A 55,766-nucleotide genomic window follows, 5' to 3' on the forward strand; every position below is an offset into this window, starting at 1 on the left:
TGAGCCGTTCGCGGCGTACGGCCCCGACGGCGGCGGCCCTGGCCACGGCTCCGGGGCCGGGACCGGCGTCGGGGCCGCGTTCGGCCTGCCGGCCCAGGCCTCCGGGCCCTCCGCCCGCGCCTCGTACGACACCGCCCGGCCGGACCGCGCGGACCGCACCGAGGCCGGGCCTGGCGAGATCCCCGGACAGGGCACCCACGCCCGCGGCGAGCAGTTCGACTATGCCGCGACGCCCCGGCGCAGCGGCATAGGGGCATGGGCGCGGCGGCTCACGGGCGGCGGCAGAAGCGAACAGGCCTCGGGCCCGGGGGCGGGACGGCCCGGCGCGTCCGGATCCTCCCGCGCCCCGCGCGCTCCGGGCACCCCGCACGATCCGTACAGCTCAACGGCGTACGAGACCTACGAGACCTACGAGTCGTCCGAGTCGACGGCATACGGCGCTTCCGCCGGTTCGTTCGGCCCCTCGGGCGGCTCTCCGGGAACGCCGTCCGGCCCGGGCGGCTCGGAGGGCCCTGCGGCCGGGGGCGGCCATCTGGCGTCCCCCGCCTCCCCGCTCTCGCCCTTCTCCGCCCTGCCGTCCGCGCCCGCGGGCACCTGGCCCGATCCGGCGGCCGTGCTGCTGACCGCGCTCGGCCCCGGGCCCCGGCTCTGGGAGCGCCACGCGGCGCACCCGGAGGCGCTGGTGGTGCGGCTCGGGACGACGGACCGGGCCGATGTGCCCGCCGTGCCGGTGACCGTGGGGCTGCGGGAGGCCGGTTCGCTGGGGCTCGCCGGTCCGCGCGCCCGGCTGGCGGGGCTGGCCCGGGCGACGGTGGCGCAGCTCGCCGCGCTGCACTCCCCGTTCGACCTGGAGATCGTGCTCATCTCCACGGACCGCTCCCGCACGCTGGAGGAGCGGCGACGCGAGTGGGCCTGGCTGGGGTGGCTGCCGCATCTGCGCCCGACGCACGGTCAGGACTGCCGGCTGCTTCTCGCGTACGACCGTGAACAGGCGTCCGCCCGCACGGCCGAGCTGGTGCGCCGCCTCGACGAGGGCCCGCTCGGTCCGGGCTGGCCGAATCTGGACCGGGCCGCCGTGACGGAGGCCGCCCGGGAGCACAAGGGCCCGCACACGGTGGTCGTGCTGGACGGCGACCCCGGTACGGCGGCGCTGCGCGAGACCACGGCCCGGCTGGCCGGAGCGGGTGCGGCGGCCGGGATCCATCTGATCTGTCTGGCCGAGACCCCGGCGGCCTCCCCCACCTCCCCGGTGGCCGCGACGTACGACGCCGCCTGCCGGGCCTCCATCGCCTTCCGCGAGTGCGGCGCGGTGGCGATGCTCAGCGGTGACGTCGCCACGGCGTTGCGCCTGCTGCGCACGGCGGGCGGACAGGCCGCGGGGCACGGCACTGTGGCCGCGGTGGACGCGGTGTCGGCGGCCTGGGCCGAGCGGTTCGGGCGGGCCCTGGCGCCGCTGCGCGAGGAGGGATCGGCCGCGCTGGCGGGCCGCCCGACGTCCGCCGCGCTGCCGCCGTCCGCCCGGCTGCTGGACGAGCTGGGCCTGGCCCGCGCCACACCGGCCTCACTGATGGCCCGCTGGGCGTCCACGGCGGAGGCCCAGCCGGGCGCCTCGGCCCCCAGGGCGGCAGCGGCTTCCCCGGCCGCCCGCGCGGACCTGGACAGCCCCGGCTCCGGCCGCACCCTCAGCACGGGCCCCCGCGTAGGCCCCCAGCGCACCGCGAGCACCCCCCACCAGCCCGATTCCGGCCACACGCCCTACCCGGCAGCGGGCACCCCCGACTCGGGCCGCACCCCGTACCCCGGCACCTCCGACTCCGACCGCACCCCGTACCCGGCCCGGGACGCGTACACCCCGTACCCGCCCCTGGACACCCACGGCTCCGGCCGCACGCCCTACCCGGCAGCGGGCACCCGCAACCCGGACCGCGCCCCGTCCCCGGGCACCGGCACCCCCGACTCGGGCCGCACTCCCTACCCGCCCCTCGACGCCCGCGACCCCGGCGCGGCTCCGGCCGCCGCACCCGGGCACGCCGTGCACGCCGGGCGGCCGGTGCTCGTGCTCGGGGCCGGGCCCCGGGGGGCCCTGAGCGTCGATCTCGCCGACGAGGGGCCGCATCTGCTGATCGAGGGGCCCCCGGGCAGCGGCCGCACCGAGCTGCTGCGGGCCGTCGCCGCGTCGCTCGCCGCCGCGGCCCGGCCCGACCGCCTCGGCATCCTGCTCGTCGACGGTTCCGGCGGTGAGCGGGGCGAGCGCGGGGAAGGGCTGCTTCCCTGTACGGAGCTGCCGCACGTCTTCACGCACCTGGTGGCGTCCGACCCGGTCCGGATGCGGGAGTTCGCGCAGGCCCTGGGCGGTGAGCTGAAGCGGCGCGCCGAGCTGCTGGGCGACCTGGACTTCGCCGAGTGGCACGCGCGCTACGCCCGGCACGAGCAGCAGGCCACCCCCCGCGTCGTGGGCCAGCGGCCGCCGAGCGGCGCCGAGTGGGGGGGTGACCTGGAGTCCCCGGCCAGCGGCACCCTGCGGCTGCGCCCGGCCGCCGCGCGGTCCGCGGACCCGGGGCCGTCCCCGCTGCCCCGGCTCGTCGTCCTCGCCGACGACTTCGACGCGCTGGTCGCCCCCGCCCTCGGCAGCCCCGGACGCCCCGCCGCCGGTTCGGTGGTGCGGGCCCTGGAGGCCGTGGCCCGGGACGGCGGGCGGCTCGGGGTGCACCTCGTCGCCACCTCCGCGCGCCCCGACCGCACCGAGGACACCGAACTGGCCCGCGGCGCCCGGCTGCGCATCGTGCTGGACGCCCCCGTGCTGCCGCCGTCCCCGGACGAACCGGCCCCGGGACGCGGCAGACTGGGACACCCGGACGGCCGGGTGACGCCGTTCCAGGGGGGCCGGGTCACCGGCCGTATCCCGCGTACGGCGACACTGCGCCCCACCGTCGTCCCGCTGGAGTGGGAGCGGATGGGCGATCCGCCGACCCGGCGCCCGGTCCGGGAGCTGGGTAACGGGCCCACCGACCTGGCGTTGCTCGCCAGCGCCCTGGAGCGCGCGGCCCGTTCCGTGAACGCCGAGCCGCTGCCCGGGCTTGTCCCGTTTCCGAACTGACCTCTCTGCTGACGCGACGTCACGAGGCGGTCACGATCGTCGCGTTGGGCCCGACGGCGGTATTGCGGGGCCCGTGCCCCGGGCGTAGGACTGTGCGCACGGACGACGGCGTCCGGGCACACGGACGTGACCGGGCGCGTACGGAAGAGACGGGGCAGGCATGCGCACAACCTTCTCGATACGCAGGGCCGCGCTCGTGTTCGCGACGGTCGGCGCGCTCGCGCTCACCGGCTGTGGAAGCGACGACGGCGACGGCAAGAAGAAGTCGGGCGACGGCTCCGGCCAGGGCACGGACAACGCGCCCACGGTCACGCTGCCGAAACTGGACGGCGAGAGCATCTCCGTCGCCGCGGTCTGGACGGGACCGGAGCAGGCCAACTTCACCAAGGTGCTGGACGAGTTCGAGAAGCGTACGGGCGCGAGCGTCACCTTCGTACCGGCACAGGACCCGATCATCAACTTCCTGGGCACCAAGATCAAGGGCAGGCAGCCGCCGGACGTGGCGATGATCCCGCAGGTCGGGGCCGTACAGCAGGCGGTCGCGAAGAAGTGGGCCAAGCCGGTCGGGCCCGAGGCGCAGGCCCAGCTCACCAAGAACTACGCGCAGGTCTGGCAGGACCTCGGCGCGGTGGACGGCACCCAGTACGGCGTGTACTTCAAGGCCGCCAACAAGTCTCTGATCTGGTACAACGCCGCCGCGTTCGACAACGCGGGGGCGAGCGAGCCGAAGACCTGGAAGGACTTCCTGTCCACGGCGGAGACCGTCTCGGCCTCCGGCGTCACCCCGGTCTCGGTCGGCGGCGCGGACGGCTGGACGCTGACCGACTGGTTCGAGAACGTCTACCTGTCCCAGGCGGGCCCGGAGAAGTACGACCAGCTGGCGAAGCACGAGATCCCGTGGACCGACCCGTCGGTGAAGGACGCGCTGTCCACGCTCGCCGAGTTGTTCGGCAGGCCGGAGCTGATCGCGGGCGGTGCCGACGGGGCGCTCCAGACGGAGTTCCCGACGTCGGTGACGCAGACGTTCACCGGCGGCGACCAGCCCAAGGGCGCGATGGTCTTCGAGGGTGACTTCGTCGCCGTCAACATCGCGCAGACCGAGGCGAAGATCGGTACGGACGCCAAGGTCTTCCCGTTCCCGGCGGTCGGTGCGGACTCCCCCGTGGTGACCGGCGGCGACGCGGCGATCGCGCTGAAGGACACCAAGGGCGCGCAGGCGTTGCTGACGTGGCTGGCCTCGGCCGACGCGGCGAAGATCTGGGCCGGGGCGGGCGGGTTCATCTCCCCGAACAAGGCCCTGGACCTGAAGGCGTACCCGAACGAGGTGCAGCGCACCATGGCCGAGGCGCTGGTGAAGGCCGGTGACGACGTCCGGTTCGACATGTCCGACCAGGCCCCGCAGTCGTTCGGCGGGACGCCGGGGGCGGGCGAGTGGAAGATCCTCCAGGACTTCCTGAAGAACCCGAAGGACATCGCGGGGACCCAGAAACAGCTGGAGTCCGCGGCGGCCAAGGCGTACAAGAGCTGACGCGGTGGCGACCACGAACGCGGAGGGTGCCGGTGCGGCGCCCTCCGCAGACACGGACCCGCGCCCGTCCCCGCCGCCGCCGTCAAAGACCCTCAAGAGTGTGACGGCCACCCGCCGGGCCGTCGCGGCGGTGTTCCTGCTGCCCACGCTGGTGCTGCTCGGCGCGCTGGTGCTGTATCCGATCGGGTACTCGGTCTACCGGTCGTTCTTCGACCAGGCCGGTACGGGCTTCGCCGGGATCGACAACTACACCGCGCTGTTCACCGACGACACGATCCTCACGGCGGTGAAGAACAACGCGATCTGGGTGGTCTTCGCCCCGACGGTCGCCACCGCACTCGGGCTGATCTTCGCGGTGCTGACCGAACGCATCCGCTGGGGAACCGCGTTCAAACTGATCGTCTTCATGCCGATGGCGATCTCGATGCTGGCGGCGGGCATCATCTTCCGGCTGGTGTACGACCAGGCCCCCGAGCGCGGGGTGGCCAACGCGGTCGCGGTGAGCGTGCACGACATGTTCACCGAGTCCGCGGGCTTCCCGAAGGCACGCCCGCTGCCCGTCCACCCGCTGGAGGAGGGCGACGGCGGGACCTTCGTGTCCAAGGAGCCGATCCGGGCGGGCCAGCCGCTGCGGGTGCCGCTGGTCGGTGTGGCCCCGGCGAAGATGCCGGGCGACGCGCGGCCGGCCGAGGGCGCCCCGGCGGCGTCCGGCGACGGAATCAGCGGCACGGCCTGGCTGGACTTCACCCGGGGCGGCGGCGGAAAGCCCAACGTCGTCGACCCGGAGGAGCTGGGGCTCAAGGGGCTGAAGGTCGAGGCGGTGAGGGACGGGAAGGTCGTCGCCACGGCCACGGCGCGCGCGGACGGTGTGTTCACCCTGCCCGCCTCGGCGGACGGAGCCCGACTGCGCCTGCCCGCCGACAACTTCCGCGAGCCGTACAACGGTGTCGACTGGCTCGGCCCGTCCCTCGTGACACCGGGGATCATCGGCAGTTACGTGTGGATGTGGGCCGGGTTCGCGATGGTGCTGATCGCGGCGGGCCTGGCCGGTCTGCCGCGCGAACTCCTGGAGGCGGCCAGGGTGGACGGCGCGAACGAGTGGCAGGTGTTCCGCCGGATCACCGTGCCGATGCTCGCGCCCGTCCTGGCGGTGGTCCTGGTGACGCTGATGATCAACGTGCTGAAGGTCTTCGACCTGGTGTTCATCATCGCGCCGGGCTCCTCCCAGGACGACGCGAACGTCCTGGCGCTCCAGCTGTACCGGTCCTCGTTCGGCACGGACGCGGACCTGGGGATCGGCAGCGCGATCGCGGTGCTTCTGCTGCTGCTGGTGATCCCGGTGATGCTGTTCAACATCCGCCAGATGCGGAAGGAGGGGCGACGATGAGCGGCACACCGACGGTGAGCACCCTCGAAGCGGCCAAGGCCAGGCGGCCCCTCGGCGCGCGCGTCGCCGCCCTCCTCGGCGGCGGGGTCATGCGGGTCCTGCTGATCCTGGTGGCCCTGTTCTGGCTGATGCCGACGATCGGCCTGCTGCTGTCCTCGCTGCGCGGACCGCAGGACATCGCGGCGACCGGCTGGTGGAAGATCTTCACCGCCCCGTCCGAGCTGACCTTCGAGAACTACCAACGCCTGCTGGACAATTCGACGATCACCGGCTCCCTCCTCAGCACCATCATGATCACTGTGCCGTCCACCGTCCTGGTGGTGGTGATCGGCTCGCTCGCCGGATACGCCTTCGCCTGGATGGACTTCCCCGGCCGCGACTGGTGGTTCCTGCTGGTGGTCGGGCTGCTGGTGGTGCCGGTGCAGGTCGCACTGATCCCGGTGTCCGAACTCTTCGGCACCATCGGGATCTTCGAGACGACGCTCGGGGTCGTGCTGTTCCACACGGCCTTCGGACTGCCGTTCGCGATCTTCCTGCTGCGGAACTTCTTCGCGGAGATCCCGCGCGAACTGCTGGAGGCCGCACGGCTCGACGGGGCGGGCGAGATCCGGCTCTTCACCCGGGTCGTGATGCCGCTGGGCGGTCCGGCGATCGCCTCGCTCGGGATCTTCCAGTTCCTGTGGGTGTGGAACGACATGCTGGTCGCGCTGATCTTCGCGGACTCAGGATCGCCGCCGATCACTGTGGCGTTGCAGCAGCAGGTACGCCAGTTCGGCAACAACATCGACGTGCTCGCGCCCGGCGCGTTCATGTCGATGGTGATCCCGCTGGCGGTGTTCTTCGCCTTCCAGCGGCAGTTCGTCAACGGCGTCATGGCGGGGGCCGTCAAGTAGGCCGGAAGAACGCCCAAGTCCGCACATCCGTACGTCAATCCGAAGCGGCCCGGCTCCCCGGAACCGGGCCGCTTCGCCGTGCGCGTCCCCCGATTGCCGCGTCCGGCGTAACTCTGTCATTCCATCCGACGTTTGAGGTCTGCCTGGTTCCCGCGAACGAACGACCCATGGATGTGTAGTGCCCCGGTTCTCCGTCATCGTGCCCGCATTCCGGGTCCAGGCGTATCTGCACGCGTGTCTGGATTCCGTGCTGAGCCAGTCCTTCAAGGACTACGAGATCATCGTGGTCGACGACCGCTCCCCCGACGCCTGCGGTGCGATCGCCGACGAGTACGCCCGCCGGGACCCCCGCGTCACCGCCCTCCACCTGCCCCGCAACACCGGTCTCGGCCCGGCTCGCAACGCCGGGATGGCGCGGGCGAGCGGCGACTACCTGATCTTCCTCGACGGCGACGACACCCTGCTGCCGGACGCGCTCCAGGCCATCGCCGACCGGATCGGGGCGACCGGCGAACCCGACGTCCTGATGTACGACTACGCCCGGACGTACTGGTCGGGCCGCAGCGTGCGCAACGTCCTGGCCGCCCATCTCGACGAGAGCGGCCCGGCCTCCTTCCGGCTCACCGACCGCCCCGAGCTGCTGCAACTCCTCATGGTCGTCTGGAACAAGGCGTACCGCCGCGCGTTCGTCGAGGCCGAGGGCTTCGCCTTCCCCCCCGGCTACTACGAGGACACCCCCTGGACCTACCCGGTGCTGATGTCGGCCGGGTCGATCGCGGTCCTGGACGCGGTCTGCGTCTCCTACCGGCAGCGGCGGCGCGGAAACATCCTCTCCACCACCAGCGAGAAGCACTTCGACGTCTTCGACCAGTACGACCGGGTCTTCGCGTTCATCGACTCCCGCCCCCCACTGGCTCCCTGGCGGCCGGTGATGTACCGGCGGATGCTCGACCACTACTCGGCCCTGTTCGCCTCGCGGGACCGGCTGCCGCCGCACAGCCGGGCCGCGTTCTTCCGCCGGGCGACCGCGTCCTGCCGCCGCCATCACGCGCCCGGGGCTCCTGCCCCCCGCCGCGCGCTGCTGCGGCACGGGCTGATGCGGCTCGGTGCGCGGCGCACCTACCGGACGCTGTCGGGGGCCCAGCGGCTGGGCGGGCGGCTGCGGCGGGGCTCGGCCGCGGTGCGCCGGGCGGTGCGGAGTACGGCGCACCAGGTGCACTACCGCGTCCAGTTGCGGCTGCCGCTGCGCTCCCGGTACGCGGTGTTCGCCGCACGGGGGAACCGGGGCTTCACGGGCAGCCCGGCGGCGATCGAGGCGAAAGCGCGCGAGCTGGTCCCGGGGCTGCGGACGGCATGGATCTGTCGCCCCGTCGATGCCCACACCGTGCCCACCGGCACCCGGCACCTCGCGCCGGACACCTTCGCCTACTGGACGGCACTGGCCCGCTCCGCGTACCTCGTGAACAACGCCCCCTTCGACCGCCGGCTGGTCAAGCGCCGGGGGCAGATCCTGCTCCAGACCCACGAGGGCACTCCGCTGCGGACCGTGGGCACCGATCTCCTGGACCGGCCCGCCGCCGCCCGGGGCACCGACTTCGAGCAGCTGCTGCGCTCCGTGGACACCTGGGACTTCTCGCTCTCCGCGAACCCGCACGCCACCCTCGTACGGGAGCGGGCCTATCCGTCCGCGTACACGACGCTGGAGTACGGCTCCCCCAGCAATGACGTCTATCACCGCACCGGCCCGGCCGATGTGGCCCGGCTGCGCGAGACGCTGGGAATCCCGGCGGGCAGTACGGCCCTGCTGTACGCCCCGGAGCACCGCGACTACCGGCGGGCGCAGCGGCCGGTGCTGGATCTGGAGCGGCTGATCCGGGTCCTGGGCCCGCGGTTCGTCATCCTGGCCCGTACGCCCCACCCGGTCGCCCCCGGCTGCGGCCGCCGTACGCCGCATCCCCGGATCATCGACGTCGGCGCCCACCGGTCCGTCGAGACGCTGGCCCTCGCCTCCGACGCCCTGATCACGGACTACGCGTCGCTGATGTTCGACTACGTCAACCTGGACCGCCCGGTGGTCCTGCACCTGGAGGACATCGAGGCGTACGAAGCGGCACGGGGCACGTACTTCGACATCACCGCGTTCCCGCCCGGCATCATCGCCCGCAGTCAGGACGAGCTGTTCGACATCTTCGCCACGGACCACTGGCGCGGCTCCCGCTCGGCGCAGCTGCGGGCCGCCTTCAGGGCCCGGTTCTGCCCGTACGACGACGGGTACGCCGCCGAGCGCGTGGTGCGGCGGGTCTTCCTCGGGGAGACGGACGGGCTGCCGCTGCCGGTGCCGTCCACGGCTCGCCGGACGCCCGGTGCGCTGCCCGCGCAGGAGAAGAGGGCCCGGTCCTGGGCCCAGGAGCTCCCGGCGGGTTCAGCGCTCCAGGGACGCTGAACCGGTCCGCGCCCGGCAGCGCTCAGTTCTCAGCGCTCCAGGAACGCGAACAGCTCCTCCCAGCGGCGCAGCGTCTCCGGCTCGGAGAACCGCTGCGCCCCGGACCGCGCGCGAGCGCCCATCGCGTCGCGCAGCCGGGGGTTGCCGGTCAGCCGCAGCAGCCGGTCGGCGAGGGCGGCGACGTCCCCGGCGGGGGCCAGGAGCCCGTCCTCACCGTCCCGGACGATCTCGCGGACGCCGGGCGCGCAGTCGAAGGCGGCACACGGCAGACCGCAGGCCATCGCCTCCAGCAGCGCGAGCGGGAAGCCCTCGCCGCGGGAGGACTGGACGAAGACCGAGGACTGTGCGAGGGCACGCTCCACATCGTCGGTGCGGCCCATCCACTCCACGGACCCGTCGAGCCCGAGGTCCGTGCACTGCTGCTTCAGCGCGGCCTCGTCCTCCCCCGCCCCGTACACGCGGAGCTTCCAGTCGGGGCGGGCGGGTGCGACCAGGGCCCAGGTGTCCAGGAGCAGGTCGATGCCCTTCTGGTCGCTGAGGCGGCCGATGCTGGCGACGGTCCTCGCGGTGCGCGGGGAGGGCACGACGGGCAGCCGGGAGAGGGCGTTGGGCAGGAAGCCGACGTTGTTCATGCCGTCCCCGGCCCACTGGTCGGCGTCCTCCTCGGTGAGGACGAGCCAGTGGTCGAGGTCCTTGTAGTGATTTCTGATCCAGCGGTAGCGGTGGCTCGCGCGGGAGTAGTCGTAGGACTCGTGGCTCATCCCGATGACCCGCAGCCCGGTGGTGTCGGCCTCCCCGACCCACTCCATCGCCCAGACCTGGGTGACGATGACGACCGCGCCGGGTCGGGCTGTCGCGAAGAGTTCCGAGAGCCGCCCGACCGCCTGCTTCTTGGCGGCTGCCCGGGCCGCTTCCCTGCGGCGGGTGGGGATGCGGAAGCGGTCGCGGATGCCGTGGGGCGTCCAGGGGGTCGGCGGGTGGGACGGGTAGAGGGCGGTGACGGGGTGGGCGGGCTGCTCGGGCAGCGCCATCTTGAGGTCGGAGGCGTGGATGCCGATGGTGTGGACCCGGTGGCCCTGGCCGGCGAAGAGGCGGGCGGTCTGGTGCATCCAGCCGGTGACGCCGCCGAGTTCGTCGGTGCTGTTGGAGACGATGAAGATGTCGCGGCTCATCGGCCGGCCCCCCGGTCGTGGTCGGTGATGTGGCGGGCTCCCAGGGCGTCCCGGGAGCCCGGATGGCCCGGGGAAAACGGAGGACCTGGGGAAACTGGGGGCCCGAAGACGGCCGCGACGGTCCTGCGGGCCGCGTCGCCCTCGTCGTAGATCCCGAACTCCGACGCGAAGGCGTCGCGTTGAGCGGCGTGGCGCGTCTCGGTCTGCTTCAGCTCCGCGAGGACGGCGAACAGCTCGTCCTGGGTCTCGGCGACCGGGCCCGGGGCCTTCTCCCGCAGGTCGAAGTAGCTGCCGCGCTCGGCCGCGTACGTGTCGAGGTCGGGGGCGAACAGCACGATCGGCCGGTCGAGCAGTGCGAAGTCGAACATGATCGAGGAGTAGTCGGTGATCAGGACGTCGGTCAGGGCGAGGACCTCGCTGACGTCGTGGTGGCTCGATACGTCGACGACGGTCCCGGGCGGACAGAGCGGCAGCCGCGCGGTCTCCAGGTAGTGGGCCCGGACGAGCAGGGTGTGGGTGTCCCCGAAGCGCTCCGCGAACTCCCGTACGTCCAAAAGGAGTCGGACCCTGCGCTGCTTGCCGGGGCCGCCCCGGAACGTCGGCGCGTACAGCACGGTCTTCTTGTGGTCGTCGAGCCCGAGCGCCCCGGCGAGCGGCGGGCGCGGCAGCCGCCCCTGGGTCTCGGACCGGGCGCGCTCGGCGACCAGGGCGTCGTTGCGCGGGTAGCCGGTGCGCAGGAGCCTGTCCTCGGGCAGCCGGTAGGCGCGGGCGAGGGTGCGCACGTCGTGCTCGGAGCGGACGAGGAAGTGGTCGAAGCGGTGGACGGCCTGCTGGAGCCGCTCGCGCTGCGGGGCGTTCTGGAGCCGCACGCGGGTCTCGTCGAAGCCCATCCGCTTGTACGCGGAGCCGTGCCAGGTCTGGAGGTAGGTGGTGTGGGCCGGCTTGCGCAGGGGGAGCGGGAAGCCCTGGTTGTCGACCCAGTACTCGGCGCGGGCCAGCGCCCACAGATACCGCCAGGACCAGCGGCGTACGAGGCGGGCGTCGTCCGGGAAGCCGTCCGGGGAGGGGTCGTAGGACCAGGTGGCGTGCAGCTTCAGGCCCTGGCGGCGGATCTCCTCGTACAGGGCGCGCGGGCTGTCGCCGTAACAGGTGCCCATGTGGCTCTCGAAGACGACGGAGCCCCGGCGGACGGGAAGCCTGGTGAGCCAGGTGTTGTGGACGGAGGTCTTGAAACCCCGGGAGCGGTAGCGGCCCAGGCGCTCGCGCAGGGTGCGGACGAGGAGCTTCACCTTGCGGGCGGGCCGGAAGTGCGTGGCGTAGCGGATCAGCCGGTGGGTGGTGCGGGCCGGGCGGCGGCGTGCGGTGAGGCGGAGCGCGAGGTGGTCCTTGACGGTGATGTAGGGCTCCCAGGTGTCCCCGGCGAGAGGCCCGAGGCGGGGCCGGGCGGCGAACCGGAGCGCGCCCGCCACCTGGTCCTGCGGGGCGAATGGATCGCTGACGGAGCGGGGGCCGTCGGGGCCGTCGGCCTGTACGGTCAGCCGCGCGTCCCACGCCGTGTCGCGTACGCCGACGGGGCGCAGGAGGCGTGCGATGTCGGCGCGCGCCCGCCAGGTGATCCCGGTCCCGTCGTGCCGCACCTCCTCGACCGGGAACGCGACGGCGCGCGCCCCGCCCCGGGCCCGGAACTCCAGGGTGGCGGTGAGCGGCGCGTCGGGGGCCGGTCCACTGTGGCCGGGCAGCACGAGGCGTCCTTCGAGCAGCAGGAGGCCGCCGTCAGAGGCACATCGGGTGAGCCGGTTCATCAGCCGCTGCTCACCGAACCCGCGGTACTGGTGGCCGAGTTCGGTGACATCGACCGGGCACCGCTCGTCCCACCGCACCCGCCCGTCCGGCCCTGTGACGAGCGGCGCGCACACGGTGGCGGGCCTGCTCAGCGCGTACGCCGCCGCGAGGACCCCCTCCTCGTCGCCCCGGGCCAGCAGCCGCACCGCGACCCGCTCAAGCGGGGGCAGGGTCGGGCGGTCCGGCGGGAAGGGGCCGGTCAGGGCGCGGGCGGCGGCTGCGGCGGCCCTCTCGCGGCGGGCGGCGGGCAGCCGGGGGAAGGACCGGACGAGCGGCACCAGATGGTCGCGGGCGAAGGCTTCCTCCCGCGCCTCGCGCAGTTCGGGCAGTCCGCGCGCGACGAGGGTGTTGGCGACCCTGCGGTGGGCCTCGACCAGGGCGGTGAGGTCGCGGGCCCGGTCCGGGACGGCCCGCCCGGTGACGATCAGGCGGCGCACCAGGGCGATCCGGCCGACCGCGGCGGCGGCGAGCGGGCCGAACAGGATCTCGCCGTGGGCCAGGTCCTCCTCGTATCGCAGCCCGTGCAGCCGGACGGCCTCGCGGCGCAGGCAGAATCCGGTCACCAGGGCGTCCCTGACGACGAGTTCGGGGGCCTCGGTGAAGCGGGCGAGGGTGCGGGAGCGGGCGTACAGCTCGCCCTGCCAGGACGGCTCCCGTTCCTTGCCCATCTCGTCGGCGGCCCGGCTCCAGCGGCCCGCGACCAGGTCGGCCCGGCTGCGTTCGCCCGCCTGCCAGAGGTTGCGGCAGGCGTGCCGCTGAAGGCGTTCGCCGGTGGCGAGCACCAGGACGTACCGGCCCGTCACCGCGTCCAGGCCCGCGTTGCGCAGGGCACCGGTGGTACGGACGGCCGGGTCGGCGTGGACGAGGCGGACGCGGTCGGGGGCCCGGTCGGCCAGGGCGCGGGCGGCCGTGCGGGTGGCCGCGTCGGCGGTCGAGGCGAGGACGACGACGGCCTCGGAGGCGCGCAGCGACTGGCCGAGCACGGAGTCCACGGAGGCGCGCAGGGCTTCGGCCCCTCCTCTGCCCCCGCCGTCGCCGCCGTCCCCGCCCCCGGTGATCACACAGCTGAAGTCGCTCACGACTGCTCCCCCTTGAGCATCCGGTCGACGACGCGCGCGGCCGCACTCCCGTCGTCGAGGTCGCAGAACGCCTCCCGGAACCGTTCGTACGCCTCCCGGTGCCCGGCGGTGGCGGCCTCCGGCTCGCGCAGGGCGGCCACGATCCCGGTGGAGTCGGGGATCAGGGGGCCGGGGGCGCGGCGCTCGAAGTCGAAGCAGAAGCCGCGCAGGGTGTCGCGGTAGTGCGCCAGGTCGTAGGCGTGGAAGAGCATCGGGCGGCCGGTCTGCGCGAAGTCGAACAGGATCGAGGAGTAGTCGGTGACCAGGACGTCGCTGATCAGAAGCAGTTCCGCGACGTCCCAGTGGCGCGAGACATCGCGGACGAAGGCGGTGTCCGGGACGCTGCCGCCGACGAGGTAGTGGCGGCGCACCAGCAGGACGTGGTCGTCCCCGAGGGCCCGGCGGGCCTCCTCCAGGTCGAGTCGGAGGTCGAGCCCGTAGCGGCCGCCCTGCTTGGGCCGGTCCTCGCGCCAGGTGGGGGCGTAGAGGATCACCCGCCGCCCCTCGGGGATCGCGAGACGCTCCCGTACGGCAGCGGCGATCTTGGCCCGGTCGGGGGCGTGCAGGAGGTCGTTGCGCGGGTAGCCGCACTCCAGCACCTCGCCGGTGTGGCCGAAGGCACGGCGCAGGACGGGGGTGGAGAAGCTGTTCGGGGAGACGAGCACGCTCCACTGGGCGGCCCGGTGTTCCATGGAGGCCATGTAGGCGGTGTCGGCGTAGGGGGTGCCCGCGAGGTCGCGGCCGATGCGCTTGAGCGGGGTGCCGTGCCAGGTCTGGACGACGCACTGGCCCTGGGCCCGCTCGAACCACTCGGGGAGCTGGGTGTTGGTGACGATCCACCGGCTGCGGGCCAGCGCCTCGTGCCACTCCGCGCTGTGCAGCCCGACGGGGCGGACCCCGTCGGGCACGGCCGTCTGCTGGTCGCGTACGACCCACAGATGCTCGATGCCCGCTCTCCTGTCGGCCAGTTCGCGGTGGATGGCGCGGGGCGAGTCGGAGTACTGCCGTCCGTCGAAGCTGGAGTAGAGGACGGCCGGGCGCAGTCGGTCGGCCGAGGTGACGCGCAGTGCGGCGTACCGCTCGCGCTGCACGCGCTGTCCGTAGGCCCCTCTCTCCTCGGCCGCCAGCGCACTGCCGGACTCCAGGACGAGCCGGTCGTGGTAGCGCCGCTGGAGGGTGAAGTCCCGCCCATGAACGTGCTGTTGCCGGGGCAGGGTGTGGTGCAGGGAGGTCCTCAGCCGCAACGGCCGGTAGGCCTCCGCATCACGCTCCCCCGGCTTCCGCAGGAACGGATACCACCGTCCCTCGGCCAGCGGCAGCGGTCCGCCGGGTCCTTCGACGGCGGCGGGTGCGAGCACGGCCCGGAAGCGGTCGCCCTCCCCTCGCTCCAGTGCGACGACGGCCTCCTCGTGGTGGCCGCTGTGGCGCAGGACCAGTTCGCGGGGGCCGCCGGCGGGCTCGGGGAACGTGCCGGTGAGGGTCAGCGACGCCTCGCCCCACTCCACGCCGGTGACGACGGGCTGCACGGCCCGGTCGGTGAGCACCAGGTCGCCGGAGGGGTTGGGGGCCGCGTACAGCTCACGGCCGCCGGGCAGCGGGTAGCGCCCGTCCTCGCCGTCGGTCCGGGCGGCGACGGTCAACGGCCTGTTCTCGCCGATGAGTTGAACGCCCCAGATGTCCTCCTCGCCGCGGAAGGCACTGAGCGGGATGTCCGCCGCCCGGGAGCCGAGCGAGCCGCGCAGGGCGAACTCCCGGGTCTCCTTGGTGCGCCACTCGGTGAGCCGCAGGGCTACGGGCCCGGCGTCGCCGAGGACCTTCACCTCCAGGCGTACGGCGTCCTCGACCGCCGACTGCCCGGTCAGGACGGCGGCGACGCGTTCGGTGCGCAGCTCCAGCTTGTTGCCGGACAGGACGGGGACGATACGGGTCCGCTCGTCGGTGTACGTCACGGCGGGCGGGGCGGGGGTGCCGACGAGCCGCATGGGGCCCCGGCGCGGACGGCCCGCACCGATGACGACGACCTCCGGCTTCCACGTTGCACGCCCACCGCTGCCCGTGCCCTTGGCCGTGAGCCTGCGCGGGTCGACGACGGCCTCGAATCCGGCGCGGTCGTAGCGGTGGAGGGAGCGGCCGGAGCGGGCCGTGGCCTCGTCGCCCGGGACCGGACGCGTCCGCAGCGGGATCATCCGCTTCCCGGACCGCAGCCACCCGAGCCGCACCGGGCCGCCGGGGGCGTTGCGCACGTAGGCGTATCCGGTCAGACGGAGCAGCCCGTCCCGCCACACGGCCTCGGTGAGGTGGGCGTGGACGGGGAGGTCGGCGGGGGTCAGCGCGGTCGTGGCGGGCGGCAACGGAGCCTGGACGGCCGGGTGGTGGGCGCGGGGGCGGAGCAGCCCGCGCACATGGAAGGTGTCCCGGTCCTTCTTCTCGTCGGCGAGGAGGGCGAGGAGTTCGGCGAGGCGGCGTTCGCGGATGAGCTGCCACTTGACCCTGAGGTGCAGGGGCAGTTCGGTGAGGACGCCGGGCTCGACGGTGGCGGCGAAGGCGCCCGCGTGGTCGAGGAAGGCCTCGTGGAACTCCGCGTCGCCCTCCGGCAGGGCCTCGATGAACAGCCACAGGTCACCGGAGAGCGCGTGGGCGTCGTAGCGACGCTTGGCCTCGGCGGCTCCTGCCGCGCCCGGCCGTTCGGCGAGGAATCGGCTGACGGTGGTGACGGCGGTGACCCGGTCCCGGATTCCCTTGGGCACGGCCCGCCGGGTGGTGATGGAACCGTCCCGGTCCCGCCAGTGGTAGACGGGCTCCTCGACGACGTCGACCGAGCGGGCCAGGAAGTGGGCGGGCAGGACGACGGCGATGTCCTCGTACAGCACCCCGGTCGGGAAGGCGAAGGCGTGTTCGTCCCAGAAGGACCGGCGGAAGACCTTGTTGCAGGCGATGCGGTCGCCCAGCAGGAGCCAGTCCCGGGTGACATGGGTGGCCGAGCGGGCCTTCTCCATCGGCCTGCGGTACATCGGGGACTGCTCCAGCTCCCCGTCGGCCCGCAGCCTGAGCACGTTGCCGGTCGCGAAGTCGGAGCCGGAACGGTCGAGTTCGGCCAGCATCCGGGTGTAGGCGCCGGGCGGGACGAGGTCGTCGCTGTCGACGAACGTCAGGAACTCCGCCTCGGGATCGGCCTCGCGGACCCCGGCGTTACGGGCCGCGCCGAGCCCGGCGTTCTCCTGCCGGACCAGCCGGAACCGGGGGTCCCGGTCCGCGAACTCCTGGGCGAGCGCTGGCCCGTTGTCGGTGGATCCGTCGTCGACGAGGACGACCTCCAGGTCCTCCATGCTCTGTTCGGCGAGCGAGGACAGGCAGGCACCGAGGTAGTCCTCGACGTTGTAGAGGGGGACGACGACGGTGAGACGGGGTGCCATCGCAGCGCACGATCCTTTCGGGCGGACGGCATCAGGGGGTGCCGGTCGAGGGGCGTTGAGGGGCCATGGGGTACAACCCGCACCGGGGGGACCGGTCACCCGAGGGGGCCCATTCGGGTGACCGCGAGGGCGGGGTCACGCGTACGGGGGCGCGCCGGTGACGTGTTCGAGCCCCGTACCGGGAGGGGCACGGGGCTCGGTGCTGCCGTGGGGTCCGGCCTCAGGGTTTGACGGCGATCCGGCCCTCGTCCATGCGCAGCAGCAACAGCGGCTCGCCGGTCTTGTCGAGGAACTCGTCGACTGCCTGGCGCGATCCCTGCCAGTAGCCGTAGTCGTCGATCAGGAGGATGCCGCCGCTGACCAACCGGGAGTACAGGTGCTCCAGTTCATGCTTGGTGGAGGCGTACCAGTCGGTGTCCAGGCGCAGAATCGCGATCTGTTCGGGGGCCTGCTCGGGAACGGTGTCCTCGACCCGCCCCTGCACGTAGTGGATGCGCTCCTCGGGATAGGGCACATGGCCGAAGCCCTCCTTGACGTCATCCAGGGACGCGACGGCCCAGATCGGCCGGTCCTTGCCCTGGGCGTCCAGCAGCTCCTGGGCCGGGCGGCCGTCGCGGCGCAGGTCCTCGGCGGTGGGCGGGGTCATGCCCTCGTACGTGTCGAAGAGGTACAGCTCGCGCTCGGTCTCGCCGACGGACAGCAGGGTCCGGGCGCAGGCCTGCATGGAACCGCCGCGCCAGACACCGCACTCGACGACGGCTCCGGGGATGTTGTGGCGGGCGATGTGCCGGGTGGCGAGGATGAAGGCGTTGAGCCGCTCCGGCGAGGTCATCGAGTAGGGCTTGACCGCCCGGATGATGTCCTTGGCCTCGTCGTCGTAGTCCTCCGGGAACGCGAGGTCCGGCTTCTTCGCCTTGGGCTTCGGCTTCGGGGCCGGGGCCGGGAGGGGGTCGGCCGGGGCCGGGGCCGGGAGGGGGTCGGCCGGGGCCGGGGCGGGGTCGGCCGGGGCCGGGGCGGGGTCGGCCGGGGCCGGGGCCGGGAGGGGGTCGGCCGGGGCCGGGGCGGGGTCGGCCGGGGCCGGGGCGGGGTCGGCCGGGGCCGTACGGGCGGCGGGCACTGTGACGCGCCTGAGCTGATATCCGGTGAGCTGCTGAAGGACGCCGTTGACGGCGTTGCGCCAAGCCATGCCCCGGGACAGTACGCGCGGTTTGCGCGACATGTCATTTTTCGTCAACCTGCCATTGATCCCTGTTCCGGCGCCTGTTCGGCTGCGGGGGCCTGTTCGGGGACGGGCGCGGCCTCCTGGGTTCCGGCGGTTACGGGGGCGGCCCCGGTCCTGCCGCAGCGCTCGCGGCCGTCCAGCGGGCGGGGCAGCGGGACGCCGTCCACGCCGCCGACCCGGTTCGCCCACCAGACCGCCAGCTCCCGCACGGCGAACATCGTCAGCCGGGGGTAGCGCTGCGGCTTGCGGAAGACACCCACGGAGTCGCCCCAGTAGGCGGCCTTCCTGTCGATGGCCCGGTAGTCGTGCCAGATGCCTTTGTGCGGCGGGAAGTCGGTGTAGGCCTCGCGCAGTTCGAGCCGGGAGTGAGCGGCGAGCGCGCGGAACCCGTCGGGGTAGTAGCGCCAGCAGTCCTGCGCGTCGTGGACGTGGCCGCGCGAGGGGGCGGTGATGAACGCGTGACCGCCCGGCTTCAGAACCCGGGCGATCTCCAGCATCGACGTCCAGAAGAACGGGATGTGCTCGAACGCCTGCCCGGAGAGCACGACATCGGCGCTGCTGGACGGGGCGGGGATGCGGTACGGCTTCTTCATCACGGCGTCCACGTTGGGCCCGGCCTGCACATCGACCCCGAAGTAGTCGATGGAGTGCCCGGCCAGCAGCGCCCGGTGGGTGCGGGTCTGCTTGCCGGAGATGCGGGAGCCGAGGTCGACGACCCGGTAGGTGCCGGACGCGGACCCTTCGGCAGGCCCTCCGGCAACCCCTCCGGCAGGCCCTTCGACGGGCAGGTACTCCTTGATGCAGAGTTCCATCTGCTCGTAGGCGGACCGGTGCATGGGCGTCTCCCAACATGGCGGGGCGAGCGAACTGTTGGGCACAACGACCACGCGAGGCGGAGGAATCGGCGGGGGGAGCGCGCCTTGAGCCATCCGGGTGGCGGGGGCCCACGTCACCCGAGCGGCGCGAAGAACCGCCGTACCACGCGTTCGGCCGCGCGCCCGTCGTCGTACGGGCAGAACCGCTCCCGGAACGCGGTGCGCAGCGCGGCCGAAGCCGGCGAGCGCCACTCCCCCGTCCGGAACACCTCGGCCAGTCGGCCGGAGGTGGTGGTGACGGTGCCGGGGGTGTCGCCGGGTCGGCCGGAGAGCAGGTCGAAGTACGTACCGCGCGTGGTCCGGTAGGCGTCCCAGTCGGGGGCGTGGACGATGATCGGGCGGTCCAGGCAGGCGTAGTCGAACGTCAGGGACGAGTAGTCGGTGATCAACGCGTCTGCGGCGAGGCAGAGTTCCTCGACGCGGGGGTGGGAGGTGACGTCGATGACCCGGCCCCCTTCCGGCCCGGCGATCCCGGCCGACCGCCCGTAGAAGTAGTGAGCGCGGACCAACAGCACGTACTCCGGGCCCAGTTCGCGCGCCAGTCGTTCCGGGTCGAGGTCGGGGACGAAACCGTCGCGGTAGTCGCGGTGGGTCGGGGCGTAGAGCAGCGCGGTCTGCCCCTCCTCGATGCCGAGTCCGGCGCGGATCTTCGCGATGTCCTCGGTGGTGGCGGTGAAGTAGACGTCGTTACGGGGGTAGCCGAGGTCGAGCCGTTCGTAGGAGGCGTCGTTCGGGGCAGGGTAGACGCGGTCCCAGACCTCGGTGCTGTGCGGGTTGGCGGACAGGCTGAAGTCCCACTGGGCGACATGGGCGAGGATCTTGCCGAAGTCGGTCTTCCGGGCGAGGGCGGGATAGGCGCGCTGGTCCAGGCCCATGGTCTTCAGCGGGGTCCCGTGGTGGGTCTGGAGGTAGCGCTGGCCGGGGCGCTTGGTGAAGCCGCCGGGGAAGCTGGAGTTGTTCACCAGGTAGGTGGCGGTGGCCATCGCCCGCCAGTAGGGGCGCGAGCCCTCGATGACGTACGGCACACCCGGCGGCATCCGGTCGCGGTGCCGGGAGGAGACCACCCACAACCCCTCGATGTGCGGGGCGAGTTCGCGGGCCCGGGCGTGGATCGCGGCGGGGTTGCAGGCGACGCCCCGGTTCCAGTACGCCCCGTAGACGGCGAGGTTCGGGTCGAGCGGGCGGTGAAGGTCGGTCCGGTAGGCGGCCCGCATCACCTGGCGACGGACGAACCGCTTCGCGGACGCGGCGGACAGGGCGGGCGCACGACGGGGCATGGGAGCCGAGGGTAGTCGCGGCCCGGCGCACCCGGCCGCCCGCGTTCACCCGTTCGGGGCAGCGCCGGTGACCCCGGGGCCCACCCTCGGTTGACCAGGACATGAAGCCACCACTCCTCAGCGTCGTCGTCCCCGTCCACAACGTCGAGGACTACTTGGAGGACTGCCTGCGCTCGGTGGCGGACCAGAGCCTCGAAGCGATCGAGGTGGTCATGGTGGACGACGGTTCGACGGACGGCAGCGCACGGATCGCGGCGGAGTTCGCCGCCCGGGACGACCGCTTCCGGCTGGTCCGGCAGGAGAACGCGGGCCTGAGCGCGGCCCGCAACACCGGCGTCCGGCACACCACCCCCACCGTGCCCTACCTGGCGTTCGCGGACAGCGACGACATCGTCGTGCACGACGCGTACGAGCGGATGACGGCCTCGCTGGAGTCGACCGGCTCCGATCTGGTGACCGGCAATGTGTGGCGGCTGACCGGGCAGGGGCGGCAGCAGGCCTGGCAGTACCGCTGGCTGACCGCCCCCCGCCCCCGTACCCACATCACCCGGGACCCGCGTCTGCTGGCCGACCGGGTGGCGTGGAACAAGGTGTTCCGGCGGTCCTTCTGGGACGCGCACGCCTTCGCCTTCCCCGAGGGCAAGCTGTACGAGGACACCCCCGTGATGATCCCCGCGCACTATCTCGCCGGGTCCGTCGACGTCCTGCACGAGCACGTCTACTACTGGCGGGTGCGGGAGGGCTCGATCACCCGGCGGCGTACGGACGTCACCGGCGTACGGGACCGGATCGCCGCGTGCGAGCAGGTCAGCGCGTTCCTGGGCGGCCGGGACGCGGCGCAGCGGCAGGCGTACGACGCGTCCTGCCTGCGCGACGACTTCGGGTACTTCCTGGACGGCCTGCCGATGGGCGGCCAGGCGTACCGGGCGGCGTTCCTGGAAGGGGCCGGGGCGTTCCTGGACCGGGCGGGCAACGGGGTACTGGAGGGGCTGCCGGTGGAGCTGCGCATCAAGTGGTCCCTGGTGCGCGAGCGGCGGCTGGACGAACTGCTGGCGGTACTCGCCTTCGAACGGGCCAACGGGGCGGGCGTGTTCGCCGTGGAGGGCCTGCCGGGGCGGCGGAGGGCGGTGTACCCCGGCGTGCGTGGCGCGAGCGCCCGGCTCGCGCGTACGGACATCCCGGCGGTGGCCCGGCTGCTGGAGGCGCGCTGGGGCGCGGACGGGAAGCTGCGGCTGCGCGGGTACGCGTATCTGCGCAACCTCCCGGCCGGGTCGGCGCGGCAGCGGGTCGCGGTGGGGATGGTCCGGGCGGCGGGCGGGGGCCGTCAGGTGCGCGCGGTGCCGACGCGGTCCGTGCGTGAGCCCGAGGCGACGGTGAACTCCGGTCAGGAGCTGCACAGTTACGACCACGCGGGCTTCGAGATGGCCCTCGACCCGGACCGGCTGCCCGCGACGGCGGACGGCGGTTGGCTGGTCGGCCTGGTGCTCGCCGGGCGCGGGACGGTCCGCCGGGTGGCGGTGCGCGCCCCGGACGCGGGCGCGGACCAACCGCTGGTGCACGACCTGGGCGACGGGCGGCGGGCGGTGCTCGACTACCGGGGCGGCCGGCTGCGGCTGACGGTGTCACGGCTGCGGGCGCTGGCGGAGGCACACGGTGCGGTGGAGGCGCACGGTTCGGCGGAGGGGGCGGGCACGCTGGAGCTCGTCGTCCGGGTCTTCGGCGGAGCGGCCTCCCCCACGGCTCTGCTGCTGGCACGCGAGGGGGCCGAGGAGCGTTCCTTCCCGGTGGAGTGCGGGGCGGATGGAGTGGCTGCGGCGGCTGGGGCCGGCGGGAGGTTCACGGTACGCATCCCGCTCGCCGGACTCGCCGCCGTACCGCCCGCCCCGCACCGCGCGCCGCGCGAGGTCGAGGCGGAGACCGGGGCGCGCTGGCGGGCCCGGCTGCTGCTCGCCGACGGCACCCGCGTACCGCTGCCCGCCGCCCCGGGCCTGCCGCCGCCCGCGTGCGCGGACGCGGCGGGGAACCTGGTGCTGGATACGGCGGGGGTGCCGGTCGCGGACCGCGTGGAGGTGGTGGGTGATGCGCGGGGAGCGAAGCCGGACGTGTCAGGGGCGGTGCGGGACGCGCGGGGAGCGAAGCCCGACGTGTCAGGGGCGGTACGCGTCTCGGGGACGTACGGCGGCGTCCACGGCGCCGGTCCCGCCCGTCTGCTCCTCTGCCACGAGACGCTGCACGAGACGGTCCCGGTCGCGGAGGCGGCCGTGGACCGCGCGACGGGCCGGTTCTCCGCGCTGATCGTCCCGCCGCTCCCCGAGGGCCGCTGGGGCCTCCGGCTGGACGGTCACCCCGTGCGCGTCCTCACCTCGCTCGCCGCGCGCCTCCCGCGCGGTGACGGGGCCCTCGCCCCGGAGCGGCGCCACGGCGACCGGCTGACCGTCGTCGCGGGCCCCGCGCTCCCGGTCGCCGAGCGGAGCGCGTACGGCAGGCGGCTTCTGCGCGCCGCGCGCTACCGCGACCGGCGCACATCGCCCCTCCGCGACACCGTCCTCTACGCGGGCGGCGACTCCCCGCGCGCCGTCCACGCCGAGCTGGTGCGCCGGGGCACGGACGCCGAGCACCTGTGGGTCACCGGGACCGCGCCCGGCCGCATCACGCACGTCCCGCCGGGCGCGACCGCCGTCCCCGTGCACAGCCCCGCCTGGTACGAGGCGCTGGCGCGCTCCCGCCGGATCGTCACGGACGAACAGCTGCCCGCGTGGTTCGAGCGGCGCGCGGGGCAGACCGTCGTCCAGACCTGGCACGGCACCCCGCTCGGCCGCTTCGGCACCGGCCTGGCGGACACCCTGTACGCCGACCACCAGTATCTCGCCACCCTGGCACACCGTTCGGCCCAGTGGTCGGTGCTGGTCTCCCCCAGCCGCTTCGCCACCCCGTGGCTGCGCCGGTCGCTCGCGTACGGGGGCGAGGTGCTGGAGGCCGGTTCGCCCGCCAACGACGTGCTGTTCCCGCCGGACCGGGACAAGGCCGCCGAGGAGGTACGGCGGGAACTCGGCATCCCGGCCGAGCACCGCGTCGTGCTGTACGCCCCGACCTACCGCGACCAGCTGGCCCACCCCCCCTCCGCGTCGCCCGACCGCACGGCCCCCGGCCCGTACCGCTGGGACCCGGCGCTCGACCCGCACGCCCTGGCACGGGCACTCGGCCCCGGGCACACCGTGCTGGTCCGTCGGCACCCCCGGGTCACCGGCGCCGCACAGGACGGGCCCGGCGTGCTCGACGTCTCCGGGCACCCGGGGGCCGCCGGGCCGCTCCTCGTCGCCGACGTCCTGGTCACGGACTACGCGGGGCTGATGTTCGACTTCGCCCTGACGGGCCGCCCGATGCTCTTCCACGCGTACGACCTGGAGCACTACCGGGACACGGTGCGCGGGTTCTGCCTGGACTTCGAGACCCGGGCTCCCGGGCCGCTGCTGGTCACGACGGACGAGGTGGCGCAGGCGCTGCGCGACACCGGGTCGCTGGCAGCCCGGCACGCCGACGCGTACGAGAGCTTCCGCCGCGACTACTGCGACCTGGACGACGGGGGCGCGGCGGCCAGGGTGGCGGACCGGCTGCTGGCGGACTGAGGGCCGTCCCGTCATCCCTGGTGGATCACGGACTCTCCCGCCGTACCCGGTGGGTCAGCGCGCGGCGTCAGGTGCGGTGCATCGCAGGCTGGAGGGACGTCCGCGTGCGGGATGTGTGCGGGCGTTCGGCAACGCGGCGCGGTGCCGTAGCTGTCGTCGCGCGCCCGCCGGGGATTGCGGGGCGGCCTTTGGACACCTCTCGTCGGGAACCGGCACCCGGAATCCCTCGGACGAGTGGCGGCGGGGAGAGCGGGGCCGCCGCACGGAACCCATCAGATGTGTCCCTCTCCCCCACGACCTCCGTCCCGTCCGACCTCCCGCCCTCCGCCGCGCCCGACGGTGCCGCCGCGGCCCGGCCTCCCGTGTGGCTTTCGCCGTATCTGCTGCTGGGCGGTCTGCTGTGGGCCGTGCTGTCGGCCGCCGCCTGGCAGGCGCCGCTGTGCTGCGAGGCGGGGCTCCAGGCGGCGGTCGTCGAACGGCTGCGGGTGAACCTGCTGCACCCGGCGTTCCCGACGACGGACCTGCCCGCGGTGGCGAGCTCGCACTACTCCCCGTACGCGCTCGTCCAGGGGCTGGCCGCCCGCGCCGCCGGATTCTCCGGGGCGTCCGTCGTGGCGCTGGCCGCCTCGGTCAACCTGCTGCTCCTGCTCACCGGGATCGGGCGGCTCACCCGGCTGCTGACACCGAACCGCTGGGTGCCGGTCCTCCTGCTGGTGCCGTTGGCCCTGATCCACTGGGCGGACCCGGCCCGGTGGAGCGCGCCGGGCACGTTCGCGGTCGCGGTCACCCTGCACCTGTGGGCGTGGACCGGTCGCACGGCGGCCCGCGTTCCCCGCCCGGGCGCCCCGAAACCGGGCCGGGTACCCCGGTGGGCCGAGGCGGCGGGCATCGGCGTACTGCTCGGGCTCGTCCTGCTGGTCCACCCCCCGACGGCGATCGGCGCGGCACTGGGGTGCGTCGCCCTGATCGCGGTCCGGACGCGGACCCGGGTCCGGCCGACCCTGCGGCGGTGGGCGTTCACGGCGGTGTGCGCGGTGGCCGTGGCGTCGCTGTGGCCGTACTACAACGGGCTCACCGCCCCGCGCACCCCGCCCGGCGGCCGGACCACGTCCCCGCCGGAGGCCGAGGGGGTGCGGGCGGCCGGGGAGCCGTACTCCTGGGCGACCGCGTACGTCCCGGCGGGCGAGGTGGTCCTGACGGACAGCCGCCCCGCGATGTACGCGCTGGCCGGGCACGGGGCGTACGTACTGGCCGACGCGCTGCCGGACGCGGGGCTCGCGGCCGCGGAGCGGCGTGAGCGGAGCGGCGCGGTGGCCGCGTACCTGGACGCGTCGACCCCGCAGGCCCGGCGGGACCGGATCACCGCCCGGTACGGCGTGCGGTGGCTGCTGCTGACCCGCTTCCAGCGGCTGCCGGAGAACGCGACGGTGCTGGCGTTCAGTACGCGCACGGGCGAGGTACTGGCGCGGGTACCGGGGCGCTGAGACCGGCCCTTGGCCGCCTCGGCGGTCGCCGCACCTCAGGTCCGCTTCTACGCGGCGGGGGCCGGGAAGCTCCCCGGTCTCCGCTCAGGCCTGCTTCAACGCTCAGGCCTGTTTCAGCGCGGCGACCGCCGAGGCGGCCAGGTCGTCGAGGTAGCCCTTGGGGAGCTCGCCGCGGACGACGACAAGCCGCCAGTAGAGCGGCCCGACGATGAGGTCGAGCGCCCGGTCCGGATCGCTGCCCTCGGGCAGTTCGCCCCGGGCCACCGCCTCCCGCACGACGACGGCGGCGATGCCCTGCTGCTGGTCCAGCAGCGCGGCCTTGATCGTCTCGGAGATCTCCGGATTGCGGGCCGCCTCGACCAGCAGGTCCGGGATGACCTGCGAGGCGACCGGGTGGCGCAGGGCGTAGGCGGCCAGTTCGAGGACGGCGCGAACATCCCCGTACAGCGAACCGGTGGCCGGGGCGGGCATCCCCTGCGCGGCGACGGCCGCGACGAGGTCGAGGACGAGGGCGAGCTTGGACTTCCAGCGGCGGTAGACGGCGGTCTTGCCGACCCCGGCGCGCCGCGCGATGCCCTCGATGGACATCCGGGCGAACCCCACCGCCGCGAGCTCCTCGAAGACGGCGGCGCGGATGGCGTCCGTCACGTCCTCGCGCAGGACGGCGGCGCCCGCGGGGGCTCGGCGACGGGTTCCCCGTTCGGTGCTCATGGCCCGCATGATAGTCGGCCACGACGAAACGGTTGCGTTGCGACGTAAGGACGTCCTACTCTCGGCGTTACGACGATACGGTCCCGTCCCAACGATGGCGTCCCTACGGGACCGTGCCGTTCCGCTCCTTTCCGCCCCTCCCGCTTCCGTCGAAAGTGATCGTTCGTGGCAAGCCAGACAGCAGCCCCGCCACCCCAGGTGAGCGCCCCCGTCCACGCCCCCGGCGAGCTGGCCGCCCTGGCCGCCCGGCACGGCCTGACGGTCAGCGGGGCGCGGCCGTCGCTGCCCGCGTACGTCCGGCAGCTCTGGGGGCGGCGGCACTTCATCGCCGCGTTCGCGACGGCCAAGCTGACGGCCCAGTACAGCCAGGCGAAGCTGGGCCAGATCTGGCAGATCATGACGCCGCTGCTGAACGCGACGGTCTACTACTTCATCTTCGGCGTCCTGATGGACACCAAGCGCGGGGTGGAGGACTTCGTCCCGTTCCTGGTCACGGGGGTCTTCATCTGGACCTTCACCAGTAGTTCGATCACGGCGGGCACCCGGGCGATCAGCGGCAACATCGGGCTGGTGCGGGCCCTGCACTTCCCGCGCGCCTCGCTGCCGGTGGCGCTAGCGCTGCAACAGTTGCAGCAGCTGCTGTTCTCGCTGGGCGCGCTGACCCTGATCCTGCTGTTGTTCGGCCAGTACCCGCGCCCGTCCTGGCTGCTCGCCGTCCCGGCGCTCGCCCTCCAGGCCCTGTTCAACACCGGGGTGTCGATGGCCGTGGCCCGGCTGACGGCGAAGACCCCGGACATCGCGCAGCTGACGCCGTTCGTGCTGCGGACCTGGATGTACTCCTCCGGCGTGATGTGGAGCCTGGACCACCTGCTCGCCGGCGACCGGGTGCCGCACGCGGTGATGGTGCTGCTGGAGTACAACCCGGCGGCGCTCTACATCAACCTCATGCGGTACGCGCTCATCGACAGCTACAGCGCGACGCAGCTGCCGCCGTATGCGTGGGCGGCCGCGGCCGGCTGGGCGCTGCTGTGCGGCGTGGCGGGATTCGTGTACTTCTGGAAGGCCGAGGAGACGTACGGACGTGGCTGAGCTCAAGGTTTCCGCAGACCCGGGCGTCCCCACCGTCGTGGTGGACGACGTCCACATCACGTACACGGTCAACGGCGCCCGTACGGGCAGGGGAAGCGCGACCTCGGCGCTCAGTCGGCTCACCTCGCGCCGCCGTACCCCCGGCGCACGCCAGGTGCACGCCGTGAAAGGGGTGAGCTTCGCCGCGTACAGGGGCGAGGCGATCGGTCTGATCGGCTCCAACGGCTCCGGCAAGTCGACGCTGCTCAAGGCGATCGCGGGGCTGCTCCCGCCGAGCCGGGGCAAGGTCCACACCCAGGGGCAGCCCTCGCTGCTCGGGGTGAACGCGGCCCTGATGGGCGACCTGACCGGCGAGCGCAATGTGGTGCTGGGCGGGCTCGCGATGGGGATGACGCGCGAGCAGATCCGCGAACGCTACGACGAGATCGTCGACTTCTCCGGCATCAACGAGAAGGGCGACTTCATCACGCTGCCGATGCGCACGTACTCCTCCGGCATGGGCGCACGGCTCCGCTTCTCCATCGCGGCCGCCAAGAGCCACGACGTACTGCTGATCGACGAGGCGCTGTCCACGGGCGACGCGAAGTTCCAGCGTCGCAGCAAGGACCGGATCAAGGAGCTGCGCGCCGAGGCGGGCACGGTCTTCCTGGTCAGCCACAGCAACAAGTCGATCACCGAAACCTGCGACCGGGCACTGTGGCTGGAGGCGGGCACGCTGAGGATGGACGGCCCGGCGAAGGAAGTGGTAGCGGCATACGAGGCGTTCACGAACCGCAAGTAGCCGTCGGATCAGCCCTGCCGATTCCTCCTGGCGCAACCCCGGGCCGTCCAGCCGCATCCGGCCCCGTCCGGCGTCCGGGGGCGAAGCCTCAGCCGGGGGCGCGCGTCATCTTCTCGACCCGCCCGCACGCATCCGGCCCGTCCGGCGCTTGAGGACACCTTTCAGCCGGCGTCCTTCAGCCCGTCGAGCCCCACGCCGAGGGGGCCGGCGCCCCTGACAGGCACCGGCCCCCTCACCCCCGTACGGCAGCGCCTAGGCGTGCGTACGCAGCAACGTCCGCATCGTCCGCATGGCCACCGACAGATTCGCCAGGTCGAACGCGTCCGAGCCCTGGATCTCCTCCAGCGTCGACCGCGACCGCGCCAGGATCGCCGCGTTCTTCTCTTCCCACGCCCGGAACCGCTCCTCCGGGGTGGACGTCCCGTTGCCCACGCTCAGCACGTCCGCCGTGAGCGCCGCGTGCGCCGCGTACAGGTCCTCGCGGATGGAGGCGCGGGCCATGGACTGCCAGCGGTCGGCCCGCGGCAGCTCGATGATCCGGTCCATCAGCTGGGTGATCCGCAGCCGGTCCGCGAGGTCGTAGTACACCTCGGCGACCTCCAGCGGCTCCTTGCCCGTACGGTCGGCGATGGCGACGATGTCCAGCGCCGGGAAGGCGGACGAGAACCCGGCGACCCGCGCCGCCAGCTCGTCCGGGACCCCGGCGGCCGTCAGCTCGTCCAGGATCGAGTGGTACCAATCCAGGTCCGCGCCCCTGACCAGCTTGGGCAGCTCGTTCCAGACCCGCTCGACGCCGTCCCGGAACATCTCGATGGTCTCGGCGATGGCGACGGGCTGCGGCCGGTTGCCCAGCAGCCAGCGCGAACCGCGCTCGACCAGGCGCCGCGAGTGCAGCCGGATACGGGTCTGGACGTCGGCGGCGACCTTGTTGTCGAGCGCCTCGACGGCGTCCCACACCTGGGAGAGCCCGAAGATCTCGCGGGCCGTGAACTGGGCCCGCACGATCTCCTCGATCGACGCCCCGGTCTCCTCCCGCAGCCGGTGCAGGAAGGTCGAACCGGCGGTGTTGACCGTGTCATTGACCAGGACCGTCGTGATGATCTCGCGGCGCAGCGCGTGCCCGTCGACCGCCTCGGGGAACCGCTCGCGCAGCTTGCTGGGGAAGTAGGCGTGCACCAGCTTCTGAAGGTGCGGGTCGTCCGGGAGGACGGTGGAGATCAGCTCGTCGGCCGCCGTGATCTTGGTGTAGGCGAGCAGGACCGCCAGCTCGGGCTGGCTGAGCCCCTTGCCGTTGCTCAGCAGCTCGCGGATGTGCCGGTCGGCGGGCAGGAACTCCAGCGCCCGGTCCAGAGCACCGTCGCGCTCCAGTCGACGCATGAAGCGCTGCTGGGCGTGGAGCAGGGACGGGGCCTGGGCACAGGCGTTGGAGAGCGCGACGTTCTGCGCGTAGTTGTTGCGCAGGACGAGCGCGCCGACCTCGTCGGTCATGTCGGCGAGCAGCTTGTTGCGCTGCTTGACGGTCAGGTCGCCGTCCCGGACGAGGCCGTTGAGCAGGATCTTGATGTTCACCTCGTGGTCGGAGGTGTCCACACCGGCGCTGTTGTCGATCGCGTCGGTGTTGATCCGGCCGCCGTTGCGGGCGAACTCGATACGGCCGAGCTGGGTGGCACCGAGGTTGCCGCCCTCGCCGACGACCTTGGCCCGCAGGTCCTCGCCGTTGACGCGGATCGCGTCGTTGGCCTTGTCGCCGACGTCGGCGTTCGACTCGGAGACGGCCTTGACGTACGTGCCGATGCCGCCGTTCCACAGCAGGTCGACGGGGGCCTTGAGAATGGCCCGCATCAGGTCGGCCGGTGTCATCTTGCTCACCGACGCGTCGATGCCGAGCGCCTCGCGGATGTGGTTGTTCAGCGGGATCGACTTGGCGCTGCGCGGGTGGATTCCGCCGCCCGCGGAGAGCAGCTCGGTGTCGTAGTCGGCCCAGGAGCTGCGCGGCAGCTCGAACAGGCGGCGCCGCTCGGCGTACGAGGTCGCGGAGTCCGGGTTCGGGTCGATGAAGATGTGCCGGTGGTCGAAGGCGGCGACCAGGCGGATGTGCTCGGAGAGCAGCATGCCGTTGCCGAACACGTCACCGGACATGTCCCCGACGCCGACGACGGTGAAGTCCTGGGTCTGGGTGTCGTGGCCCAGCTCCCGGAAGTGCCGCTTGACGGACTCCCAGGCGCCCCGGGCGGTGATGCCCATGCCCTTGTGGTCGTAGCCGGCCGAACCGCCGGAGGCGAACGCGTCACCGAGCCAGAAGCCGTACGCGACGGCGACCTCGTTGGCGATGTCGGAGAAGCTCGCGGTGCCCTTGTCCGCGGCGACGACGAGGTAGGTGTCGTCCTCGTCGTGGCGGACGACGTCGGCGGGCGGCACGACCTCACCGGCGACCATGTTGTCGGTGATGTCGAGCAGCGCGGAGATGAACGTGCGGTAGGCGGCGATCCCCTCGGCGAACCAGGCGTCCCGGTCGACGGACGGGTCCGGGAGCTGCTTGGCGACGAAGCCGCCCTTGGCTCCGACGGGCACGATGACGGTGTTCTTCACCATCTGCGCCTTGACCAGACCGAGGACCTCCGTACGGAAGTCCTCCCGCCGGTCCGACCAGCGCAGGCCACCGCGGGCGACCTTGCCGAAGCGCAGGTGGACGCCCTCCACCCGGGGCGAGTAGACCCAGATCTCGTACGCCGGGCGGGGCGCGGGCAGGTCCGGAATGGCCTGCGGGTCGAACTTCATCGAGACGTAGGAGTGCGGCGTGCCGTCCTCCGTGTGCTGGAAGAAGTTGGTGCGCAGGGTGGCCTTGATGACGGTGAGGAAGGACCGCAGGATGCGGTCCTCGTCCAGCGAGGCGACCTGGTCGAGGGCCCCGTCGAGCTCTTCGAGGAGGCCGTCGGTCAGCTCCGTGCCCGCGCTCTGGCGGCCAGGCGACATGCGGGCCTCGAAGAGCGAGACGAGCAGCCGGGTGGTGTGGACGTTGTTGCGGAGCGTGGACTCCATGTAGTCCTGGCTGAAGGTCGAACCGGCCTGCCGCAGGTACTTCGCGTAGGCGCGCAGGACCATGGCCTGGCGCCAGTTCAGCCCGGCGCCGAGGACCAGCGCGTTGAAGCCGTCGTTCTCCGCCTCGCCCTTCCAGACGGCGGCGAAGGCCTCCTGGAAGCGGGTGCGGGCGTCATCGGCGAGGTAGCCGCCACTGCCGTTGACCAGGGGCATCCGCAGCCCGAAGTCGTAGATCCAGGCGTGGGTACGGTCCGCGCAGCGCAGCTCGTACGGGCGCTCGTCGACGACCTCGACGCCGAGCTGCTGGAGCGCGGGGAGGACGGCGGAGAGGGAGACCTGCTCACCCGTGCGGTAGATCTTGAAGCGGCGCTCGCCGGGGCCCGCGCCGACCGGCTCGTACAGGCTGAGGGCGAAGTCCTTCTCGCCCTCCTTGAGGGTCTCCAGGTGGACCAGGTCGGACACGGCGGCGCGCGGCGAGTGGTCGGCCTTGTAGCCCTCGGGGAAGGAGTGGCCGTACAGGCGCAGCAGCTCGGCAGCGCGCTCCTCGCCCAGCTCGGCGGTGAGGGCCTCCTGGAAGCCGTCGGCCCAGGAGCGGGCCGCCTCGACGAGGCGGGCTTCGATGCGGTCGGCGTCGGCGTCGGTGAGATGCGGCAGCTCGCTGCCCGCCGGGACCCGGATGACGAAGTGCAGCCGGGAGAGGATCGACTCGGTGTTCCAGGCGGTGAAGTCGACGCTGGTGCCGCCGAGCTCCTCCTTGAGGATGTCGATCAGCCGCAGGCGCACACCGGTGGTGTAGCGGTCGCGCGGGAGGTAGACGATCGCGGAGTAGTAGCGCCCGTACTCGTCCTGACGCAGGTAGAGCCGCAGCCGGCGGCGCTCCTGGAGGTAGAGGACGGAGGTGACGATGGAGCGGAGCTGGTCGACGGGCGTCTGGAACAGCTCGTCGCGCGGGTAGGTCTCCAGGATCTGGAGCAGGTCACGGCCGTCGTGGCTGTTGTACGAGAAACCCGCGCCCTCGACGACCTCGGCGACCTTGCGGCGGATGACGGGCACCCGGCGCACGGACTCCGTGTAGGCGGCGGAGGAGAAGAGCCCGAGGAAGCGGCGCTCCCCGACGACATTGCCCTTGGCGTCGAACTTCTTCACGCCGACGTAGTCGAGGTAGCTGGGGCGGTGCACGGTGGCCCGGCTGTTGGCCTTGGTCAGGACGAGGAGCTTGTGCTCACGGGCCTTGGCGCGGACGTCGGCGGGCAGGCGGTCGAAGGACGGGCTGACGGGGTGGGCCTCGTCCGCGCTGTGCTGCGGGTCGGAGCGCAGGATGCCGAGTCCGGTGCCGGGCACGGCGGCGAGGGCGTCGCTGTCCTTGAGTTCGTACTCGCGGTAGCCGAGGAAGGTGAAGTGGTCGGCGGCCAGCCAGCGCAGCAGCTCGCGGGCCTCCTCGACCTCCTCGTCGGCGAGGTCGTCCAGCGGTTCGCCCGGCAGGTCGTCGGCGATCCGGAGGGCGGCGTCGCGCATCTTCCCCCAGTCCTCGACGGTCTCACGGACGTCGGACAGGACGCGCAGCAGGTCGGCGGTGATCTGCTGGAGGTCGGCGCGGTCCGTCTCGCGGTCGATCTCGACGTGGATCCAGGACTCGACGAGCGCGTCGTGCGGCAGCTCGGCCCCGCCGTCCTTGGCCTTCTCCTGGGCGCTTCGGGTGCCCTGGGGAGCCGGGAAGGCCTTCGGGGTGCCGGGGCCGCCGGAGAGAACCTCGATCAGCTTGCCGGTGACATCGCGGCGGACGGTGACCTGCGGGTGGATCACGACGTGGATGCCGCGCCCCTGCCGGGACAGCTCGTTGGTGACGGAGTCCACGAGGAAGGGCATGTCGTCGGTGACGACCTCGACGACGGAGTGGCTGCACGTCCAGCCGTTCTCCTCGACCGTCGGAGTGTGCACGCGGACGTTGGCTGTGCCCTGCGGGCGGTTCTCGGCCAGCCGGTAGTGGGAGGCGGCGGCGCCGTAGACGTCGACCGGGTCCCGGCCGCTGAGGTCCTCGGGAGCCGTATGCAGGTAGTACCGCTGAAGGTAGGCGAGCACCGTGTCCCGCCCCGGACGGGCGTCCTCGTCCGCCCCGGCGGCGGCGACCCGCACCCGGGGGGTACCGCCCGGGCCACCGACACCACCGCCCGGGCTGTTGTCAGCTACCTGGGCAGCCCGTGCGAGCAGCTCGGCCTTGGCTTCGTCCAGCTTGGTCTGCATGTCCTCTGGCTCCTGTCGCGCGCCGTTGCGTGACGTAGGTGAGAAAAACGACGTACCGCCACGACACGGGGTTTCCGGTCTGGGTCGACGCTATGCCGCTTCGAGAGTTCCCCGGGACCACATGGGTCATTTTTGACAGCCGGTCCGGGGTCGGGAGATCGCGGATCGCCCGGGCGCGGTGGCACTCCGGGCGGCGGTCGGGGGCTTCACTGCCCCCGAGGCGTATCGCGCTGATCACGGCACCAGGCTATCGCCCCGGCACCCCACCCCGTCATGAGCTGCTTGTGTACAAAAGAACCCCCCGAACTTTGACACTCTGGACAGTGCGCCGCGCCGCCTTGGCGAACTCCCGGAACCGGGGCAGTCTGTCCGTACAGCAGGAAACCAGGCCACCGGCAGGCCGACACCGTCCGCCGCGGGCCGACCGGCCCCGAGGAGCCCGCCATGCCGCAGAAGATCCTCATCGTCACCGGCGACGCCGCCGAGTCGCTTGAAGTCCTCTACCCGTACCAACGGCTGCTGGAGGAGGGGTACGAGGTCGACATCGCGGCCCCCGAACGCAAGACGCTGCGTTTCGTGGTCCACGACTTCGAACCCGGCTTCGACACGTACACCGAGAAGCCCGGCTACACCTGGCCCGCCGACCTGTCGTTCTCCGAGGTGGACCCCGGGGCCTACATCGCCCTGGTGATCCCCGGTGGCCGTGCTCCCGAGTACCTCCGCAACAACGCCGAACTGCGGAAGATCATCGGCGCCTTCTTCTCCGCGGACCGCCCGGTGGCCCAGATCTGCCACGGCCCCCTGATCACCGCCGCCACCGGCAACCTCAGCGGCCGCCGCGTCACGGCTTACCCCGCCCTGGAGCCCGACATGCAGAGCGCGGGAGCGACGTTCCAGGACGCGGAAGCGGTGGTGGACGGCACCCTGGTCTCGTCGAGGGCGTGGCCGGACCACGCGGCATGGATGCGGGAGTTCCTGAAAGTGCTACGCACTCTTTGAGGCCCACCCGAGGCAGATTCAAGCCCGTCCGGCGCTTGAGGACCGGGGTCCGGGGCAGCGCCCCGGATTCCCGCACCACGACCGCCCGCACCGCCACGGAACCAGGCCCCCCGCTCACCCCACCATCGCCTCAGCCAACGCCACCGCCTCCCCCAGGCTGTCCACCACCGGCACCCCCGCTGCCTCCAGGCTGCTCCGACTGTGCGACCCCCCGGTGTACAGCACCGCCCGAGCCCCCACGTGCGCCGCCGCCACCGCGTCGTCCAGCGCGTCCCCGATGACCACCGAATACTCCGGGGCTATGCCGTCCACCCCGGCCAGTGCCGCGAAGTGCCGCTCCATGTGGAGCGCCTTGCTCCCGCCGGACGGCCCCGTGCGCCCGTCGACGCGGACGAACCGCGGCTCGATGCCGTACCCGCGCACCACCGGGACCAGCTGCTCGTGCCCGTACATGCTCAGCAGCGACTGGCTGCGCCCGGCGCGCTGCCAGCCGGTCAGCAGCTCCTCGACCCCGGCGGCGAGCCCGCAGGCCACCCGTTGCTCCGTGTAGTGCCGGTGGAAGCTCTCGTCCATCCGCTCCCACTCGGCCTCGGTGGGCATCCGGCCCATGAGCCGCTCGTAGAACCGGGGTATGGGCACGCAGTACATCTCCCGGTACTGCTCCAGCGTGACCGGCGCCACCTCGACCTCGGCGAACGCGGCGTTCGTCGCGTGGATGACGGCGTGGATGTCGTCGAGCAGTGTGCCGTTCCAGTCCCAGACCAGATGCGTGCGTGTCTTACCGGATGCCATGGAGAAAAAATACCCGCAAGGTCTGACAACCCCGCCCCTGTCACCGCTGACCTGCGGGAACTCCGACTTCTCAGCTGAGAAGCTGCCCGATCTCCTGAACCCCGAACCACAGCAGCTCATGGTCCTCGGCGCCGTCCACCGTGAACTGCGCGTCATCGTCCCCGAGGTCGGCCGCCCCCAGCGCCGCCGCCGCGGCGGCCACGTCCTTCTCGGCGTCGTCCGCGTCCACGTGCACTGCGGCCGCCTTGGCCAGCGGAAGCGCGCCGGCGAGGCGCACCTCACCGATCGACGCCGCACTCGGCCCCTGCCCGGGGTCGGCGGTCGCGGCCCCGTCCGGTACGTCGACGGCGACGACAACCCTGCGCCGCGCCTCGTCCGGGTTCCCGGCGATCATCCGGAGCGAGGCGGCGGCAGCCCGGTTGAGCGCCGCGTACTCCAGCTCCTCGATGTCGTCGGAGACGTACCACTCGCGCAGCCCGGGGGTCACCGCGTACGCCGTCAGCGGCCCGGGGCCGACCTCGCCCGCACCGTGCGCCGCTGCGAGACCGGAGAGGGTCAGGGGGACGTACACGCGCATGGCAGGCCGCTTTCGTAGGGGAAACCGTCCTCAGGATACGTGGGAACCGTCCCCTTTCGGGTTTCGGCAACTGGGGGCGTCCGTCCACCGCGGACGGCCCGTCACCCTCCCGCTGCCCCTTGTCGCGCAAGGGCCGAGCCACTGATAGGTGAACCTGCCCCGGGGCCGGTACGCGCCAGAAGGCCCCTTGCGGCGCTGACGGCCGTCCCCGTAGAAGATCCCCAGCACAAGTTACTGCCCGGTATTTCACCGGGCCCGGTTCACGGGGGCGATGAACATGAGCGTGGACAGCACGCGGCCCACCGGCCGACGCGACCAGCGCAGGCCTCGGGTCGTACCTCCACAGCGGTCCCGGCGGCCGCACCGGCCGCCGCGGCCCCACCAGTGGTTCGCCGAACGGCTGCTCGCGGTTCTCAGCGGCCAGCGCCCGGTGCACTGGATGCTCGGCCACACCATCGGCGAGGCCTACGACCAACTCGCCGAACTGGCCCCCAGCAGCCCGCTCGGGGCCTCCCGCGGCAGCCGCCCGGTCCTTCGCCGCTGCTACGGCGCCCAGCCCGCCACCGGCGTGGTCGAGGCGTTCGCCAGCATCACGGCGGGCGACCGGGTGCAGGCCATGGCCTTCCGACTGGAGCAGGGCGCCGACCAGCGCTGGCGCTGCGCCGCCGTGGAACTGGGCGGCGAACGCCTCATCGCCGGCCGCCCCGGTCCGCGATGAGGGCGCAATTGCGGCAGGGGCCGGACACCCTGTGGTGTCCGGCCCCTGCCGCGGTTGTCCTGCCGGTACTACTTCTTGCGACGACGGCCTCCGCCGCCGCTGCTCTTCTGCGCCTTGCGGCGCTCCGCACGCGTCATGCCGTCCGTGGACCGCGTGGCACCGGCGCTGTCGGTGGCGAAGTCGCCCTCGACGACACCGCCCTCGCCGTCCACCGTGGGAGCGGAGAAGTGGAGCCGGTCCGGACGCTGCGGGGCCTCCAGGCCCTTGGCGCGGATCTCCGGACGCGGGGCGGCCCCGGCGGGCGCGGTCTCCTTGTCGAGCGAGGTGCGCTCGGCGGCGTCCTGCACCGGAACCTCCTCGACCTGCTGCTCGACCTGGACCTCCAGGTTGAACAGATAGCCGACGGACTCCTCCTTGATGCCCTCCATCATGGCGTTGAACATGTCGAAACCCTCGCGCTGGTACTCGACCAGCGGGTCCTTCTGGGCCATGGCCCGCAGGCCGATGCCCTCCTGGAGGTAGTCCATCTCGTAGAGGTGCTCGCGCCACTTGCGGTCGAGGACGGAGAGGACGACGCGCCGCTCCAGCTCACGCATGATGTCGGAGCCGAGCGTCTTCTCGCGCTCCTCGTACTGCTCGTGGATGTCGTTCTTGATGGACTCCGCGATGAAGTCGGCGGTGACGCCCGCCAGGTCCCCGGCCGCGTCCTCCAGCTCCTCCACGGTGACCTTCACCGGGTAGAGCTGCTTGAAGGCGCCCCACAGCCGGTCCAGGTCCCACTCCTCGGCGAAGCCCTCGGCGGTCTCCTGCCGGATGTAGTCGTCGATCGTGTCGTCCATGAAGTGCCGGATCTGGTCCTGGAGGTCCTCGCCCTCCAGAACGCGGCGGCGCTCGCCGTAGATGACCTCGCGCTGCCGGTTGAGCACCTCGTCGTACTTCAGGACGTTCTTACGCGTCTCGAAGTTCTGCTGCTCGACCTGCGACTGGGCGGAGGCGATGGCACGGGTGACCATCTTGTTCTCGATCGGGACGTCGTCGGGGACGTTCGCCATCGACATGACGCGCTCGACCATCTGCGCCTTGAACAGGCGCATCAGGTCGTCGCCCAGCGACAGGTAGAAACGGGACTCGCCCGGGTCGCCCTGACGGCCGGAACGGCCGCGCAGCTGGTTGTCGATACGGCGCGACTCGTGACGCTCCGTGCCGAGCACATACAGCCCGCCGAGCTCCTTGACCTCTTCGAACTCCGCCTTCACGGCCTGCTCGGCCGCCTCCAGCGCGGCGGGCAGCGCGGCCGCCCACTCCTCGACGTTCTCCACCGGGTCGAGGCCGCGCTGGCGCAGCTCCGCCTCGGCGAGGTCGTCCGGGTTGCCGCCGAGCTTGATGTCCGTGCCTCGGCCGGCCATGTTCGTCGCGACGGTGACGGCGCCCTTGCGGCCCGCCTGGGCGACGATCGTCGCCTCCCGGTCGTGCTGCTTGGCGTTGAGGACCTCGTGCTGGACGCCGCGCTTGGAGAGCTGCTGCGAGAGGTACTCGGACTTCTCGACCGAGGTGGTGCCGACCAGGATCGGCTGGCCCTTCTCGTGCTTCTCGGCGATGTCGTCGACGACCGCGGCGAACTTGGCGACCTCGGTGCGGTAGATCAGGTCCGACTGGTCGGCGCGGACCATCGGCCGGTTCGTCGGGATCGGCACCACGCCGAGCTTGTAGATCTGGTGGAACTCGGCGGCCTCGGTCATCGCCGTACCGGTCATGCCGGAGAGCTTGTCGTAGAGGCGGAAGAAGTTCTGCAGGGTGATCGTGGCAAGGGTCTGGTTCTCGTCCTTGATGTCCACCCCTTCCTTCGCCTCGATCGCCTGGTGCATGCCCTCGTTGTAGCGGCGGCCGGCGAGGATACGGCCGGTGTGCTCGTCGACGATCATGACTTCGCCGTCGATGACGACGTAGTCCTTGTCCTTCTTGAACAGTTCCTTGGCCTTGATGGCGTTGTTCAGATAACCGACGAGCGGGGTGTTCACCGACTCGTAGAGGTTGTCGATACCGAGCCAGTCCTCGACCTTGGCGACACCGGACTCATGGATGGCCACGGTCCGCTTCTTCTCGTCGACCTCGTAGTCGCCGGTCTCCTCGATGCCCTTGAGCTGGTTGCCCGCCTCACCCTTGGTGAGGCGCGTGACCAGCTTGGCGAAGTCGCCGTACCACTTGGTGGCCTGGTCGGCCGGGCCGGAGATGATCAGCGGCGTACGGGCCTCGTCGACCAGGATCGAGTCGACCTCGTCGACCACGGCGAAGTTGTGGCCGCGCTGGACGAGCTCGTCCTTGGACCACGCCATGTTGTCGCGGAGATAGTCGAAGCCGAACTCGTTGTTCGTGCCGTACGTGATGTCACAGGCATACTGCTCGCGGCGCTGGGCCGGGGTCATGTTGGCGACGATGCAGCCGACGGACAGACCCAGGAACTTGTGGACCCGGCCCATCAGCTCGGAGTCACGCTGGGCGAGGTAGTCGTTGACCGTGATCAGATGCACGCCCTTGCCGGAGAGCGCATTCAGATACGTGGGCAGGGTGCCGACAAGGGTCTTGCCCTCACCGGTCTTCATCTCGGCCACATAGCCGAGGTGCAGGGCGGCTCCACCCATGATCTGTACGTCGTAATGGCGCTGCCCGAGGACACGCTTGGCGGCCTCGCGGATCGTGGCGAACGCTTCGGGAAGCAGGTCGTCCAGGCTCTCGCCGTCCGCGTACCGTTCCTTGTACTCGTCGGTGAGCGCCCGCAGCTCGGCGTCGGAGAGGTTGACGAAGTCCTCTTCGATGGAGCTGACCTGGTCCGCGATGCGGTGCAGTTTGCGCAGGATCTTGCCTTCGCCTGCACGCATGAGCTTGTTGAAGACGGACACTGAGGCTGGTCTCCTTGCCGGTCGGGCCTGGCACTGGGTCGTGTAATGGACTCTGGCGCGGGCACGGCAGGTGGGCCCCACCGCAACGGCCATCGTAAGCGAGGACACCACCGCGTCGGGAGGGCTGCCGTCGCGTGGACCTCGCCGCACCCTTATAGGACAACGGTCCAGAGGCGCGGAAGGTGCCGGGAAGCCCCAAAAGTGCTCGCATCGAGGCGGCCGGCTCACCAGAATCGATCCATGGAGCCGATCACCCTCACTACGGAACGCCTGATTCTGCGGCCCTTCGGCCCGCAGGACACGTACCGGGTGCACACCGCCTGCCAGGACCCGGACATCCAGCGCTGGACGGTGCTCCCCTCCCCGTACCGCCTCACCGACGCGGAACTGTTCACCGCGAAACTCTCCCCGGCGGGCTGGCAGGACGACTCCGTCTACAGCTTCGCCCTCGTCCTGCGGAACTCCGAAGCCCTGGTCGGCGCGCTCGGCGTGCACCGCCGCAGCCGCCCGGGAACGTACGAGATCGGCTACTGGGGAGCCCCGGACCACCGCGGTCGCGGATACGTCTGCGAAGCCGTGCTCGGCTCCGCCCGGTGGGCCTTCACCTCGCTCGGGGCGGACCGGCTGGAGTGGCGCGCCGAGGTCGGCAACACCGCCTCCCGTGCGGTGGCCCTGCGCGCGGGCTTCCGGATGGAGGGCGAGCAGCGGTCCGGGCTGCTCAACAAGGGAGTGCGGCGCGATGTGTGGACGGCCGCCCTCCTCCCCTGCGACCTGGGACTGCCGGGCGCCCATCCGTACCTCCCCGGGCGCGAAGCCCCGCGGCCCGGGGAGGCGCCGGGTGCCGTGCGATGAGCGGGCATCCGGACCAGGGCTGTCAGTGGTGCCGTCTAGGGTTCGACGTATGACGCCTGTGCCTCCTCCCGCAGTCGAACTCTCCGCCGACCAGGCCCGCCGTATCGCGCTGCGCGCCCAGGGCTTCCTGGGGGCTCCTGACCGCCGGGCGGGGGTGCCGGGGGTGCTGCGCCACCTCGGGGCCGTCCAGTTGGACACCATCTCGGTGCTGGCCCGCTCGCACGAGCTGATTCCGTACGCCCGGCTCGGCGCGGTGGGCCGCCGCACGGTGGAGGAGGCGTACTGGTCGGGCGGCCGCTCCTTCGAGTACTGGTCGCATGCCGCGTGCATCCTGCCGGTCGAGGAGTGGCCGCACTTCGCGTTCCGCCGCCGCGCCTACCGCTCCCGGCCGCACTGGCACCACGATCTTCCCGACGGCGCCTATGACACGGTGATCAAGCAGCTGCGCACCGAGGGTCCGTTGACGGCGGCAGAGTTGGGCGGCGCGAAGAACGGCGGGGAGTGGTGGGACTGGTCGGCGTCCAAGGTCGCCGTCGAGCGGGCCCTGATGTTCGGCGAGGTGGTGTGCACCGAGCGGCGCGGCTGGAAGCGGGTCTACGACCTGGCCGAGCGGGCCATTCCGGATGCCGTGCTCCACGACGATCTGAGCGATACGGAGTGCAGGCGCCGACTGGTCGCGCTGGCGGGCAAGTCGCTGGGCGTCGGCACGCGCAGTGACATCGCGGACTACCACCGGCTGAGGGGCGAGGAGTTCGACGCCGTGGTGGCGGACTCGGGCCTGGTGCCGGTCGTGGTGGAGGGCTGGACGAAACCGGCCTGGGCGGATCCGGAGGCGCTGGCCAAGGAGCCGCGCGGACGCCACCGTACGACGCTGCTGTCACCGTTCGACTCCCTGATCTGGGAGCGGGCGCGCACGGAGCGGATCTTCGACTTCACCCACCGGCTGGAGGCGTACGTCCCCAAGCAGAAGCGGATCCACGGCTATTTCGCGATGCCGTTGCTGGCGGGCGGCAAGCTTCAGGGCCGGGTCGACCCGGCGCGCGAGGGCACCACGCTGGTCGCCCGGCAGGCATCCCTGGCCGGCCCCAAGGCCGTGGCCCCGATGGCCGAGGCTCTGGTCGAGGCTGCGGGCTGGGTGGGCTGCACGGACATCCGGGTGGACCGGGTCGACGCCCCCGAGCTGCGCGACCCGCTCAGGACGGAGATCGGACGGGCGCTGCAACGCGCCTACCGCTGACCGGGCCTCATCGGGTTCTCGCCGGGTGCTGAGGACTGTCCCGTAGGAGAGAGGCGGGACCGCTACCTGATCTCAAGAATCTTCTCGCGCATGGCGTAGACCACGGCTTCCATCCGCGAGTGGAGCTGCAATTTCTCCAGGATATTGCGGACGTGGTTCTTCACCGTGTTCTCGGAAATGAACAACTCCTTGGCGATATCCCGGTTGTTCATGCCGGTCGCCACGAGCTTCAGCACTTCCAGCTCCCGTTCGGTGAGCCGGGGCGCCGGAACGAGCCGTCGCTCGTCGGTGCGCTGGATCATCGATTTGAACTCGGTGAGCAGCTTGGAGGCCATGGAAGGGCTGATCTGGGACTGTCCGTCAGCGACCGCGCGAATGGCCGTGGCCACCTCGTCGGTGGAGATCTCCTTGAGGAGGTATCCGGTGGCGCCCGCCTTGATCGCGTCGTAGAGGTCGGCCTCCTCGTCGCTGATCGTCAGCATGATGATCTTCGCGCTGGGGGCCACCTCCTTGATGGAGGTGCAGGCCTCGATGCCACCGCGTTTGGGCATCCTGACATCCATCAGAACGATGTCGGGCAGCAGGTCGGCGGCCTTGTCGACGGCCTCGGAGCCGTCTCCGGCCTCGCCGATGACCTGGATGTCCTCCTCCTGCGCGAGGACGATCTCCAGACCCCTGCGGAAGAGCGCGTGGTCATCGACCACGAGGACCCGGATGGGCTCCTTGCGTGAAGCGGCGTCCGCGTCCGCGCCGGTATACGCACCGGCGTCGTCGTCGGAGTGACGCGCATCGCGCACGGGCCCGAAGGTGTCCGCCATCGTTCCTCCCCCTGAAGGCCACGGCCTGTCTCGGTCGTTCGCCAACGGCACTTCGTGGAGCACCGATTGGCTCGGGCCGCCATGATTCCATGCCCAGGCGCGACCACGGTGATCGTGGGCTCGTACGCGGGTGCCCCCGGTGGCGGGAAAACGCCCCAGGGGCACACCGTCGAAAGCGGCGTCAGCCGCCGAGCGCGCCGCCCGCGCCACCGGCTTCGTCCGCGGCGAGCGGGTCGGTCCTCAAGTGGATGACGCCGTAGTCGTAGGCGTGTCGCCGGTAGACGACACTGGGCTCCTTCGTCTCGGAGTCGACGAACAAGTAGAAGTCGTGCCCGACCAGTTCCATCTCGTAGAGCGCCTGATCGAGCGACATCGGTGCGGCGGTGTGGGTCTTCTCGCGCATCACGAGCGGCCCTTCGCCCTGCACTTCGAGCGAGCCGACCATCGTGGTGGGGACGGGCGCCGACGACTGGTCGCCGACCAACTCGCCGTCCTCGTCGAACGAGGCGACGCCGGGAACCACGTCCCCGACCTCGGCAGCCGACAGGCGTCCGTTGCCACGGCGGCTGTAGCGCTTGTCGTGCTGCTTGCGCAGCCGGGCCTCCAGCTTTCCGGTGGCCAGGTCGAGCGCTGCGTAAGGGTCGCCCGCTGCCGCTTCCGCCCGGATGACCGGCCCCCTGGAGCGGAGCGTGATCTCCACCCGGTCGGAACGGTCGGCCTGGCGGGGATTCGGCTCCTTGGACACCTCGACGTCGAGGCTGATCACCTTGCCGTCGAACTTCTGGATCTTGTCCAGCTTCAGCTTCTCGGCCACGTGCTTGCGGAACCGCTCGGGCACCTCGGTCTTGCGGCCCTTGACGACGATGTCCACGCAGAACTCCGTTCCCGGATCGCTCCGCTCAGCGGCGGAGCATCTCCCTTTTGCACCAGGCCCCGGCGATCACCAGGGCCTCGGACTCGGTGGCTTTCGCCTCCTCCTCCCCCGCCGGAAGGGTCGCAACCCCACCGACTCGCGTGCTTCTCCTACCGGTGAGTTACCTGCCCGAAACCTGGTGGTGCATTCATCGAGGTCCGGCATTCACCGTTCCTCACAACCGAACATAGCCTGCACACCAGGGTCTCGGCACCCGCTACTGGCACGTACCTCCGTTCAGGGGGTATTACCCTCTCGATACCTGCAACGATGCAAGTTCTCGGTCAGTTCCGGTTTGTTTCGAAGGCGGACGGAGAAGCTGCGACGACCACCGCTCGGCACGTTGCGCGCCGGGCGGTCCCCCGGTCGGCACCGAGCCCCTCGCCGACGGCCCGCGCCGCCTCCGCCAAGGTCGAACCTGTCGTCAACAGATCGTCCACCAGGATCACCCTGCCGTGACGGATCAGCCGCTCTCCCCCTGCCGTGAGCTCCAGTGCACCGGCCAGATTCGCCCGCCGCCGACGGGCGCCGAGCCCCGCCTGGTCCAGGACCGTGCGCCGCTGGCGCAGCACTGGGACCAGCCGGGCGGGCAGACCCGTGCGGCGCAGGTCCCGGGCGGCCGCCGCCGCGATCCTGCGCACCGGATCGTGACCGCGCGCAGCCGTCGCGGAACGGGCCGACGGCACGGGGATGAGCAGGAGGGGGACCGAACCGCCCGGCCTCCCCGTCCCGGCCCGTACACAACCCGCCAGGGCCCGCCCGAGCGCCCCCGCAAGCCCGAGTGCCCCTCGCTCCTTGTGGGCCAGCAGAACCGCACGTACGGCGTTCTCGTACGGCGCCGCCGCGTACACCGGCGGAAGCCCCGGGGGCCTGGGAGAGGGACGAACACGGCGGGCCGGGGCGCCGTGCACCGCGGCTCCACAGGCCGCGCACAGCTCGGTGCGCGGTCTGCCGCAGCCTGCGCAGGACACCGGCAGGACCAGATCGGACAGCTCCCGCCACACGCCCCGCATGAGCCCACTGTGCCGGGCCCCGGGCAGCCGGACCACCCCTGTGGACAACTCGGCCGCAGCCCGGACCCAAACCCTGGCCCTGGCCCTGATCAGCCGGGGCCGGAGGGGATCAGCCCGGGTATACCAGCGAGGTGCCCTCCTTGAGGACCGTCTGCCAGTTGTCCCCGCGCGAGAGCCTCACTATGCCGTCGTCCACCGTCTCCGCCATCAGGGGAAGCAGTTCGTCGTCCGCCGCTGCGACCGACTCGACCTGGTTGACCCCGGGCAGCGCACCCGAAGACGACGTGGAACCGTCCGCCTGCACGTACCGCACCTGCTGGACTCCGCCCTCCTCCTTGCCGACCACCACCAGACGGCTGCGGCCGGACCAGGAAATGGCCGTCACGTCCGCGAGCTGCGGTGCGGCCTGGCGGAGATCCTCGACCGAGATCTCGGGCGACACCGCGGACCCGCGACGCTCGACCCGGCCGATCTTCAGCGTCGTGTGCCCGTCCTTCGACAGCAGCAGCGCGATCCGCACCCCGTCCGCCGACATACGGAGCGCTTCGATCCGGCTGCCGTCCAGGCCCGGAACCCGGACCTCCTGGGGCTCCCCCGCTCCTCCGGTCAGCCGCAGCAGCCGGGGACCGGCCGGATTCCGGTCGGCGACCCACAGGTCCCCGTGACCGTCCCAGCTCGGCGGGGACAGCCGGTCGGCGGCCTTCTTCGCGGTGCTGGTGACCAGGGGCGCGGCCAGCTCGTCCGCCGATTCCAGGGAGGTCACGTACAGGCTCTCCCCGTTGGCCGACACCGCGGCGGCCCGCCGCTCGTCCCGGGACACCCCGACCGAGCCCATCGGCACCGTACCCAGACCGAAGGGTCCGACCAGCGGCTCGGGCGTCACGTCGCCCTCGGCGGCGCCGGGAAGCCGCTCCACCTGGCCCTTGTCGTTGATGAAGTACTGGCTGTCGGGCCCTCCGGAGCCGTTGTCGGCGGAGAACGCCTCGGCGTCATCGGCGTCCAGCGAGCAGAGCTTGCCCCGGCCGCCCTCCAGCTCCACGCGCTCGACCCGCGCCGAGGTCAGGTCCCCGAGGGTGTAGAGCACCTGGGCGGCCATCATCCGGCAGGCGCTCCGGTCGGCCTTGTCAGCCTTCTCGTTGAGCGGCACCTTCAGGATGTTCTGGTCGTCCGGCGCCAGCGTGGTGACGCCCTTGCGCAGCGCGGTCCCGGTCGGGAACCGGGAGTCGACCACCGGCCGCAGCCAGTTCGTCGGCCCGGCGAGCAGCGTCGTGACGGTCTGCGTGGCCGTGCTCATGCGCGTGACCGGATCGGTGCCGTTGCGTACGTGGACGGGGTCGGCGACGAGCATCCGCTGCCCGCCCGTCCGCCCGGTGGCGAAGTAGTACTTGTTCACGGAACGGTAGAGCCGCTTGAAGTCTGACTGCCCGAGGACCAGACCGTCCGGCACAACGTCGATGCGCCATTCCTGCTCCCCGTCGGGCCCCTTCTCCAGCACCAGGTGGAGGGTCTGGGAGTAGTCGGTGGGCGCGAGCGGCCGGTAGGAGCTCTGGACGTCTACCGCCGCGACCTTCTGGCCGGTCAGCGTGTAGGCCGTCTCCGTGTCCCGGGTGGCCCGGCTGGCCTCGTCGTGGAGGAGGGGTCCGCTGCGGTTGGGAGCCTGGGCGAGGACCGTGATGCCCCCGCTGGGCTGCCAGGTGCGCTGGGCGTCGGTGCTCAGGTACTTCCGCGTGGTCGCGAACGCGGGATCGTCACTGGTCATCGACTCCAGGAAACCGTCGACGATCTCGCTGGGCGGCGCGCCCTCCCGGGGCGCCACGGCATACACCTGCACCTGGGAGTCGTCCGGCTGCGAGGCGTCGACCGCTTTGACGTCCCCCGTCGTCGGCATCGACCCGCACCCGGCCAGCACGACGATGGCGCAGCCGATCAGCGCGGACAGCCGCACCGCGCGTCCGTGGCCGCGCTGAAAGCGGTCAGTACCCACGAGTGGTGTCCTCCTGGTCGGAATTCAGTACACCGTTGACCGCGCGCCCACCGGAACCCTTGGGAGCCGGACGCGCGACGACACGTGCTCCGCTGCCGGGCAGGGCCGCGGGGTGCACCGACGCGGGCGCCGGGTTCCCGACCGCGGGGCGGCACCCCGGCACCGGCAACGGCGAGCGCTCACCGGCGCCGGGCTGGTTCGGCACGGACATCAGACGGTGGTCGCCCGTCCCCGCCGGCGTGGCCTCGTCGCGCTCCCGGTTCTCCCGGTTGCGCCGGGAGTCCTCGGGCTCCAGCGGTATCGGCGAACCACGCAGCGGCTCGTCCGCCGTACGCGGCAGGGTCAGCCGGAACTGGGACCCGCCGCCCGGCTCGCCCCATGCCTGGAGCCAGCCGCCGTGCAGCCGGGCGTCCTCGACGGCGATCGACAGGCCAAGACCGGTCCCGCCGGTCGTCCGAGCCCGCGCCGGGTCGGCGCGCCAGAAGCGGTTGAAGACGCGGGTCGCCTCGCCGGGCTTGAGCCCGACCCCGTAGTCGCGGACGGCCACGGCAACAGCGCCCTGCGCCACGCCCATCCGCACCACGACGTCCCGGCCCTCACCGTGCTCGACGGCGTTGACCACGAGGTTTCGCAGGACGCGCTCCACCCGACGGGCGTCCGCCTCGGCTATCACCGGCTGGTCGTCGCCGATGACCAGGATCCGGCTGCCCTTGCGCTCGGCGAGCGGCTCGGCACCGCCGATCACCCGGTGGACCACGGTCCGCAGGTCTATCGGCTCGGCCTCCAGGGCCGCCGCGCCCGCGTCGAAGCGGCTGATCTCCAGCAGGTCGGAGAGCAGCGACTCGAATCGGTCGAGCTGGTCGCCCAGGAGTTCGGCTGAGCGTGCGGTGACGGGGTCGAAGTCGACACGTGCCTCATGGATGACGTCGGCCGCCATCCGTACGGTCGTGAGCGGGGTCCGCAGCTCGTGCGAGACGTCCGAGACGAAGCGCCGCTGCATCCGGGAGAGCTCCTCCAGCTGCTGGATCTTCAGCTGGAGGCTCTGGGCCATCTTGTTGAAGGCTTCACCGAGCCGGGCGATGTCGTCCTCGCCGGTGACCTTCATCCGTTCCTGGAGTTTGCCCGCCGAGAGCCGCTCGGCGATTCCGGCGGCCATCCGCACCGGCGTGACGACCTGCCGCACCACGAACCAGGCGATGGCTCCGAGGAGCACGACGACGAACACCCCGGCGGTCGCCAGCGTTGTCTTGACCAGCGACAGCGACTTCTCCTCCTGCGTGAGCGGGAAGAGGTAGTAGAGCTCGTAGGGGTGCTGATCGATGTCGTAGAGCCGCTTGCCGACGACAAGCCCCGGCTGGGGCTCCTTGCCGTACGAATACCGGATCTCGGAGTACGTCTGAAACGCGCCCTGGCCCTTGCCGACGTCCTGGCGCAGGCGCTCGGGCACGCTGGATGCCTCGACACTGCCCGAACCGCGCGGCGCACGATTGCTCGCGCCTTCGTTCACGGAGTCGGCGCTGAGCGCCACCACGTTGAACGCGTTCTTGCCGCCACTGGCGAGCTGGTCGACGAGCTCGGTACGCCAGGAGGTACTGCCGGTCATACCGTCGGTGTCGCCGCCCCCCTGCCCGTCGGGGGCGAGGGCGGCATTGGCCTTCTCCTGGGCCGCGGCGAAACCACCGGCGGCCTGGGTCTGGGCGGCCTTGCCCTTCGCGTCGAGCAGCCCGTTGCGCACCTGCCCGATCACGACGAACCCGAGCAGCAGCACGACAGCCATCGACATCAGCAGGGTCCCCGCGACGACGCGGAGCTGCAGATTACGCCGCCACAACCGGACGGCGGGCAGCAGCGGACGCCGGACCCACCGCATCAGCAAGCGCGGTACCGGCCCGCCGGGCGTCCGGTCCTCGAACAACCGGCCGCCCCGCAGGAAACGGCTCATACGAGATGCCTTTCGTCCCGTAGCGGCAGCCCGCTCCGTACGGACTCCCGGCTCCCCGGGTCCCGGAGCAGCGCTGCCTCGGGCCATCTCAGCTCGGTCCGGCCTTGTAGCCGACACCTCGGACCGTCACCACGATCTCCGGCCGCTCCGGGTCCTTCTCGACCTTGGAACGCAGACGCTGAACGTGCACATTCACCAGGCGGGTGTCGGCCGCGTGGCGGTAACCCCATACCTGCTCCAGCAGGACTTCACGGGTGAAGACCTGCCACGGCTTACGGGCGAGCGCGACCAGCAGGTCGAACTCCAGCGGGGTCAGGGCGATGGACTGCCCCTCCCGCTTCACGGAGTGCCCTGCCACGTCGATGACCAGGTCACCGATGGTCAGCTGCTCCGGGGCGGGCTCTTCGGACCGCCGCAGACGTGCCCTGATCCGGGCCACCAGCTCCTTAGGTTTGAACGGCTTGACGATGTAGTCGTCGGCACCTGACTCCAGGCCGACCACGACATCGACGGTGTCGCTCTTGGCAGTGAGCATGACGATCGGCACACCGGACTCGGCCCTGATCAGCCTGCACACCTCGATGCCGTCCCTTCCGGGCAGCATGAGGTCGAGCAGCACCAGGTCCGGCTTGGCCTCACGAAATGCAGCCAGTGCCTTGTCGCCGTCCGCTACGAACGACGGCTCGAAACCTTCTCCACGCAGCACAATCCCGAGCATCTCGGCCAGTGCGGTGTCGTCGTCGACGACAAGGACGCGTCCCTTCATAATCGACATCATCCCATTAGCTAATCGTTACCTGCGATGACCTGGCACACAGCTCTGCCAGTCCGACCCCCGTGACCGGGGAAATGACACCCTCCTCGGTGACGATCGCCGTGATCAATTCCGGCGGCGTGATGTCGAAGGCCGGGTTGTACGCCGGGGCTCCGAGGGGTGCGACGACCATCCCGCCTCCTCCGTCGGCCGCTACACCATTCGGCGATGTGAGCTCCGTCACTTCTTGCCCGGAACGCTGCTCGACGATGATCGATGTGCCGCCCGGGGTCTCCAAATCCACGGTCGTCGTCGGCGCCACCACGATGAAGGGAACGTGGTGGTACTTCGCGAGCACGGCCAACGGATAGCTCCCCACCTTGTTGGCCACCGAGCCGTCCGCGGCGATGCGGTCCGCACCGATGAGCACGGCATCCACCTCCCCGGCGGCGAACAGCGAGCCCGCCGCATTGTCCGTGAGCAGGCTGTACGCCAACCCGTTGCGCGCCGCCTCGTACGCGGTCAGCCGCGCCCCCTGGAGCAGCGGCCGCGTCTCGTCCACCCACAGCCGCCGCAGCCGCCCCTGCCGGTGCACCCTCAACGCCACCGCGAAGGCCGTCCCCTCGCCTCCGGAGACCAGTGCCCCGGTGTTGCAATGGGTGAGCAGCTGGTGCCCGCCGCCCGGTAGCAGCTCGTCCAGCAACGCCACCCCGTACTCCGCCATACGCCTGCTGGCCTGCGCGTCCTCCCGGTGCAGCGCCCTCGCTTCGGACAGCGCCGCCGCGGCAGCGGCCACCTCACCGCCGCCCTTCTCGGCGACCGTCCAGTAGGCCTGGGCCACCCGTCGCACCCCGTAGCCGAGGTTCACCGCGGTGGGCCGCGCCCGCTCCAGCAGACCGGCGGCCTCCGCCACGTCGTAGCCCCGCGCCGCCGCGAGCGCCACCCCGTACCCCCCGGCGATCCCGAGCAGCGGAGCCCCTCGCACCGCCAGCGTCCGGATCGCGCGCACCAGCGCGGGCACATCGGTGCACACCAGCTCGACCTCCTCGGCGGGCAGCCGAGTCTGGTCGAGGAGCACCAGCACGGGGCCTTCGGGAGGTTCGTCCCAGCGAAGTACGGGAAGCGCGGGAGGCTCGATGCCCGCCGGCGATTGCGCGTCCTGATCAGCCATCTGCCCAGTCTGCCCGGTGAGCCGCCCACAAATGAAGGTGCGCAGGAGATAGAGCGGCTGATCCCTAGCGGGCCGTCGCGTGGCACGATGGCTGCCAACCTGCCGCCCCGATGAGCGGTCAGGACGGTGAAGGAGCGAGAATGAACGACTCTCCGGGCTGGGCTTCGCCCGGATCTGCCCCCTCCGACGGCAAGGAGACGGCGATTCCCCGCCCCTCCGACCCCCAGGACGGAAGCGGCCCGACGGGACAGTGGTCCCCCGAGCAACCGCCTGCCGGGCAGTGGTCCCCACCGAGCACCCCCGGCAGCGGCCCCGGCGCACCGCCGCCCGCCTCCGGATGGGGAGGCGGCCCCCAGCGACAGGGCTGGGCAGGACCGCCGCCCGCCGCGAAGCCCGGCGTCATCCCGCTGCGCCCCCTGAACCTCGGGGAGATCCTGGACGGCTCCGTCTCCGCGCTCCGCGCGCACTGGCGCACCGCGCTCGGCTTCAGCCTCGCGGTCTCCGTGATCGCCCAGATCGCCATCATCCTCCTGCAGCGCTACCTCCTGCCGGAACCGACCACCGTCGACCCGAACGCCACCGGTGCCGAAGCCATCCGACAGGCCTCCGAGTCCGCCCGGTCGACCCTGTTCTCCCTCGCCCCGGCCACTCTCATCACGATGATCGCGACACTCTTCACGGCGTCCGTCGTGACCGTGGTGATCAGCCGCTCGGTACTGGGCCGCCCCACCTCGCTCGCCGACGCCTGGGCCGAGGCCCGCCCTCGGATCCTCCCGCTGCTCGGACTGACCGTGCTGCTGGCCCTGCTCATGGTCGTGATCATGACCATCGGTATCGGCCCCGGCCTGCTGCTGGGCTCCGGGGCCGGTGCTGCGCTCGCCGTCCTCGGCTTCGCCGCCGCCTGCATCGTGGTGCTCTGGCTGCACGTCAGCTTCGCCCTCTCCGCCCCCGCCCTGATGCTGGAACGCCAGAGCATCGTCGCCGCACTGCGCAGGTCCGCCAAGCTCGTCCGCGGCGCCTGGTGGCGCACCTTCGGAATCCTGGCCCTGACCTGGCTGATGACCTTCCTGATGGCCTTCCTCATCTCCATCCCGTTCGGCGTCATCGCGGTGATCGCCGACGGAACCGCCCTCAGTGAGCTCTTCAGCAGCAACCCCCCATCCGTCGGCTGGCCCTTCCTGATCGTCTCGGGCATCGGTGAAGTGATCATCTCGACGCTGGTCTACCCGTTCATCGCAGGCGTGATGGCCCTGCTCTACATGGACCAGCGCATCCGCCGCGAAGCACTCGACCTCGACCTCGCACGGGCCGCGGGCCTGCCCGGCTACGACGTCGACAACCCCAGGAGCTGATGCGGTGTCGGGGGCGGGGGGCACCACAGCAGCACGGTCGGGCACCGGAGCGGGCGACATACCCGTGGACACTCCACGGGTGCCCGCCCGGGAGGCAGCCGAGAGCGAGCTGTCCAAACCGATGTACCACGAGAACGACCCGAACTTCCTCCAGCGCGCCCTGAACCAGTTCTGGGACTGGGTCTCCGGCCTGTTCGACGCCGCCGCGGGCGCCGCCCCCGGTGGCCCGGCGGGCCTCGTGATCCTGATCGTCATCGTCATCGGCCTGGCCGCCGCCCTCTGGTGGCGGCTCGGCACCCCGAAGCGCACCTCCCGCGCCTCGGACGCCCTCTTCGACAGCGACGGCCCCCGCAGCGCGACCCAGCACCGCGCCGCCGCCGAGGCACACGCCGCAGCCCTGCGCTGGACCGAAGCCGTGCAGGAACGCATGCGCGCCATCGTCCGCTCCCTGGAGGAACGAGCCCTGCTCGACCCGCGCCCGGGCCGCACCGCGGACGAAGCCGCAGCCGAGGCAGGGCGTACTCTGCCCGAACACACCGCCCGGCTCCGGGCCGCCGCCCGGAACTTCGACGACGTCACATACGGCGGCCGCACGGCGGACCAGTCGGCATATCTGTCCCTGCGCGCCCTCGACCTCGAACTCGACGAGGCCAAGCCCTTGCTGCCCGGCACCGCCCGAGGAGCCACCGGATGACCCCGGCGACCACCCCTTCCCCCACCTCGACAGCGCCCACCGGGCACCAGGTCTGGGCCCGGGCCAGAGGCTTCCTGATCGTCGTCCTCGTCCTCGTCATCGCCGGCATCTCCTTCGCCGCCGTACGCTCCGGCGGGAACCACGGACAGCTCGACCCGCGCTCCACAGACCCCAAGGGCAGCCGAGCCGTGGCCGAACTCCTCAAGGCGCGCGGCATATCCGTCACCGTCGCCACCACCCTCGACGAAGCGACCGGCGCCACAGGCCCCGACACCACTCTGCTCGTCGCAGGCCCCAACCTCCTCACGCCCACGCAGCAACACCGCCTGACCGAGGCCACGTCCGCCTCCGCCGGACGCACCCTCCTGATCGCCCCCGGCGTACGCGCGGTCTCCCGCCTGGCCCCCGGCGTACGCGCCGAGCCCCACCGCGCGGTGAGCGCCCTCGCCCCTGCGTGCGACCTGCCCACCGCTCGCAGGGCAGGCACAGCGGACATGGGCGGCATCCGCTACACGACGCGGAACACCACAGCCATCGCCTGCTATCCGAGCGACGGTCACCCCAGCCTGGTCGTACTCCCGGACGGGCAGGACGGCGACACGGTCGTCCTCGGCTCCCCCGACTTCCTCCACAACGAGCGCCTCGACCAGCAGGGCAACGCCTCGCTCGCTCTCCAACTCCTCGGATCCCGACCGCATCTCGTCTGGTACCTCCCCTCTCTGGCTGATCCTTCGGCCACGGCCGACGACGGCGCTTCCGGTGACAGGGACGGGGAACAGGCGCGAGAAGACACAGGCAGCGAGAGCAACTTCCTCGACCTCATCCCCTCCGGCTGGCTGTGGGGAACCCTGCAGCTCTTCCTCGCCGCAGTCCTCGCCGCCGTCTGGCGAGCCCGCCGCCTCGGCCCCCTGGTGACGGAACGACTGCCCGTAGCCATCCGCGCGTCCGAATCCACCGAAGGCCGCGCCCTCCTCTACCGCAAGGCCAACGCCCGCGACCGAGCCGCCGAAGCCTTCCGATCCGCCTCCCGCGCCCGCATCGCTTCCCTCATCGGTGTGCCCGCCCGTGACGCCCACACCTCCGTAGTCCTCCTCCCTGCCGTGTCCGCACGCATCCCCGACCCGGACCACGACTTCAGCACCCTGCTCTTCGGTCCGGCTCCGGCCACCGACGCGGCCCTTGTCCTCCTTGCCGATCAACTCGACGCCCTCGAAAGAGAGGTACGCACTTCATGAGCGCCCCGACCCCCGAGCCGACCGAGCCCCGGGTGGCCCCCACCGGCCCCATGGCTCCCGCGGAACCGGAGCCGTCCGACAGCGCCCGCGCGTCCCTCGAAGCCCTCCGCTCCGAGATCGCGAAGGCGGTCGTCGGCCAGGACCCCGCAGTTACCGGACTCGTTGTGGCACTGCTCTGCCGAGGTCACGTGCTGCTCGAAGGCGTGCCCGGCGTCGCCAAGACCCTCCTGGTGCGTGCGCTAGCCGCCTCCCTCGAACTCGACACCAAGCGCGTCCAGTTCACTCCCGACCTGATGCCGAGCGATGTCACGGGCTCATTGGTCTATGACGCACGCACCGCCGAGTTCTCCTTCCAGCCGGGACCCGTCTTCACTCACCTGCTGCTCGCCGACGAGATCAACCGCACCCCTCCCAAGACCCAGTCGTCCCTCCTGGAGGCCATGGAGGAACGCCAGGTCACCGTCGACGGAACACCCCGGCCGCTGCCGGACCCCTTCCTTGTCGCCGCGACCCAGAACCCCGTCGAGTACGAAGGCACCTATCCTCTGCCCGAGGCCCAACTGGACCGGTTCCTGCTCAAGCTGACGGTGCCTCTCCCCTCGCGGCAGGACGAGATCGACGTGCTCACCCGTCATGCAGACGGCTTCAACCCTCGCGACCTGAAGGCCGCCGGGATACGGCCGGTCGCCGGTCCCGCGGACCTGGAAGCCGCACGAGAAGCCGTCGCGAAGACGACCGTCTCCCCCGAGATCGCCGGTTACGTCGTGGATATCTGCCGTGCCACGCGCGATTCCCCCTCACTCGCCCTCGGCGTCTCCCCCCGAGGTGCCACCGCACTGCTGTCGACCGCCCGCGCCTGGGCCTGGCTCACCGGCCGGGACTACGTCATCCCGGACGATGTGAAGGCCCTCGCGCTCCCCACGCTCCGTCATCGCATCCACCTGCGGCCCGAGGCTGAGATGGAGGGAGTCACTACCGACTCCGTCATCACCTCGGTGCTCGCTCACGTCCCCGTACCCCGATGAGGCTGTGACCATGGCCCTCACCGGACGTACCGCACTGCTTGCCGCTCTGGGGTCACTCCCCGTAGGCATCCTCGCCCCGAGCTGGATGGGCATGGTCGCGGTCAACGCACCGCTCTCACTAGCGATTCTGTGCGACTACGCCCTGGCAGCACCAGTGCGAACGCTCCGATTCACCCGATCCGGTGACACATCCGTTCGACTCGGCGACGCGGCCGAGGTGCAACTCACCGTGACCAACAGCTCGCGACGACGCCTCCGCGCCCAGCTGCGGGACGCCTGGCCCCCCAGCAGCTGGCCCACGGGCACCGATCGCACCGCTTCCCGTCACACGCTCACGGTCCCCGCTGGGGAACAGCGCCGCCTGACCACCGTTCTGCGTCCCACGCGTCGCGGCGACCGCCAGGCCGAACGCATCACGGTCCGCTCGTACGGCCCGCTGGGCCTAGCCGCACGCCAGGGCCATCACCGAGCCCCGTGGACCGTACGGGTCCTGCCACCGTTCACCAGCCGCAAGCACCTGCCGTCCAGGCTGGCCCGGCTGCGGGAACTCGACGGTCGCACCAGCGTTCTGACACGTGGTGAGGGCACAGAGTTCGACAGCCTCCGGGCCTACGTACCCGGGGACGACACCCGGTCCATCGACTGGCGGGCCACCGCGCGCCAGTCCGCCGTCGCAGTGCGAACCTGGCGTCCCGAACGCGACCGCCACATCCTGGTCGTCCTCGACACCGGGCGCACATCCGCAGGCCGGGTGGGCGACGCTCCCCGGCTCGACGCCGCGATGGACGCCACCCTCCTGCTCACCGCACTCGCGACCCGAGCAGGTGACCGTGTGAACCTCCTCGCCTACGACCGCCGCGTCCGAGCCCGGGTGCAGGGCCGTACCGCCGCGGGCGACGTCCTGGCGACCGTAGTCAACTCCCTGGCAACCTTGGAGCCGGAGCTCGTCGAAACGGACTCCCGAGGCCTCAGCACCGCAGCCCTCACGGATGCCCCCCGCGGCTCCCTGATCGTGCTCCTGACGACGCTGGAGGCCGCCCCCATCGAGGAGGGCCTCCTCCCTGTGCTGCCCCAGCTCACCCAGCGCCACACGGTCCTCCTGGCCGCGGTGTCCGACCCCCGGGTCGAGGAGATGGCGGAAGGCCGGGGAACAGTGGAGGCCGTGTACGAAGCCGCCGCCGCACGTCAGGCCCAGGCCGACCGCCGGCGCACGGCGGACAGGCTCCGGCGCCACGGCGTGACGGTCGTGGATGCCACTCCGGACAGTCTTGCTCCCGCACTTGCCGACGCCTATCTGGCGCTGAAGTCCGCAGGGCGTCTCTAGAACATTCGGAAAACCGTCGCGCTGCTGCGTGGCGTGGCCTCCGCCTCCCGCTCCCAGACGAGAGAGGGAGGCGGAGGGAGTTCACGGGCCCAGGGGCAGCATTACCCTCCCTGGAACGCAGAAAAGCCCCGTGCCACAAGGCACGGGGCTTTCCCGGAAAAATTGTTCGGCGGCGTCCTACTCTCCCACAGGGTCCCCCCTGCAGTACCATCGGCGCTGAAAGGCTTAGCT

General features: G+C 71.9%; 36 protein-coding genes. 18 read left to right on the forward strand and 18 right to left on the reverse strand.

Annotated features, from left to right (window positions below; translation table 11 throughout):
* The 5 genes from CIB93_RS25665 to CIB93_RS25685 form a co-directional block, all read left to right on the forward strand.
* A partial coding sequence (locus tag CIB93_RS25665) for an FtsK/SpoIIIE domain-containing protein (RefSeq protein WP_257002355.1) occupies positions 1-3,097 on the forward strand: 3,097 nt, incomplete at its 5' end.
* A 160-nt stretch (positions 3,098-3,257) separates the two neighbouring features.
* Positions 3,258-4,625 carry an ABC transporter substrate-binding protein gene (locus tag CIB93_RS25670; protein ID WP_096630191.1) on the forward strand — a complete coding sequence of 456 codons (1,368 nt, stop codon included), beginning with the start codon at positions 3,258-3,260 and terminating at the stop codon, positions 4,623-4,625.
* A 100-nt stretch (positions 4,626-4,725) separates the two neighbouring features.
* Positions 4,726-6,012, forward strand: a complete 1,287-nt coding sequence (locus tag CIB93_RS25675; RefSeq protein ID WP_096630232.1) for a carbohydrate ABC transporter permease — start codon at positions 4,726-4,728, stop codon at positions 6,010-6,012.
* Positions 6,009-6,905, forward strand: a complete 897-nt coding sequence (locus CIB93_RS25680; RefSeq protein WP_096630192.1) for a carbohydrate ABC transporter permease — start codon at positions 6,009-6,011, stop codon at positions 6,903-6,905. Before CIB93_RS25675 ends, CIB93_RS25680 begins: the two co-directional genes overlap by 4 nt.
* A 178-nt stretch (positions 6,906-7,083) precedes the next feature.
* Entirely contained in the window at positions 7,084-9,348 is a 2,265-nt protein-coding gene (locus CIB93_RS25685) for a bifunctional glycosyltransferase family 2 protein/CDP-glycerol:glycerophosphate glycerophosphotransferase (protein ID WP_096630194.1), read from the forward strand.
* Positions 9,349-9,377: 29 nt separating this feature from the next.
* Here CIB93_RS25685 and CIB93_RS25690 read toward each other — a convergent pair whose 3' ends face one another.
* The 6 genes from CIB93_RS25690 to CIB93_RS25715 form a co-directional block, all read right to left on the reverse strand.
* Positions 9,378-10,520, reverse strand: coding sequence for a glycosyltransferase (locus tag CIB93_RS25690; protein WP_096630196.1), 1,143 nt, complete (start codon positions 10,518-10,520; stop codon positions 9,378-9,380).
* Complete coding sequence (locus tag CIB93_RS25695; RefSeq protein WP_096630197.1) at positions 10,517-13,441, reverse strand: CDP-glycerol glycerophosphotransferase family protein; 2,925 nt, start codon at positions 13,439-13,441, stop codon at positions 10,517-10,519. Before CIB93_RS25695 ends, CIB93_RS25690 begins: the two co-directional genes overlap by 4 nt.
* Positions 13,438-16,893, reverse strand: a complete 3,456-nt coding sequence (locus tag CIB93_RS25700) for a bifunctional glycosyltransferase/CDP-glycerol:glycerophosphate glycerophosphotransferase (RefSeq protein ID WP_096630199.1) — start codon at positions 16,891-16,893, stop codon at positions 13,438-13,440. Before CIB93_RS25700 ends, CIB93_RS25695 begins: the two co-directional genes overlap by 4 nt.
* Positions 16,894-17,113: 220 nt before the next feature.
* Positions 17,114-18,112, reverse strand: a complete 999-nt coding sequence (locus tag CIB93_RS25705; protein ID WP_096630200.1) for a TylF/MycF/NovP-related O-methyltransferase — start codon at positions 18,110-18,112, stop codon at positions 17,114-17,116.
* 11 nt (positions 18,113-18,123) lie between these two features.
* On the reverse strand, positions 18,124-18,951 hold the full coding sequence (locus tag CIB93_RS25710) for a methyltransferase domain-containing protein (RefSeq protein ID WP_096630201.1): 828 nt from the start codon (positions 18,949-18,951) through the stop codon (positions 18,124-18,126).
* A gap of 113 nt (positions 18,952-19,064) precedes the next feature.
* Positions 19,065-20,204 (reverse strand): CDP-glycerol glycerophosphotransferase family protein, encoded by a 1,140-nt coding sequence (locus tag CIB93_RS25715; protein ID WP_096630233.1) that lies wholly within the window; start codon positions 20,202-20,204, stop codon positions 19,065-19,067.
* Positions 20,205-20,368: 164 nt separating this feature from the next.
* Between CIB93_RS25715 and CIB93_RS25720 the strand changes: the two genes are divergently transcribed.
* Both CIB93_RS25720 and CIB93_RS25725 read left to right on the forward strand, forming a co-directional pair.
* Entirely contained in the window at positions 20,369-23,893 is a 3,525-nt protein-coding gene (locus CIB93_RS25720; RefSeq protein ID WP_096630203.1) for a CDP-glycerol glycerophosphotransferase family protein, read from the forward strand.
* Positions 23,894-24,171: 278 nt separating this feature from the next.
* The gene (locus CIB93_RS25725) at positions 24,172-25,377 is read left to right on the forward strand and encodes a hypothetical protein (RefSeq protein WP_096630204.1); all 1,206 of its coding nucleotides are present in this window, start codon (positions 24,172-24,174) and stop codon (positions 25,375-25,377) included.
* Positions 25,378-25,479: 102 nt separating this feature from the next.
* On the opposite strand, the gene CIB93_RS25730 is transcribed toward CIB93_RS25725, so the two are convergent.
* Positions 25,480-26,088, reverse strand: coding sequence for a TetR/AcrR family transcriptional regulator (locus tag CIB93_RS25730; protein WP_179500248.1), 609 nt, complete (start codon positions 26,086-26,088; stop codon positions 25,480-25,482).
* A gap of 165 nt (positions 26,089-26,253) precedes the next feature.
* Between CIB93_RS25730 and CIB93_RS25735 the strand changes: the two genes are divergently transcribed.
* Complete coding sequence (locus CIB93_RS25735) at positions 26,254-27,177, forward strand: ABC transporter permease (protein WP_096630206.1); 924 nt, start codon at positions 26,254-26,256, stop codon at positions 27,175-27,177.
* Entirely contained in the window at positions 27,170-27,958 is a 789-nt protein-coding gene (locus CIB93_RS25740) for an ABC transporter ATP-binding protein (protein ID WP_096630207.1), read from the forward strand. Before CIB93_RS25735 ends, CIB93_RS25740 begins: the two co-directional genes overlap by 8 nt.
* Positions 27,959-28,210: 252 nt before the next feature.
* On the opposite strand, the gene CIB93_RS25745 is transcribed toward CIB93_RS25740, so the two are convergent.
* Positions 28,211-33,238, reverse strand: coding sequence for an NAD-glutamate dehydrogenase (locus CIB93_RS25745; protein WP_096630209.1), 5,028 nt, complete (start codon positions 33,236-33,238; stop codon positions 28,211-28,213).
* Between the two features lie 444 nt (positions 33,239-33,682).
* On the opposite strand from CIB93_RS25745, the gene CIB93_RS25750 reads away from it, so the two are divergent.
* A complete protein-coding gene (locus CIB93_RS25750) occupies positions 33,683-34,237 on the forward strand; it encodes a DJ-1/PfpI family protein (protein ID WP_096630210.1) in 555 nt (184 codons plus the stop codon).
* A 114-nt stretch (positions 34,238-34,351) separates the two neighbouring features.
* On the opposite strand, the gene CIB93_RS25755 is transcribed toward CIB93_RS25750, so the two are convergent.
* Both CIB93_RS25755 and CIB93_RS25760 read right to left on the reverse strand, forming a co-directional pair.
* Complete coding sequence (locus tag CIB93_RS25755; protein WP_096630211.1) at positions 34,352-35,029, reverse strand: HAD family hydrolase; 678 nt, start codon at positions 35,027-35,029, stop codon at positions 34,352-34,354.
* A gap of 70 nt (positions 35,030-35,099) precedes the next feature.
* Complete coding sequence (locus CIB93_RS25760; protein WP_096630213.1) at positions 35,100-35,606, reverse strand: hypothetical protein; 507 nt, start codon at positions 35,604-35,606, stop codon at positions 35,100-35,102.
* Positions 35,607-35,883: 277 nt separating this feature from the next.
* On the opposite strand from CIB93_RS25760, the gene CIB93_RS25765 reads away from it, so the two are divergent.
* On the forward strand, positions 35,884-36,324 hold the full coding sequence (locus CIB93_RS25765; RefSeq protein ID WP_096630236.1) for an Rv3235 family protein: 441 nt from the start codon (positions 35,884-35,886) through the stop codon (positions 36,322-36,324).
* A gap of 68 nt (positions 36,325-36,392) precedes the next feature.
* On the opposite strand, the gene secA is transcribed toward CIB93_RS25765, so the two are convergent.
* Positions 36,393-39,221: a preprotein translocase subunit SecA gene (gene secA / locus CIB93_RS25770; RefSeq protein WP_096630214.1), complete on the reverse strand. Its 2,829-nt coding sequence runs from the start codon at positions 39,219-39,221 to the stop codon at positions 36,393-36,395.
* Positions 39,222-39,461: 240 nt separating this feature from the next.
* Here secA and CIB93_RS25775 point away from each other — a divergent pair, with 240 nt between their 5' ends.
* Together CIB93_RS25775 and CIB93_RS25780 are read left to right on the forward strand one after the other, a co-directional pair.
* Positions 39,462-40,073 (forward strand): GNAT family N-acetyltransferase, encoded by a 612-nt coding sequence (locus CIB93_RS25775; RefSeq protein ID WP_096630216.1) that lies wholly within the window; start codon positions 39,462-39,464, stop codon positions 40,071-40,073.
* Positions 40,074-40,122: 49 nt separating this feature from the next.
* Positions 40,123-41,310: a winged helix-turn-helix domain-containing protein gene (locus tag CIB93_RS25780; RefSeq protein WP_096630217.1), complete on the forward strand. Its 1,188-nt coding sequence runs from the start codon at positions 40,123-40,125 to the stop codon at positions 41,308-41,310.
* A gap of 62 nt (positions 41,311-41,372) precedes the next feature.
* Here CIB93_RS25780 and CIB93_RS25785 read toward each other — a convergent pair whose 3' ends face one another.
* From CIB93_RS25785 to mtnA, 7 genes are all read right to left on the reverse strand, one after another.
* Positions 41,373-42,128 (reverse strand): response regulator transcription factor, encoded by a 756-nt coding sequence (locus CIB93_RS25785; RefSeq protein ID WP_096630218.1) that lies wholly within the window; start codon positions 42,126-42,128, stop codon positions 41,373-41,375.
* A gap of 181 nt (positions 42,129-42,309) precedes the next feature.
* Positions 42,310-42,999 carry a ribosome hibernation-promoting factor, HPF/YfiA family gene (gene hpf / locus CIB93_RS25790; RefSeq protein ID WP_096630220.1) on the reverse strand — a complete coding sequence of 230 codons (690 nt, stop codon included), beginning with the start codon at positions 42,997-42,999 and terminating at the stop codon, positions 42,310-42,312.
* A gap of 326 nt (positions 43,000-43,325) precedes the next feature.
* Positions 43,326-44,054, reverse strand: a complete 729-nt coding sequence (locus tag CIB93_RS25795; RefSeq protein ID WP_096630221.1) for a ComF family protein — start codon at positions 44,052-44,054, stop codon at positions 43,326-43,328.
* Between the two features lie 109 nt (positions 44,055-44,163).
* Positions 44,164-45,999, reverse strand: coding sequence for an LpqB family beta-propeller domain-containing protein (locus tag CIB93_RS25800; protein WP_096630238.1), 1,836 nt, complete (start codon positions 45,997-45,999; stop codon positions 44,164-44,166).
* A gap of 28 nt (positions 46,000-46,027) precedes the next feature.
* Positions 46,028-48,067, reverse strand: coding sequence for an MtrAB system histidine kinase MtrB (gene mtrB / locus CIB93_RS25805; protein ID WP_096630223.1), 2,040 nt, complete (start codon positions 48,065-48,067; stop codon positions 46,028-46,030).
* Position 48,068: 1 nt separating this feature from the next.
* Positions 48,069-48,758: a two-component system response regulator MtrA gene (gene mtrA / locus CIB93_RS25810; protein WP_007448372.1), complete on the reverse strand. Its 690-nt coding sequence runs from the start codon at positions 48,756-48,758 to the stop codon at positions 48,069-48,071.
* A 4-nt stretch (positions 48,759-48,762) separates the two neighbouring features.
* A complete protein-coding gene (gene mtnA / locus CIB93_RS25815) occupies positions 48,763-49,905 on the reverse strand; it encodes an S-methyl-5-thioribose-1-phosphate isomerase (protein WP_096630224.1) in 1,143 nt (380 codons plus the stop codon).
* 140 nt (positions 49,906-50,045) lie between these two features.
* Here mtnA and CIB93_RS25820 point away from each other — a divergent pair, with 140 nt between their 5' ends.
* The 5 genes from CIB93_RS25820 to CIB93_RS25840 are packed head-to-tail and all read left to right on the forward strand — an operon-like array spanning position 50,046 to position 55,535.
* The gene (locus tag CIB93_RS25820; protein WP_096630226.1) at positions 50,046-51,257 is read left to right on the forward strand and encodes a hypothetical protein; all 1,212 of its coding nucleotides are present in this window, start codon (positions 50,046-50,048) and stop codon (positions 51,255-51,257) included.
* A 4-nt stretch (positions 51,258-51,261) separates the two neighbouring features.
* Complete coding sequence (locus CIB93_RS25825) at positions 51,262-51,951, forward strand: DUF4129 domain-containing protein (RefSeq protein ID WP_096630227.1); 690 nt, start codon at positions 51,262-51,264, stop codon at positions 51,949-51,951.
* A complete protein-coding gene (locus CIB93_RS25830; RefSeq protein WP_096630229.1) occupies positions 51,948-53,186 on the forward strand; it encodes a DUF4350 domain-containing protein in 1,239 nt (412 codons plus the stop codon). The genes CIB93_RS25825 and CIB93_RS25830 overlap by 4 nt, the downstream gene beginning before the upstream one ends.
* Positions 53,183-54,211 carry an AAA family ATPase gene (locus tag CIB93_RS25835; RefSeq protein ID WP_373558805.1) on the forward strand — a complete coding sequence of 343 codons (1,029 nt, stop codon included), beginning with the start codon at positions 53,183-53,185 and terminating at the stop codon, positions 54,209-54,211. Before CIB93_RS25830 ends, CIB93_RS25835 begins: the two co-directional genes overlap by 4 nt.
* Before the next feature lie 10 nt (positions 54,212-54,221).
* Positions 54,222-55,535: a DUF58 domain-containing protein gene (locus CIB93_RS25840; protein WP_096630230.1), complete on the forward strand. Its 1,314-nt coding sequence runs from the start codon at positions 54,222-54,224 to the stop codon at positions 55,533-55,535.
* Positions 55,536-55,766 lie beyond the last annotated feature (231 nt).

The organism is Streptomyces sp. WZ.A104, from assembly GCF_002382885.1.
GTDB lineage: Bacteria > Actinomycetota > Actinomycetes > Streptomycetales > Streptomycetaceae > Streptomyces.

What these genes read in the sequence shown, in the direction of transcription:
- CIB93_RS25830 (WP_096630229.1), top strand. Translation starts at nt 51,948, where the DNA reads ATGACCCCGGCGACCACCCCTTCCCCCACCTCGACAGCGCCCACCGGG.
- CIB93_RS25720 (WP_096630203.1), top strand. Translation starts at nt 20,369, where the DNA reads ATGAAGCCACCACTCCTCAGCGTCGTCGTCCCCGTCCACAACGTCGAG.
- CIB93_RS25690 (WP_096630196.1), bottom strand. Translation starts at nt 10,520, where the DNA reads ATGAGCCGCGACATCTTCATCGTCTCCAACAGCACCGACGAACTCGGC.
- CIB93_RS25835 (WP_373558805.1), top strand. Translation starts at nt 53,183, where the DNA reads ATGAGCGCCCCGACCCCCGAGCCGACCGAGCCCCGGGTGGCCCCCACC.
- CIB93_RS25765 (WP_096630236.1), top strand. Translation starts at nt 35,884, where the DNA reads ATGAGCGTGGACAGCACGCGGCCCACCGGCCGACGCGACCAGCGCAGG.
- CIB93_RS25715 (WP_096630233.1), bottom strand. Translation starts at nt 20,204, where the DNA reads ATGCGGGCCGCCTACCGGACCGACCTTCACCGCCCGCTCGACCCGAAC.
- CIB93_RS25780 (WP_096630217.1), top strand. Translation starts at nt 40,123, where the DNA reads ATGACGCCTGTGCCTCCTCCCGCAGTCGAACTCTCCGCCGACCAGGCC.
- CIB93_RS25750 (WP_096630210.1), top strand. Translation starts at nt 33,683, where the DNA reads ATGCCGCAGAAGATCCTCATCGTCACCGGCGACGCCGCCGAGTCGCTT.
- CIB93_RS25700 (WP_096630199.1), bottom strand. Translation starts at nt 16,893, where the DNA reads ATGGCACCCCGTCTCACCGTCGTCGTCCCCCTCTACAACGTCGAGGAC.
- CIB93_RS25820 (WP_096630226.1), top strand. Translation starts at nt 50,046, where the DNA reads ATGAACGACTCTCCGGGCTGGGCTTCGCCCGGATCTGCCCCCTCCGAC.
- CIB93_RS25795 (WP_096630221.1), bottom strand. Translation starts at nt 44,054, where the DNA reads ATGCGGGGCGTGTGGCGGGAGCTGTCCGATCTGGTCCTGCCGGTGTCC.
- CIB93_RS25710 (WP_096630201.1), bottom strand. Translation starts at nt 18,951, where the DNA reads ATGCACCGGTCCGCCTACGAGCAGATGGAACTCTGCATCAAGGAGTAC.
- CIB93_RS25745 (WP_096630209.1), bottom strand. Translation starts at nt 33,238, where the DNA reads ATGCAGACCAAGCTGGACGAAGCCAAGGCCGAGCTGCTCGCACGGGCT.
- CIB93_RS25705 (WP_096630200.1), bottom strand. Translation starts at nt 18,112, where the DNA reads ATGTCGCGCAAACCGCGCGTACTGTCCCGGGGCATGGCTTGGCGCAAC.
- CIB93_RS25785 (WP_096630218.1), bottom strand. Translation starts at nt 42,128, where the DNA reads ATGGCGGACACCTTCGGGCCCGTGCGCGATGCGCGTCACTCCGACGAC.
- CIB93_RS25755 (WP_096630211.1), bottom strand. Translation starts at nt 35,029, where the DNA reads ATGGCATCCGGTAAGACACGCACGCATCTGGTCTGGGACTGGAACGGC.
- CIB93_RS25730 (WP_179500248.1), bottom strand. Translation starts at nt 26,088, where the DNA reads ATGAGCACCGAACGGGGAACCCGTCGCCGAGCCCCCGCGGGCGCCGCC.
- CIB93_RS25680 (WP_096630192.1), top strand. Translation starts at nt 6,009, where the DNA reads ATGAGCGGCACACCGACGGTGAGCACCCTCGAAGCGGCCAAGGCCAGG.
- CIB93_RS25760 (WP_096630213.1), bottom strand. Translation starts at nt 35,606, where the DNA reads ATGCGCGTGTACGTCCCCCTGACCCTCTCCGGTCTCGCAGCGGCGCAC.
- CIB93_RS25670 (WP_096630191.1), top strand. Translation starts at nt 3,258, where the DNA reads ATGCGCACAACCTTCTCGATACGCAGGGCCGCGCTCGTGTTCGCGACG.
- CIB93_RS25840 (WP_096630230.1), top strand. Translation starts at nt 54,222, where the DNA reads ATGGCCCTCACCGGACGTACCGCACTGCTTGCCGCTCTGGGGTCACTC.
- mtrB (WP_096630223.1), bottom strand. Translation starts at nt 48,067, where the DNA reads ATGGCCCGAGGCAGCGCTGCTCCGGGACCCGGGGAGCCGGGAGTCCGT.
- mtrA (WP_007448372.1), bottom strand. Translation starts at nt 48,758, where the DNA reads ATGATGTCGATTATGAAGGGACGCGTCCTTGTCGTCGACGACGACACC.
- mtnA (WP_096630224.1), bottom strand. Translation starts at nt 49,905, where the DNA reads ATGGCTGATCAGGACGCGCAATCGCCGGCGGGCATCGAGCCTCCCGCG.
- CIB93_RS25775 (WP_096630216.1), top strand. Translation starts at nt 39,462, where the DNA reads ATGGAGCCGATCACCCTCACTACGGAACGCCTGATTCTGCGGCCCTTC.